The organism is Curtobacterium sp. USHLN213, assembly GCF_037144815.1.
In the GTDB taxonomy this organism is placed as follows: domain Bacteria; phylum Actinomycetota; class Actinomycetes; order Actinomycetales; family Microbacteriaceae; genus Curtobacterium.
The window spans coordinates 1-55,674 of the sequence record NZ_JBBCYQ010000018.1 but is presented as its reverse complement, the minus strand read 5'-3'; the positions used below and the strand labels follow the sequence as shown (position 1 = coordinate 55,674).

Genomic DNA, 55,674 nt, shown 5'->3' with positions numbered 1-55,674 from the left:
TCCGACATCGAACCAGCCTCCCGCGCTGGTTCGACGTCGGAAACGTGGTTCGAAAGGCGGACGCGAGCCACGCCGCCGCGGCGCCGCGACGCCCGCCGCCGCGCGCCCGCGCGTCAGCGCGCCGCGCGTCAGCGCGTCAGCGCGGGAACCCCGGCGGCCGCGCCGTCGCCACCGCCGACGCCCGGTCGAGCACCGCCGCCCGACCCCGCAACGCGCGCAGGTCCCGCTCCCGCCGCAGCACGACCACCCCGGCGAGGAACACCTCGGGGTGGACCGCCGGCACCGGGTGCGCGTACTCGGTGACCGCTGCCGCGAGGGACCGTGCCGCCGCCTCCCGGAGCTCGGGGCGGAGGTCGGCAGCACCGCGGAAGAACGCCCCGAGCCGGTTCTCGAGCCGCTGCGGCAGCGCCGACACGTCCGCGACCCCGGCCCAGGCCACGAGCTCCGCGGGCATGAGGACCTCGGGGGACCGCTGCTTCGCCGCCCGCTCGTGCTGCACGAACGTCCCGGCGAGCAGGTCCCCGAGCCGCCGCGGGCGGGATCCGAACAGCGCCACGAGCAGCGCCACGGAACCGAACGTCATCCACAGCTCGAACAGCCCGACGAGCGCACGGGTGAACGCGTGCCGGAACCCGATCGCCCCGCCGTCGAGCCGGACGACCCTTGTGCCGGTCGCGTACCGGCCGACGCTCTTGCCCCGGGTGACGGTCTCGAGCGCCGCCGGGACGAGCACGAGCACGACGACGAGCACGCCGATGCTGAGCGCCGCTGCCCAGGCCTCGTCGAGGTCGCTCGGCCAGACCCGCGACAGGCCGATCATGAGCATGACGTAGAGCGCGAGCAGGCAGACACCGTCGAGGAGCGCCGCCGCGAGCCGCAACGCGATGCCGGCGGGCTGCACGTCGAGTGCGACGGCCTCGCCGACCACGAGCTCGTCGTGGGTGTCGTCGAGCGCGACGACGAACCGACCGTCGGCGAGGTCACGCGGCACGCGGGTCTTCGGCATGGGATCATTCTGTCGGAGACGCACGCCCACCGCCCGGACGGCACGGACGCGCGAACACCGGAACGAGCGGGGGAGACGCTGTGGACCTGGACGCCTACACCGAGGTGCACCGCGACCGGTGGCAGGAACTCGACCGGCTCGCCCGCACCCGCCACGCCTCCGGTGCCGACGTCGACCGCCTCGTCTCCGGATACCAGGCGGCAGCGACCGACCTCGCGCGCATCCGCGGCGCCGCCCCGCGCACCGCGGTCGGCGACCGGCTCTCGCTGACACTGTTCCGCGCCCGACTCCGGTTCACCGGCACGCCCGTCGACCCGCTCGCGGCGCTGACGTCCTTCTTCGTCCTGCAGCTCCCCGCCGCCCTGTACCGGATCCGCTGGGTCGCGATCTGGGTGGCGGCCGCCACGGCGGCGATCGCCGCGATCACGGCGGTCTGGATCACGACCACCCCGGGTGCCGTCGACACGTTCGGCACCCCCGAAGCACTCCGGCAGTACGCGACCCGGGACTTCCAGGCGTACTACTCCGACCACGGTCTCGGTGCCTTCACGGCACAGGTGTGGACGAACAACGCGTACATCGCCGCCACCATGGTCGCCTTCGGGATCACCGGCCTCTTCGTGCCGTTCTCGATCGGCCAGAACGCGATCAGCCTCGGCGTCTCGGCGGCCATCCTGCACGACCAGGGCCGCCTCGGCGACTTCTTCCTCTACATCGCCCCGCACGGGCAGCTCGAGCTGTACTCGATCTTCCTCGCGGCGGCCGCCGGCCTGATGATCTTCTGGTCGTGGGTCGCCCCCGGGGCCCGCACCCGCGGACAGGCCCTCGCCGAGGACGGCCGAGCACTCATCACGATCGCCGTCGGCCTCGCCCTGACGCTCCTGCTGTCCGGTCTCGTCGAGGGCACGGTGACCCGGCAGGACTGGCCGTGGCCCGTCAAGATCGGGATCGGCACCGTCGCCCTCGCGGCCGTGCTCTGGTACCAGTGGGTCCTCGGCGGTCGCGCGTACCGCGCGGGGCAGCGCGGCGACCTCGAGGAGTTCGAGCGCGGCACGTCCGCCCTCGTCGCCGACTGACCGACGCCTAGAGCCGTCCGGTCGCCTTCGCGCGGATGTACGCGTCCGCGACGAGGGGCGGCACCTGCTCGGGGGCGGCTCGGACGACCTCGGCCCCGGCGCGGCGCGCCACGTCCGCCACGCCGTCGGCATCGAGGAGCGTGCGTTCGGCGGCAGCGCGTCGGTACACGTCGCGCTCGGCACGGTCCTGGAGGGACGGCGCACGTCCGCCCCGCCGCCCCGGTCCCGAGACCGCCGGGTCCACCGCCCCGCTCGCCATCCGCTCGACGGCCGGGTCCGAGACGCTGGTGACGACGACCGCGTGCCGCCGCGTCAGGCGGGGGAGCACGGCGAGCAGGTCACCCGACGCGCCGACCGAGTCGAGGCTCGACACGAGCACCACGAGGGCCCTGGAGGTGGTGATCGAGTCGACGAGCCCGGGCACCGCCGACCAGTCGGTGGCCGCGATCCCGGGTTCCGCGTGCGCGAGCGTCTCCCCGAACCGCTGCACGACGTCGGTGCGCGTGGCACCGTGCACGCGACCCCGGACGGCGTCGTCCAGCACGGCGAGGTCCACCCGGTCGCCCGCGGCCGCCGCGAGGGCGCCGAGGAGCAGCGCGGACTCGATGAACGTGTCGAGCCGCGGTTCGTCGTCGACCCGTCCGGCACCGGCACGCCCGGCGTCGACGACCACGATCACCCGACGGTCCCGCTCCGGACGCCAGGTGCGCACCACGAGGTCCTGGCGGCGGGCGGTCGCACGCCAGTCGATCGACCGGACGTCGTCGCCGCGCACGTAGTCCCGCAGCGAGTCGAACTCGGTGCCGTGGCCCCGCAGTTGGAGGGTGGTCTCGCCGTCGAGTTCCCGCAGCCGCGCGAGCCGTGAGGGCAGGTGCCGACGCGACCGGAACGGCGGCGTGACGACCAGCTCGGCGGGCGCCGCGAGGACGCGTTGGCGTGCGGCGAGCCCGAGCGGCCCGAACGCACGCACGGCGACGCCCGCGGAGGCCCGGCGGCCGCGACGGAACGGGGCGAACCGCATGCGCGCGGTCCGTCGCTCCCCGGCGGGCACCTGCAGGTCGATGCGGCGCGGAGCTTGCCCGGCGGACGGCTCCCACATGTCGCGCACCACACCGCGGAGCGTCCGGCGGCCGTCGTTGGCGAGCACGAGGGTGCCGTCGGCGGTGGTGTCCCGGCGGGCGAGCCGGGGCATCCGCCGCTCGACCCGCACGGCGGCGAGGTCGGCGGCGAGCAGCACGTCGAGCAGGGCGGCCAGCACGACCACGCCCGCCCAGGCCGCACCCGCCCATCCCGTGCCGAGCAGCACGGTGGGCACGATCGCGACGGCGAGGAGCGCGACGAACCGGCCGGAGATCGCCACTAGATCGGCACCCGGACCTGCTCGAGCACCTGCTGCAGCACCCCGTCGGCCCCGACGCCCTCGAGCTCGGCGTCGGCGGCGACCCGCAGCCGGTGCCGCCACACCGGCAGGAGCATGGCCTGGACGTGGTCCGGCGTGATCGCGTCGTAGCCGGTGAGCCAGGCCCAGGCCTTCGCGGCGGCGAGCAGGGCGGTCGCACCGCGAGGGCTGACCCCGACCCGGACGGACGGCGCCTGCCGGGTGGCGCGGGCGAGGTCGACGATGTACGCGAGGACGTCGTCCCGCGCCCCGACCCCGCGGACCGCGCGCTGTGCGGCGAGGACCTCGTCGACGCCGAGGACCGGTGCGATCCCGGCCGACCGGACGTCCCGCGGGACGAAGCCGTCCGCGTGCCGACGGAGCACCTGCCACTCGACGTCCCGCGGCGGGACGTCGAGCGTGAGCTTCATGAGGAAGCGGTCGAGCTGGGCCTCCGGGAGCGTGTACGTGCCCTCGAACTCGATCGGGTTCATCGTCGCCGCGACGAAGAAGGGGTCGGGCAGCACCCGGGCGTCGCCGTCGACGCTGACCTGGCGTTCCTCCATGGCCTCGAGGAGTGCGGACTGGGTCTTCGGCGGCGTCCGGTTCACCTCGTCGGCGAGGAGCACGTTCGTGAACACCGGTCCCTCGCGGAACGGGAAGGTGCCCGTCGAGGCGTCGTACACGAGCGAGCCGGTGACGTCGCCGGGCATCAGGTCCGGCGTGAACTGGATCCGCTTCGTGTCGAGCGACATCGCGGCGGCGAGGCTCCGGACCAGCAGGGTCTTCGCCACGCCGGGGACGCCCTCGAGCAGGACGTGCCCCTGCGCGAGGATGCCGACGATCATGCCGGAGACGGCGCCCTCCTGCCCGACGACGGCCTTGCCGACCTCGGTGCGCAGCCGTCCGAACACGTCGCGCAACGGATCACCAGCGGCGGTCGCCTGCGGGGTCTGGGTGGTGGACGGATCGGTCACGGTCGTGCTCCTCGGTGGTCTCGGTCGGTCAGCTGGGCGCCGGTGGTCGCGGCGAGGACGGCACGCTCGAGGTCGTCGAGCGCCGCTGCCCCGGCGGTGAGGGCCCGGTCGTCGGTGGCCGGGCCGCCGACGAGGACCGCCCCGACGCGCCGGTCGGGGATCCCGGTGGCGCGTGCCGCAGCCCTGACGACCTCGTCGACGTGGGCCGACCGGGGGAGCCCGAGCCGGCGTGCCGTGCGACGGAGGGCCGCGATCCGGAGCGTGTCGAGCGCGTGGGTCCGGTCGCCGGTGCGGGCGGCGAGCCGGGCACGGCCCTCGGTGGTCTCGGCGGCACGGACGACGACCGGCATCCGCTCGACCACGAGCGGGCCCAGCCGGCGGCCGCGCCAGACCGCGGCGGCGACGGCGACGAGTCCGAGCAGCACGAGTGCGCTCGGTACCCACGGCGGTGCGAGCGACCCGAGGGTCGGTGCCGCGTCCGACGTGCCGGGGGTCGGCGTGTACCAGGTGAGCGTCGCGTCGTCGCCGAGCAGGCCGAGGGCGAGGGCGGCGTTGCCGGCGGTGGTGATCGTGTCGTTCCGGAACGCCGCCGTGGTCCCGACGAGCGTGACGTCACCGGCCGGGGTCGCCGTCCGGACGAGGCCGTAGGCCCGGTCGCCGCCCGAGCCGGACGGTGCGCAGAGGTCGGTGCCGCTGGGGGCCCGGCCGCCGTCCGGCACGGCGTACCCGGTGCCGCCGAGGGTCACACGCTCGGCACCGGCAGCGGCCGGGATCGCGCACGAGGCGGTGGACACGGTGTCGTCCCCGCCGACCTGCGTGACCGGCTCGACGTCGAGCCCGAACGCCTCGAGCGTCGCGGGGGTCGTCGACACGAGGACGACGTGGTCCGCCTGCCGAGCGATCCGCCGCGCGACGCCTCGGTCGAGGACGCCCTGCTCGTCGTCGACGAACACGGTGCCGTCCCCGATCCGGTCGGCGCGGTCGACGATCCGGACGTCGGTGCCCTGCTGCTCGAGGACCCGCACGAGTGCCTTCGCGCCGCTCGCCGTCGCGGAGGTCGGGTCGAGCGGCGCCTGCCCGGGACCGGTCCGCCCGACGACGGCCGTGAGCACGGCGAGCACGGTGCCGACCAGGACGATGGCGACCCAGAAGCCGACTCGGAGCCCACGGCCCGCACGGCGCGGCGAGGTCGAGGTCGAGGTCGAGGCTGCTCCCGACGGTGCGGACGGGGTGGCGGTCGCGGTCACGCGGGGACCGCCGGGGTCGTCGTCCGCGCGGGGCGTGCCGTCCGGACCGCGTGCTCGGTGTCCAGGACGTCGCGGGCGGTCCGCTCGGTCGCCTCGGCGCCGAGGTACCGCACCTCGTCGAAGGTGGCCGCGGCGCGTTCGAGCCGCGCGGCCTCGGCCGGGAAGACCACGGCTGCCCGGCCGGCGATGGCACGCGCGGTGGCACCGGGGACGTCGGGGACGAGGTCGCGCTCCCCGAGCCCACGGGCGAGGGCACGGTACCCGTCGAGCACGGCGCGGGACCAGTCACCCGCGCGCAGGGCTGCTCGGGCGTCCTCGGCGATCGCACTGGCGGGACGCAGGTCGTCGTCGTCGAACACCCCGCCGACCTGCCCGTCCGCGAGCCGAGCGCGACGCCGGGGGAGTCCGCGGGCGACGACCACGAGGACGACCACCGCGACGAGCACGACGACGGCCGTCCAGAGCAGGGTGTGCGCGACCGCGGGGGAGCCGAGGCCGTCCGCGCGGAGCGAGCCGAGCCAGTCGAGGACCGCGCGCGAGGCACGGTCCCACCACGTCACGTGGGCACCGTCGTACTCCGACCGCTCGAGCTCGCGTTCGAGGAGCCGTCGTGCGTCGTCGGGGTCGATCGTCATGCGCGGCCGTCCGGCGGGTACCGTCCGGGTTCGCCGCCCCACTGCGGCGGCGTCGGGCCGCCCGGCTGCCGGCCGCCCGCTCCCGGCTGCCCCGGCAACGGCTGGCCCGGCCACGGCTGCTGCGGACCCGGACCGGCCCCCGGCCAGGGCTGCCCCGGCCACGGCTGCTGCGGCCCCGGACCGCCACCGGGCCAGGGCTGCCCCGGCCACGGCTGCTGCGGCCCCGGACCGGCACCCGGCCACCCCTGCCCCTGCCCCGGCCACGCCGGCCGGTCCACCCGCGGCGACGGCGCGAACGGGTCACCCGGCTGCCCGGTTTCGAGGTGCGACGCGATCCGCTGGTCGAGCGCCTCGGTCCGGATGCGGCGGTCGATCGCCAGGAAGGTCACGACGGACGCGGACAGCACGTCGGTGATGCACTGCACCGCGATCCCGAGCAGGCTCCCCACGACGATCGCCACGAGCCCGCCGACCCCGGCTCCCGACCCCGCATCGGTCTGCCCGAGCGGGTCGAACGTGCCGCCGACGAGCGTCGCACCGATCGTGAGCGGGACCGAGGCGATCGACACCGCGAAGGCGAACATCACCTGCACGAGCAGGATGATGCCGAAGGTGCGCCAGAAGGCTCCGCGGGTGAGCCGCCACGACTGCGCCGCGGCCTGGAAGACGGGGCGTCCCTCGAGCGCGATGGTCGGGACGGTGAACGCGAACTTCGTCCCGAGCCAGACGAGCACGACCGTGAAACCGAGGCCGAGCACGAAGAAGGTGAGCAGGAAGCCGCCGATGCCCGACCCGTTGCCGGAGAGCCCGGCGGCGGCGCCGACCAGCACGAGCACGAAGACGATCCCGATGACGGCACCGGCTGCGAGCTGCAGGAGGATCCAGGCGACCACCGACCAGCGTCGTCCGGCGAGGAGCGCCCAGAGCCCGCGGAAGGTGGCGCGCCGTCCGAGGATGCGTTGTCCGGTGTCCGCGGCGACCGGGGCGACGAGGAAGCCGCGCCCGAGGTAGGCCAGGAACGGGAGCCCGATCGACAGCACCAGCCAGAGCGTCACCGATCCGGCGAGGATCGACGTCTGGCCGTCCACGTCGCCGTCGACCGCCGAGAGCATGCGGGACTGGATCGCACGCTGGCCGAACGCACTCGCGATGGTGGAGAGCAGCCCGAGGACCCCGCTGAGGAGCACGCTCCAGAGCAGGAGCACCCGCGCGTTGCGGCGGAACACGGTGAAGGCGCCGCTCAGGACGTCACCGAGCCCGAGCGGTCGCAGCGGGATGACCGGCCGCGACCCGGCCGGCGGCGGCCCCGGCGGCCGACCCGGCCCACCGGCGGACGGACCACCGGACTGGCCCGGCCACGGGGCGGACGGCTGCTGCCCCGGGGGCCGCGCCGCGCCTCCTGGGCCGTTCCCCCGACCGTCCTGCGGACCGCCGGGCGCCCCCGGTACCTGCCAATCGGACATCGCCGCCCCCTCGTGGTCCCGACCGAGCACGCGGAAGGCGCGGTCGACACCCATCCTGTCGGAAAACGCCGTCGCACGGGGCCTCGGCTATCGTGAGTGGTCAGGTGCCGACCGGGTACCGCTGCACGTCACACGGAGTCCCCATCACATGACACCGCGCATCCTCGTCGTCGACGACGACCAGGCCCTCGCCGAGATGATCGGCATCGTCCTCCGCTCCGAGGGCTACGAACCCGAGTTCAGCGCCGACGGCAACGACGCCATCGACGCGTTCCACGGGACGAAGCCCGACCTGGTGCTGCTCGACGTGATGCTCCCGGGCATCGACGGCATCGAGGTCTGCAAGCGCATCCGCGCCGAGAGCGGCACGCCGATCATCATGCTCACCGCCAAGGGCGACACCTCCGACGTCGTCGCCGGGCTCGAGAACGGCGCCGACGACTACGTCGTGAAGCCCTTCAACCCGAAGGAGCTCGTCGCCCGCATCCGTACCCGGCTCCGTCCGACGGCCGCCGACGCGACGGTGCTGCACGTCGGCGACCTCACCGTCGACGTCGCCGGGCACGAGGTCCGTCGCGGCGACGCCGTCATCGCGCTGACCCCGCTCGAGTTCGACCTCCTGCGGGCGCTGTCCGAGAAGCCGAACCAGGTGTTCACCCGCGAGATGCTGCTCGAACAGGTCTGGGGCTACCACTACAAGGCGGACACCCGCCTGGTGAACGTCCACGTGCAGCGCCTCCGCGCGAAGATCGAGCACGACCCCGACAACCCGAAGATCGTCACCACGGTGCGCGGCGTCGGGTACCGGGCCGGAGGAGCCTGAGCACCGTGCCGTCCGCAGCGTCGACCGGCGGCGTCGCCGTGCAGGGCAGGCTCGCCCGTGCCGGCCGTCGCCTTCGACGGTGGGTCCGGCGCGGCTGGCGCGCCGCGGCGTACCTGTGGCGCCGCTCCCTGATGTTCCGGTCGGTCGCGATCACGGTGATGACCACCGGCCTCGCGGTCGCGATCATCGGCACGGCCGTCATGATCAGCATCTCGAACAACGTCTACTCGCAGCGCCGCGACCAGATCGAGGCCGAGTCGGCACGCGCGACGATCGTGGCGCAGGGCATCTTCGACGCGGCCACCGCGGGCGAGGACAACAACCAGAGCGAGCTCGAGACCCTGCAGAGCGAGGCGCAGCAGGCGATCCTGTCGAACACCACGAGCCCCGGCGGCACGAGCATCGCCATCGAGCGGAGTCCCGACCAGCCCGGGCCGCAGACGGTGCAGAACGTCGCGAGCCAGGGCTTCCCGGACGCCGTGATCACCGACGCCCTCCGGAAGCAGGTCGGCAAGAACACCGGCACGCTCAGCCTGCAGCCCGTGCGCCTCGACGACGACGGCCGTCACCAGCCCGGCCTCGCCGTCGGGTCGACGCTGCAGATCCCGAGTGCCGGTCAGTACGAGCTGTACCTCGTCTACGACCTGTCGGACGCCCAGCAGACCCTCGACTTCGTCTCGCAGACGCTCTCGATCGGCGGTGTCGCGCTCATGGTGCTCATCGCCCTCGTGACCTCGCTCGTCGTCCGGCTCGTGGTCGTGCCGATCCGGGGCGCGGCCGAGACGAGCCGGAAGATCGCCGCGGGCCGGCTCGACGAACGCATCCCGGTGCGGGGCAACGACGACATCGCCACCCTGGCCCGCAGCTTCAACGGCATGGCCGACGCGGTGAGCCGGCAGATCACCCAGCTCGCCGAGCTCTCCCGCGTGCAGCAGCGGTTCGTCTCCGACGTCTCCCACGAGCTCCGGACCCCGCTGACGACCATCCGGCTCGCCGGCGACATGCTGTTCGACTCCCGTCACGCCTTCGAGCCGTCGGTCGGTCGGTCCGCCGAGCTCCTGCACGCCCAGGTGGAGCGGTTCGAGCTCCTGCTCGCCGACCTCCTCGAGATCTCGCGGTTCGACGCGCAGGCGGTGCACCTCGATCCCGAGCCCGTCATCCCCGCGGCCCTGGCGACCGACATCGTCGACGAGTTCCGGCCGCTCGCCGAACGCGCCGGCATCGACCTGCAGCTCGCCACACCCGGCGGGCACACCACCATGCAGCTCGACGCGAAGCGCATCCGCCGCGTGCTCCGCAACCTCGTCGGCAACGCGATCGAGCACGGCGACGCGAAGCCCGTGCAGGTCGTCGTCGACAGCGACGTCCGCTCGGTCGCGATCGCCGTGCGCGACCAGGGCGTCGGCATGCCGCCGGAGGACGCCGCCCGCGTGTTCGACCGGTTCTGGCGCGCCGACCCGAGCCGCAAGCGGACGATCGGCGGGACCGGCCTCGGACTCGCGATCTCGCTCGGCGACGCGAACCTGCACGGCGGCCGCATCGACGTGTGGTCCCGCCCCGGCGAGGGCTCCACCTTCGTGCTCACGCTGCCGCGCAACGACCGCGTCACCGTGACGACCTCGGCGATCCCGCTGCCGGACCTCGACGAGTCGTACGACGGCCCCCGCGCCGTCAGGGAGGACGACTGATGCGCACCCGCTTCCGCACCCTGGTCGCCACGGCGCTCGCCGCGTTGACGATCGTCGCCGTGTCCGCCTGCGCCGCGATCCCCACCGACGGCGCGGTGCGCTCAGGCGGCGTGATCAAGGACCAGTCGGTGTCCGGCGTCGACTACCGGCCCGGCAAGCCCGTGCCCGGCGCCGACCAGACGACGATCCTCCGCGGATTCATCGCGGCCGGCACCGGTGCGGCGGACGACTACGCCGTCGCCCGGGAGTTCCTCGCCTCGAACTTCTCGACGAAGTGGAACCCCCGGCGCTCGGTGACGATCCAGCCCGGCAACCCGGCGATCGAGCGGGTCGGCGAACGCGAGCTGACCTACACCCTCACCGCGAGCGCCTCGGTGGACGCCGACGGCGAGTACACGCAGGCGGTCCGACCGACCTCGTCCACGCTGACGTTCCAGTTCACCCGCGAGGACGGCGAGTGGCGCATCGCCTACGCCCCCGACGGCATCATCCTGTCGCCGGTGAACTTCGAGTCGGTGTTCCAGCAGCACGCGCTCTACTTCTACGACCCGACGTACAAGTTCCTCGTGCCCGACGAGCGCTGGTTCCTCGCCCGGTCGTCGACGAGCACCCGCATCGCGAGCGCACTGCTCGCCGGACCCGCGAGCTGGCTCAAGGGGGCCGTGGTCACCGCCTTCCCCGAGGGCACGCAGCTCTCCCTGAACGCCGTCACGATCCAGAGCGGGACCGCCCTCGTCGACCTGTCCAGCGACGCCCTGCGCGCCAGCAGTCAGGACCGGATCCGGATGCGCGAGCAGCTGAGCAAGTCGCTCGCCTCGGTCGCCACGGTGTCCTCCGTCGACATCACGGCCGAGGGCACGACCTTCGCCGTCCCCGACGGCAGCGGGTCCGACGCGCAGCAGAACCCGGACGTCGATGCCCGCCCGCTCGTCGACCAGGACGGCACCGTGGGCTACTCGGCCCTCGGCGGCGGGAAGATCGCACCGCTCGGCAACGGCATGGGCGCGGAGATCGGCGACCTCGGGCCGTCCTCGTTCGCGTTGTCCGCGTCCGGTACCGCTGCGGTGGTCGGGAACGGCGACGGCGTGACGGTCGTGCGCGGACGCTCCCACCTGCGCATCGATGCGACCGACGGCCTGGTCCCGCCGTCCATCGACGACCTCGGCTTCGTCTGGGTCGCGTCCGAGAAGAACACCCGCCGGGTCACGGCCTACGGCCTCGGCGGCGATCCGCACGCGGTGAACACGACGCTCCCGGCCGGCGACCTCGTGTCCTTCCAGGTCTCGCGCGACTCGACCAGGGCCCTCGCGCTCATCCAGACGAACGACGGACCGAGCCTGTACGTGATGGCCATCGTCCGCGGCGCCGACCGCACACCGACCGCACTCGGCTCCCCGGTGCGCGTGCAGGCCGCCACGGGCAACGCCGTCGGGGCCGCCTGGATCAGCGACTCCGACGTCGCCTCGGTCGGGCAGACGTCCTCCGGCCCGGACGTCGTCCGCTCCACGATCGGTGGGCAGTCGAGCACCCTGCCGAAGCCCGACGGCCGGGCGACCGAGATCGTCGGCGGGAGCGGCGGCTCGATGCTCCTGCGGATGTCCGACGGGTCGGTCCTGCAGTCGACCGGCGGTGGCTGGGTCACGACCGGGATCAGCGCGGACGTGCTCGGCGTCCAGCGCTGAGGTCGCTCCTCCACAGGGCGGCGGTCCAGGAGGCGCGTCCCCAGCCCCACGGATCGGCGCGCGCCCGGTGGTGGGTGGCGGTCAGGATCGTCGGCATGACGACACGGGACAGGCTGCGGCCGTGGCTCGACGCGGCCGTCGCGGTGCTCGGCCTCTTCCTACCGGTGGACTGCGTCGGGTGCGGCCGGCCCGACCGGGCACTCTGCGCCGCGTGTCGACACGCGCTCGACGCGATGCCCCGCCGGGTGCGTCTCGTCGCCGGGGTCCGGCTGGACGCGGCGTTCGAGTACACGGGACTCGTGCGGACGATGCTCCTCGAGCTCAAGCTGCGCGGGCGCGTGGACCTCGCTCGGCCCCTCGGCGCCCGGTTCGGTGGGCTCGTGCGGGCGGCGCTCGCCGACGCCGGTCCCGGGGCCGTGCTGCTGCGGGTGCCGCCCTCGCGGCAGGGTGCTCGGCGGCGGGGGTTCGACCCCGTCGTGCTGCTGGCGGCGCGCGGGGGAGTGCGGCGGTCGCGGGCGATGTCGCGGGTGCGGGCAGGAGGGCTGGCGCGGGCGCGGGAGCGTCGCCGCGGTGCCGGTGCCGGTGCCGGTGACGGCGTCGGCGTCGGTGCCGGTGCCGGTGCGGGTGCAGGTGCAGGCGTCGGTTTCGGTGCCGGCGCGCTGCACGGCGGGCAGAAGGAACGCAGCGCGGTGGAACGGGTGGCCGCGACGGTCGGCACCCTCTCGGTGACGGGCGTCACCGGTCGAGCCGTCGTCGTGGTGGACGACGTCGTCACCACCGGCGTCACGATGGCCGAGGCCGTCCGCGCCGTGCGTGCCGCCGGTGGTCGGGTCGTGCGGTGCGTCGCGGTCGCGAGCGTCGACGACTGAGGTGCGCCCGCCCGGAGCCCTCCGCGCATCGGTGAACGCTCGGTGGCCACTGTGTGTCCGGTGGGTGTCCTGGCGACTCACCGACATCGCGTGACGCCGGAGCGCCACCGGGTCTAGCCTCGCGACAAGGCGTTCAGGATCGCCGGATGGAGGCGACGCGCTGAGTCTGGATGGGAGCCGCCACATGGACGTGACGATCACGGGCCGGAACATCGGGGTCACCGACCGATTCCGCACCTACGTCGAACAGAAGTCCGAGAAGATCGACGTGCTCGCCGACCGCGCCCTCGCCTTCGAGGTGCGCATCAGCCGCCACAACGAGAAATCGGGCGGTTCCCAGGGCGAGGACCGCGTCGAGCTGACATTGATCGGCCCCGGCCCCCTCGTACGGGCGGAGTCCGCCGCGTCGGACAAGTACGCCGCCTTCGATCTGGCCTTCGCCCGGATCATGGAACGACTCCGCCGAGCACGCGATCGTCGCAAGGTGCACCGCGGCCGCCACCGTCCGACCTCCGTGTCCGAGGCGTCCGGCACCGCGTTCGAGCGCATGGGTGTCGTCCCGGCCGACGGCAAGCTCATCGAGGACGTCGCGACGGGTGCCGTCCCGGTGGTCGACGCGAACGCCGAGGACGACGAGAACGAGGTCTACAGCCCCGTCGTGATCCGGCACAAGGTCTTCGAAGCCGGTCCCATGACGGTCGACGACGCCCTGTACTTCATGGAGCTCGTCGGGCACGACTTCTACCTGTTCGTCGACGCGGAGACGCACCGGCCGAGCGTGGTGTACCGCCGCAAGGGCTGGGACTACGGCGTGATCGGCATCGACGACCCGTCCACCGAGCACGCTCCGGCAGCGGCGTCGGAGTCCGAGCCGGCGGTCGCGATCGCCTGACGATCGCTCAGTACGGCAGACCGAACCCGGGTGTGCGCGGACCGTTCGCGGGCCGCGCACACCCGCGCTGTTCACAGCGGCCGGAGTCGACGGGTTGCTAGCATGACTGGCTGTTCGCATCGCGCAGGTCGCGCGTGACGATCTCGTAAGGAGCTCACGTGGCAAACGTGCTGGAGAAGGTCCTCCGCATCGGCGAAGGACGCACCCTCCGACGGCTGAAGGCGTACGCCTCGGCCATCAACGACCTCGAGGACGACTTCGCGAGCCTCACCGACGAGGAACTCCAGGACGAGACCAAGGAGCTCCGCGAGCGCTACGCGAACGGCGAGACCCTCGACGACCTGCTGCCCGAGGCGTTCGCCGCCGTGCGGGAAGCAGCGAAGCGCACCCTCGGCATGCGGCACTTCGACGTGCAGCTCATGGGCGGTGCCGCGCTGCACCTCGGCAACATCGCCGAGATGAAGACCGGTGAAGGCAAGACGCTCGTCGCCACGACGGCTGCGTACCTCAACGCCATCCCGTCGCGCGGCGTGCACGTCATCACCGTCAACGACTTCCTCGCGTCGTACCAGTCCGAGCTCATGGGCCGCGTGTTCCGTGCGCTCGGCATGACGACCGGCTGCATCATCGCGAACCAGTCCCCGGCCGAGCGTCGCGAGCAGTACGCCGCCGACATCACCTACGGCACGAACAACGAGTTCGGCTTCGACTACCTCCGCGACAACATGGCGTGGCAGGCATCCGACATGGTGCAGCGCGGCCACTTCTTCGCGATCGTGGACGAGGTCGACTCGATCCTCATCGACGAGGCCCGCACGCCGCTCATCATCTCCGGTCCGTCCTCGGGCGAGGCCAACCGCTGGTTCACCGAGTTCGCGTCGATCGCGACCCGCCTCACCCCGGGCGAGGACTACGAGGTCGACGAGAAGAAGCGCACCGTCGGCGTGCTCGAGCCCGGCATCGAGAAGGTCGAGGACTACCTCGGCATCGACAACCTGTACGAGTCGGCGAACACCCCGCTCATCTCGTTCCTGAACAACTCGATCAAGGCCGTCGCCCTCTTCAAGCGGGACAAGGACTACGTCGTGATGAACGGCGAGGTGCTCATCGTCGACGAGCACACCGGCCGCATCCTGATGGGCCGCCGCTACAACGAGGGCATCCACCAGGCGATCGAGGCGAAGGAGAAGGTCGAGGTCAAGGCCGAGAACCAGACCCTCGCCACGGTCACGCTGCAGAACTACTTCCGCCTCTACCAGAAGCTGTCCGGCATGACGGGTACGGCCGAGACCGAGGCCGCCGAGTTCATGTCGACGTACAAGCTCGGCGTGGTCCCCATCCCGACGAACAAGCCGATGCAGCGCATCGACCAGACCGACCTCGTCTACAAGAACGAGAAGGCGAAGTTCGAGCAGGTCGCCGAGGACATCGCCGAGCGCCACGAGAAGGGCCAGCCGGTCCTCGTCGGCACCACGAGCGTCGAGAAGTCCGAGTACCTGTCGAAGCTCCTCGCGAAGAAGGGCGTCAAGCACGAGGTCCTCAACGCGAAGAACCACGCGCGTGAGGCCGCGATCGTCGCCCAGGCCGGTCGACTCGGCGCCGTGACGGTCGCGACGAACATGGCCGGTCGTGGCACCGACATCATGCTCGGCGGCAACTCGGAGTTCCTCGCCGTGCAGGAGATGCACGCCAAGGGTCTGTCCCCGACGGAGACCCCGGAAGAGTACGAGGCCGCGTGGGACGACGTGTTCGACCGCGTCAAGGCCGAGATCAAGGACGAGGCCGACAAGGTCCGCGAGGTCGGCGGTCTCTACGTCCTCGGCACCGAGCGCCACGAGTCCCGTCGCATCGACAACCAGCTGCGCGGTCGTTCCGGCCGTCAGGGCGACCCCGGCGAGAGCCGCTTCTACCTGTCGCTCACCGACGACCTCATGCGCCTGTTCAACTCCGGTGCCGCCGAGAGCCTGATGGGCCGCTCGAACGTCCCGGACGACCTCGCGATCGAGAACAAGCTCGTCGGCCGTGCGATCCGGTCGGCCCAGGCGCAGGTCGAGGGCCGCAACGCCGAGATCCGCAAGAACGTCCTGAAGTACGACGACGTCCTCAACCGCCAGCGTGAAGCGATCTACAGCGACCGCCGCCACATCCTCGAGGGCGACGACATCCACGACCGTGCGCAGTCGTTCCTCAAGAGCGTCGTCGACGACGTGATCGACTCCCACACCGCCGAGGGCAACGCGGACGACTGGGACCTCGACGCCATGTGGACCGAGCTCGGGACCCTGTACCCGATCTCGATCTCCATCGACGAGGTCATCACCGAGGCCGGCTCGAAGGGCAAGGCCTCGCGCGAGTTCCTCGGCCGCGAGATCCTCTCCGACGCCAAGCTCGCCTACCGGCAGCGCGAGGAACTCCTCGGCGACGAGGCCATGCGTGAGCTCGAGCGCCGTGTCGTCCTCTCGGTGATCGACCGCCGCTGGCGCGACCACCTCTACGAGATGGACTACCTCAAGGACGGCATCGGCCTCCGTGCGATGGCACAGCGCGACCCGCTGGTCGAGTACCAGCGCGAGGGCTACGCGCTCTTCCAGAGCATGATGGGCCAGATCCGCGAAGAGTCGGTCGGCTACCTCTTCAACCTCGAGGTGCAGGTCCAGTCCGACGGCGAGAACGCCGTGATCGAGGCCAAGGGCCTCGGCGAGGACGAGGTCTCCGGTCTCGAGTACTCCGCTCCGTCGATCGACGGCGAGGTCGAGGTCCGCGACGAGCGCGGTCGCCTCGAGCAGGCCGCGACCGCGCGAGCGCAGAAGGCGCAGTCCGAGGCCGAGGCGGCCGCCGGGCCGGAACAGGGCTCCGCGTTCGGCAACGCTGCGACCGCGTCCGGCCAGGCTGCCGCGGGCAACCGTGCCGAGCGTCGTCAGGCCGCCAAGAAGGGCTGACGCGACCACGTCCCGACCGGCGGCGGGGGGCCGGCTGGGACCGCGCCTCCTGTCCGTCTCCCGGTCACGTCACGGGCGTCACAGGACCCCGACGGCCGTCGCGCGCCAGCGACCCTGCCGTTCCTCCAGGCGCATCGCGACCGCACGGGCGTGACTGCGCGTGTGCACGACGACCGTCGCCTCGGCGACGCCGTCGGCCGGGCGGCACACGATCACGCTGCCGACCCGGAGCAGCGCCCGTCCGCGCGACCGGCTGCCGAGCTGCCGGGCCCGCGCCGCCACCGCCGCCCGCTGCTGCAGGTGCCGGTGCACCTCGTCGGTGATCCACCGGGCGATGCTGTCGACCTCGCGTGACCCCGTCAGGATCTCGGCGACGCAGAGGCCGAGCGCGCGAGCGGTGTCCTCGACGTCGGTCGGTGGCGGTACCGCGCTGAGTCGCGGGACGTCCCCCATCGGCTCTGCGTCATCGATCCGGCGTGCTTCCTCGGCCACCCCTGCCCCTTTCGTCGGGGCTGAGCGTAGAGCGAGTACAACATGAGAAATATGACCGCCAACGAGCCTGTGGAGAGAGCGGAGTTGTCCACAGTGGTGCGCACCTAGACTGGGCGGGTGTCGACCCTCAGTGACCTCGTCCTCGCACAAGGCCGTTCCTCCGAAGCCGACGTGGAGTGGCTCCACCTGCTCGTCGGGGACTGGCAGTTGCTCGCCGACCTGTCCTTCGCGGACATGGTCCTCTGGGTCCCGACCGCCGAGGACGGCTCGTTCGTGGCGGTGGCGCACGCTCGCCCGAGTTCCGCGGCGACGCTCTTCTACCGCGACATCGTCGGGCAGGAGATCCGCGAGGAGTGGCGCGAACAGGTCACCGAGAGCTTCGTCGGCGCGAGGGTCGTCGACTCCGCCGAGCCGGACTGGTACGAGGACACCCCGACGCGCGTCCGGGCGATCCCGGTGCTCCGGCGGCTGAGCGCGAACAGCGCCGAGACGACCGAGCGCCCGATCGCGGTCGTGACGCGGCACTCGAACCAGGACGAGATGCGCACCCCGAGCCGCCAGGAGCTCAACTTCACCGCGAGCGCGAACGACCTGTTCGGCATGATCGCCACGGGTGACTTCCCCGACATCGGTGCGCCGGCCGGACCCCGACGCGGTGCACCGCGCGCCAGCGACGGCCTGCTCCGCCTCGACACGAACGGGATCGTCACGTTCGCCAGCCCGAACGGCCTCAGCGCCTTCAACCGGATGGGCTTCGAGGGCGAGCTCGAGCGGAAGTCCCTCGCCGAGGTCACGACCGAGCTCATCGGTGCGCAGCTCGACGTCGACGAGTCGCTGCCCCTGGTCGTCACCGGCCGTGCCCCGTGGCGTGCCGATGTCGAGTCGAAGGGCGTCACGGTCTCGCTGCGGTCGATCCCGCTCCGCGACCACGGCGAGCGGATCGGTGCGATCGTCCTCTGCCGCGACGTCACCGAGTTGCGGCACCAGGAGCGCGAGCTCATCACCAAGGACGCGACGATCCGCGAGATCCACCACCGGGTGAAGAACAACCTGCAGACCGTGGCCTCGCTCCTGCGCATCCAGGCACGCCGCACCCACTCGGACGAGGCCCGGACGTCGCTGCAGAACGCGATGCGCCGTGTGGCCGCGATCGCCGTCGTGCACGACACCCTGTCGACCGGCCTCAGCCAGAACGTCGACTTCGACGAGGTCTTCGACTCCGTGCTGAAGCTCGTGACCGAGGTCGCGGCGTCGCACAACACGACCGTCCGCCCGAAGAAGACCGGTGAGTTCGGGGTGTTGCCCTCCGAGGCCGCGACCCCGCTCGCGCTCGGGCTCACCGAGCTCGTCACGAACGCCGTCGAGCACGGGCTGGACGGCCGCGACGGCGAGGTCGAGATCGTGGCGGAGCGCTTCGACGACCACCTCGACATCCAGGTCCGCGACAACGGGCGGGGCCTGCCCGAGGGCAAGGTCGGGTCGGGCCTCGGCACGCAGATCGTGCGGACGCTGATCCAGGGCGAGCTCGGCGGCACCATCGACTGGCACACCCTGACCGGCAGCGGCACCGAGGTGACCATCACGATCCCGTTCCGCTGGCTGACGGCGACGCCGGGCGCCGCGTAGCGCGCCCGCGCCCGCCGCGCGCCCGCCGCGGTGGGGTCGAACCGCCGTCCGGGTTCGCCGCGCGGCCGCACAACGAAAGCACGTCCGAACCGGGCGATGGCGCGGCGTCGCGTGCTTTCTGTTGTGTGCAGGCACGCGCAACCGCCTGGAGGCGCGGCGTGCGCCCGCCAGGCCCGCGTCGAACCACGTTCCCGACGTCGAACCACCGTCCGATCCTGGTTCGACGTCGGTCTCGTGGTTCGTCGCGCGGCGCGCGCCGGCGCGCGCACCGCTGCGGCAGCCGCAGCGCGCAGCCGCACAACGCAAGTGCGTCCGAACCGCGCGATTCCGCGGCGTCGCCTGCCTTCCGTTGTGCGGAGGCACGCGCAGCCGCCTGGAGGCGCGGCGTGCGCCCGCCAGGGCCGCATCGAACCACGTTCCCGACGTCGAACCGCCGTCCGGCCCTGGTTCGACGTCGGTTGCGTGGTTCGCCGCGCGGCAGCACAACGAAAGTGCGTCCGAACCGCGCAATGCCGCGGCGTCGCCTGCTTTCCGTTGCGCGCAGGCACACGCAACCGTCTGGAGGCGCGGCGTGCGCCCGCCAGGCCCGCATCGAACCACGTTCCCGACGTCGAACCGCCGTCCGGCCCTGGTTCGACGTCGGTTCCGTGGTTCGCCGCGCGGCGCGTCGGGCTGCCGCACAGCGAAAGTGCGTCCGAACCGCGCGATGGCGCGGCGTCGCGTGCTTTCCGTTGTGCGCAGGCATGCGCAACCGCCTGCAGCCGCGCCCCGCGCACGACGACGCCCGCCGGCCCGGAGGGGGCGGCGGGCGTCAGGCGCGCAGCAGGCGCCGGGTCAGGAAGCGCGGCGAGCGCGGGCGGCGCGACGCTTCAGCGCGCGGCGCTCGTCCTCGCTCAGGCCACCCCAGACACCGGAGTCCTGGTTGTTCTCGAGGGCGTACTGCAGGCACATCTCGGTGACCGTGCAGCGAGCGCAGACCGACTTGGCCTTCTCGATCTGATCGACGGCCGGTCCGGTGTTCCCGACGGGGAAGAAGAGCTCGGGGTCCGCGGTGAGGCAGGCTGCCTGGTCACGCCAGTCCATGTGTGGTGCTCCTTGAAATCGATGCTCGAACGGCAGGCCGGGGCCGTGGTTCGGGGATCGGAACGCTGAGCATGCGCGAGGCACGAGGGGACACCCGTGGGGGAGGAGTCCGCTGGAAGCGAGTCTGACGCCCGCAGAACGCTCGGGGGAGGAGCGTCGAACCACGGGAGACGCACACCACATCGTGCCGTCCAAACGACCTCGAATATCGTTCCATACTGGTAGGGCCAAATCAAGGGTTCCGACGCTGGAGGAATGCTGTGCCCGACACCACCCCGACCGAGCCCGACCACGTCGAGCGGCGGTCGCCTGCCCTCCTGGCGCTCCTCGTCGTCGTCGGACTCGAGTTCGCCGCCCTCGTCGTCGTGACGATCGTTCTCATCGTCGAACTCATCGTCGCGCCGGCCACGAGCATCGCGTCCGGGATCGCGCTGACGGTCCTCGCGGCCATCGCGGCGCTCTGGCTCGGCTCCCTGTTCATCGGCCTCCGCAACCGTCGTCCGTGGGTGCGGTCCGGGATCATCGTCTGGCAGGTGCTGCAGGGTGCGCTCGCGATCGGGGCGTTCCAGGGCGTCTTCCGCGTGCCCGCCGTCGGCTGGTTCCTGCTCATCCCTGCGCTGCTGGGCATCACGCTGGTGCTGTCGCGACCGGTGACGGACGCGCTCGCCCGACCGGTCGAGTAGACGGTCCCGATCCACGGACTGGCGGCGGGGGGGGCGGGGGCCCCGCGCCCCCCCCGCCTCCCGTCCGTCGATCAGCCGGGTCTCAGACCAGGCCGAGCTTCTTCCGCAGGCTCGCCACGTGCCCCGTCGCCTTGACGTTGTAGAGCGGCAGCTGCACGGTGCCGTCCTCGTCGACCACGATCGTGGAGCGGATCGTGCCGGTGACGATCTTCCCGTAGTTGTTCTTCTCACCCCAGGCGCCGTACGCCTTGTGCACGGCGAGGTCCGGGTCGCTCAGCAGCGGGAAGGTCAGGGCCTGCTCGTGCTGGAAGGTCTTGAGCGCCGGCAGGTCGTCCTTCGAGACGCCGAGCACCTCGTACCCGGCGGCCTGCAGCGAGGACATGTTGTCGCGGAAGTCGCATGCCTCGGTGGTGCATCCCGGCGTCGACGCTGCCGGGTAGAAGTACACGATGACCTTCCTCCCACGCAGGGCCGAGAGGGAGTGCTCGGTGCCGTCCTGGTCCGGCAGGGTGAAGTCGGGGGCGGTGTCGCCGGCGGCGAGACGGTCGGTCATGGGTCTCCTGTTCGTGGTCCGTGCCCCGAGTGGTCAAGAGCACGCGAAACCCATGCTATTGTTGTTTCCCGTTGCAGCACGGAAGCGCAACATGCACCTCTAGCTCAATTGGCAGAGCAACTGACTCTTAATCAGTGGGTTCTCGGTTCAAGTCCGAGGGGGTGCACCAGCAAGGCCCCGACTCATCGAGTCGGGGCCTTCGTCGTTCCCGGCGTGCGGTGCCGCACGGTGAGACACGCCCGGAGTGCGATTCGGCCGCGACTCCGCGTGCGGATCAGTCGGCGGAGACGTCGACCACGCGCTCCTCGCCGATCACGGGGTCGAGCGCTCCCGCCGAGGTCGCGGCGAGGTCGGCACGCAGCGGTTCGATGCCGTCGCCCGGCACCCAGAGCTCGAACGTCGCGGCGGCGCCGTACGCGGGGTCGCCGAGCGTGGCTCCGTGGTGCCGGACCCAGTCGCGCAGCACGTTGTCGATCCGGCCGGCGTCGGCGTGCGGGACGTCCACCGTCACCCGGGTCAGGGCGCGACGGTGCACGAGCGTCGCGCGGTCGAGGGCCTCGGACACCGAGGTCGAGTAGGCACGGACGAGGCCGCCGGCACCGAGCTTCACGCCCCCGAAGTACCGCGTGACAACTGCGACGACGTCGGTCAGCCCGCGGCGTCGGAGCACCTCGAGCATCGGGACGCCGGCGGTCCCGGAGGGTTCACCGTCGTCGCTCGACCGCGCCTGGTCCCCGAGCACGCCCGTGACCATCGCGGTGCAGTTGTGCCGGGCGTCCCACCGCCGGCGGCGGACCTCGGCGATCACCCGGTCCGCGTCCGCGACCCCGGACACCGGTGCCACGGTCGTGATGAAGCGCGACTTCGTGATGACGATCTCGTGCTCGACCGGGGCGGCGACCGTGGACGGGTACGGGGTGCTCACACCGTCGAGGCTAGCGAGGTCCTCGTCGGCGGCTCGCGCTACCATGTCCTGCACGACGTGCGGCTGGGGAGGAGTCCGATCGACATGGCGACAGCAGATCCGAGGGGTGGCGTGCTCGACGCCGCGGAACTCGCGCGCCGGCTGAACCTCCTCCTCGACTTCGAGGAAGCGCAGCGCGGCGCCCCCGTCCCGTTCGCGGCGATCGAGGAGTACGTGGCGGCCCAGGGTGGCTCGCTGTCCCGGGCGAAGTGGACGTACATGCTCTCCGGCGACGGCCGTCGCAACCGTGACACCGGGCTGCTCCGCCTGCTCGCGGTCTTCTTCGAGGTCGACGAGCGCTTCCTGCTCGAGGACAGCGACGTCCCCGAGCGCATCGGCGCCCAGCTCGCCCTCGTCCGCTCCCTCCGATCGGCACGTGTCAGCGGGTTCGCCGCCCGGACCTTCCCCGGTGAGCTCTCGCCCGAGGCGCTCCGTCGCATCGCCGAGGTGCTCGAGGAGGAGTCCGCCCGGGGGAGCGTCGCATGAGCGCTCCGACCGACCTCGTCGAGGCGTTCTGGGCGCGTGGTGCGGCCGAGGGGTGGTCCGACGTCGATCAGGCCGTCGCCGCCGCGGCCGAGGTGGTCGGCAAGCCGATCGTCGTCCGCGAAGAGGCGTTCCTCGCCGCCGAGCCCGTGTGCGGCTTCGTGGCGACGCTCGAGCGGCAGCACCTGGTGATGATCTCCCCGACGGCCTCGCGGACGTTCCGGTCGTTCGTCATCGGCCACGAACTCGGCCACATCCTGCACCGCCACCAGGACCACGCACCCCAGGCGGCCTACATCCGCGACGTCATCCCGGACCTGCCGGAGTACAAGGTCGAGCGGGCACTCGCCCGCGGGCTGTTCTCGAACGAGTACGAGCACGAGGCCGAGGTCTTCGCCGACCGGCTCGCCGGGCTCATCCGCGGCCACCGCGACCGTCCGAGCGCGTTCCGCGGGGTGTTCGGGTGATCGTCTCCCTCGTCCAGGCGCTGCTCCTGATCGCGGGCACGGTCACGCTGTTCGTCCTGCAGCGCGGGCAGGACCGCACGCTCGCGGTCACCTTCCTGCTGTTCGCCGCGACGATCGTCACGAACGTCGACCCGCTGTACCGGTGGCTCGATCCGCTGTTCGGCGGGTCCAACGTGGTCACGGTCGTCAGCGACTGCCTGATGGTCGCGGGGACGAGCACCCTGCTCTGGGGTGTGGCGAAGGCCGTCGGTGCTGCACGGCCGTGGCTCCGGAACGCGATCGTCGTGACGTGCGCGGTCGTCGTCGTGGTGGTGATCGTGGCGTTCACCGTCCTCGACAAGCCCACGACGACGACGACCTTCATGCTCGACGCCGGATCGCACCCGGCGGCGACGGTCTACTCGATCGCGCAGACGGTCTACCTCGGGGTGGCGCTCGGCGCGACCGGACTCATCTGCGTCCTGCACCTGCGCGAGGCCCGCACCACCACCGACCTCGTCGGCCTGTGGGTCCTCGTGCTCGGTGGGGTCCTCGGTGTCGTGCGGATGGTCGTCGTCGTGGTGATGGACCTCGCGCACGTCCTGGGCGACCTCGGCCTCACCCGGGCCCTCGCGCTGCCCTACGACGTCACGACCCCGGGTGCGGTGATCTGCGTGTCGTCCGGGATGCTCCTGCTCGTCATCGGCCACCAGGTCTCCCGCCTTCGGCGCTCCCGTCGGGTGGAGACCGCCCTGCGCGCCCTCACGCCGTTGCACGCGCGGATCGGCACCGACAACGCCTACCCCGACTCCGGCGATCCGGCGACGCGGCTCAGTCGGCTCATCGTCGAGATCAACGACGGTGCCCGTCGCGCCCGGCAGTCGCTGAGTGAGTCGGAGCAGCGGGCACTGGCCGACGCCGAAGCGGCCCTGGACGCGGCGTAGCGCCAGTCGTTACCAGAACGGGACATCGATCCCACTGGATGGGTCGACGTCGTCCGGGCCGCCGTGTAGGGTCTGTAGCAGGTGCTACACGCGATGTGGCAGCACGGGGTGGGACTCGGCCGCGTTGGGGGCGGCCGAGCACCACCGGCCCCGTGCCCGCGGTGTCTAGGATCGTCGGGTGACCGTCTTCGCAGCCCTCGTCCTGTTCATCGGTGCCGTCTTCAACGTCGTCACCTGGCCGCGCTTCTTCCAGCGGGTCGCGAAGGACTCCCGGGCGCGTGACGCCGCCGGCAAGCCGACGACGTTCTACACGGTGCACCTCGTGCTGCTGCTCATCGCGCTGGCGATCGCCGTCGCGGCCGTCGTCGCGGGGATCCTCCTGCTCGTCTGAGCCGGTCCCGACCGGCCTCGCCGGCCCGGCCGGCTGCGAGCGTGTCCGTCGCCGAGGGAGCAGGATCGGCGCTGGTACCGTCGCCGCCGGAGGCCGGGCCAGAACCCGAATCCGTCCCGGGACCCGGCGACGACGGGGCTGTGGACGCGACCCGGTGCCGGCCAGGAGGCGCGGTGCCGGCCCGCACCGCGCCTCCTGGCCCGCGACCGGTCGCGTCCAGGACGCTTCAGGCCTGCTTCAGCGGCGCACGGCAGGATCGGGGCATGCGTGTCCTGGTGGTCGACGACGAGGTGCGGCTCGCCGACGGCGTCCGTCGCGGGCTGGAAGCCGAGGGGTGGGCGGTCGACGTCGCCCACGACGGCGTCGACGGACTGTGGCACGCCCGCGAGTTCGGCTACGACGCGATCGTGCTCGACCTGATGATGCCCGGCCTCAGCGGCTGGGCCGTGTGCGCGCAGCTCCGTGCCGACGGCGACTGGACGCCCGTCCTCATGCTGACGGCGAAGGACGGCGAGTGGGACCAGGTCGAGGCGCTCGACGCCGGGGCCGACGACTACGTGACGAAGCCGTTCTCGCACCCCGTCCTCGTGGCGAGGCTGCGTGCCCTGGTCCGCCGCGGTGCGCGCGAGCGCCCGGCGGTCCTGACGCTCGGCGACCTCGTCGTCGACCCGGCCGCCCGGACGGTGTGCCGGGCGTCGACGCCCGTCGAGCTGACGAGTCGCGAGTTCGCCGTCCTCGAGTTCCTGGCGCGCCGCGCCGGCGAGGTCTGCTCGAAGCGCGACGTCATCGAGAACGTGTGGGACGTCGACTTCGACGGCGACCCGAACATCGTCGAGGTGTACGTCGGACACCTGCGTCGCAAGGTCGACCGGCCGTTCGGTCGCACCGCGATCGAGACGGTGCGCGGCGCCGGCTACCGGTTGGCGGCGGACGGTGGCTGACGGCGGCCGCCGGCGCTTCCGGTCCGTCCGGGCGCGGACCACCCTCGGGGCGGTCGTCGTCGTGCTCGCGGCGCTGCTCGTCGGCGCAGCGGCGTTCGTCGTCGTGCTCCGCCTCGTCCTCCTCGACGGGGTGCGGACCACGGCGGAGTCGGGGCTCGAGCAGGCCTCGGCGCGGGTCGAGGCCGACGGCGCCGGGGTCGTGAGCGGCTACGAGGACGTCCTCGTGCAGGTCGTGGGGGACGACGGGTCCGTCCTCGCCCACGGGGACGACGCCGATCCACCGGCGCTCCCGACGGCCGACGAGTCCCGCTGGACCCATGACGGCGAGCGGTGGCTGCTCGTCGCCGACGACGTCGACCTGCCCGGCGGCGGGGACGCGACGCTGGTCTACGGGGTCTCCCTCGACCAGACCGACGCCGCCGTCGGTGCCGCGGTCGCGCTGCTGGCCGTGGGCGTCCCGGTGCTCGTGCTCGTGATGGGGGCCGTCACGTGGGTGGTCACCGGCCGGGCGCTGCGCCCGGTCGAACGCATGCGCACCGAGGTCGAGACGATCCGCGCGGCACGACCGGACGCCCGGGTCGCCGTCCCGGACACCGGCGACGAGATCGCCCGGCTCGCCACGACCATGAACACCATGCTCGACCGGCTCGACCGTTCCGCCGCGGGGCAGCGGCGGTTCGTCTCCGACGCCTCCCACGAGCTGCGGTCGCCGATCGCGACCATCCGCCAGCACGCCGAGGTCGCCGCGGCGCACCCCGACCGCGCCGACGTCGTCGAGCTGTCCGAGGTGGTGCGCTCGGAGGCGCTCCGGCTGCAGGACCTCGTGACGGGCCTCCTCGAGCTCTCGCGGCTCGACGAGGGCGACGTGGGCGTCCGGCGTCCGGTGGACCTCGACGACCTGGCGCTCGACGCCGTGGCCCGGGCGCGTGGACGGCTCGGTGGGAGCACCGCCGGGTCGATCCGGGTCGAGGGGTCCGGGATCGGGCCTGCCCGTGTCCTCGGGGACGAACGGCTCCTCGCCGCCGTGGTCCGCAACCTCGTCGACAACGCCGTCCGGCACGCCGAGGGTCGGGTCGTCGTCGCACTCGCCGAGCGGGACGGACGCGCCGTCCTGACGGTGGACGACGACGGCGCGGGCATCGCCCCGGCGGACCGTGACCGCGTGTTCGAACGTCTCGTCCGGCTCGACGAGGCGCGCAGCCGGGACGCGGGCGGCGCGGGGCTCGGCCTCGCGATCGTCCAGGACGCCGTCCGGGCACACGGCGGGGACGTCGTCGTGGCGGACTCGCCCCTCGGCGGCGCCCGGTTCGCGGTCCGCATCGCACTCGGCGGCTGACCAGGGGGTTTCAGCCGTGCTTCAGCACCCGCCCGGCACCCTGGTCGCATGAACGCACTCCGCACCACCACAGCCCGCTCCACCCGTCGTGTCGCCGGCATCGCCGCCCTGCCGCTCGTGGCGTCCCTCGCCCTCGTCGGGTGCTCCACCGCGCAGTCCGACGGGGGATCGTCCACGACGTCGTCGTCGTCCTCGTCCGGATCGGCGTCCGGCGGCGCGACCGCTGCGTCCGCCACGTCGAACGACGCCCTGCGTGCCGCCGTCGGCACCGCCCGCGACGCCGTGGGGTCGGGAACCGTGATCTCGGTCGAGCAGGAGCAGAACGGCACCGCGTACGAAGTGCTGGTCGTCACCGACGACGGCACCGAGCACGAGGTGCACACGAACGAGGCCGGCACGGCGGTGTCCGGATCGCCGCGGACCGAGACCTCGGACGCCGACGACCGGGCCGAGAACGAGCGCTTCACGGCCGCGGCCGACCTGACCGTGGACGACGCGGTCGGCCGGTTCGAGGACCTGCACGCCGGCACGATCACCGAGCTCGGGCTCGACGACCACCTCGGGAAGGTCGTCTGGGAGGGCGACGTGCGCGACGCCTCGGGCACCAAGCACAGCGTCCGCCTCGACGCGGGCACCGGCAAGGTCGTCACGGACGAGGTCGACACCGACGACTGAGCCGCGGGCGCGGGCGCGGGCGCGAGGGCGGGCGCGGGTGCGAGGGCGTCGGTGGTCCGCGGTAGACCTGGGCATCCGGCCACGCGCCGGCGGACCCGGGAGCGACGATGACCGACCAGACCCCGCGCACGTACCCCGAGGGCGTCCCCAGCTGGATCGACGCCCGACAGCCGGACCCGGACGCAGCCCAGGCCTTCTACGGCGGGCTGTTCGGCTGGGACTTCGAGGAGCGACTCCCGCCGGGGGCGCCGGGCTCCTACCGCATCGTGTCGATCGACGGGCACGAGGTCGGTGCCGTCGCGTCGAGTGACGAGCCGGCCACGTGGCTCACGTACATCGCGGTCGACGACGCCGACGCCGTGGCCCGTCGCGTCACGGAGCTCGGCGGCGCCGCTGGTCCCGCCGAGGACGCCGGACCCGGGGGAGCGGCCGGCCGCAGTGTCGACTGCGTCGATCCCCGTGGTGCCGCGTTCGGGCTCTGGCAGGCGCGCGCCCGAATCGGCGCGCAGCACATCAACGCCCCCGGTGGGTGGGTGTTCAGCGACCTCCGCTCGACCGATCCGGAGCGGGCGATCGGGTTCTACGAGCAGCTCTTCGGCTGGCAGGTCTCCGGCATCGAGGAAGGCCCGAGCGCGATGGTCCGCCTGCCCGGGTACGGCGACCACCTCGCGGCGACCTCGGACCCGGACATCCGCGAACGCCAGGTCGGCGCGCCCGAGGGGTTCGCCGACGTCATCGGCGCGCTCGACAAGCTCGACGCCGGTGCCGACGACTGGCACGTGTCGTTCAGCGTGGCGGACCGCGACGGTGCCGCGGCGCTCGCCGAACGGCTCGGTGGCCGGGTGCTGGGCTCGTGGGACGGCTTCTGGACCCGGGCTGCGGAGCTGCAGGACCCGCAGGGTGCGACGTTCCGCGTCACGCAGTTCGCGCCGCAGGACGGCTGAGTCCCGCCACGACGACGTCGATCGACGGTCAGGAGTCCCGTCCCGGGACGCCCCGTCGCAGGACGGCCCGTCTCAGGACGCGGACGGCAACGGCGCGCCGAGGGCTCGACGCAACGCCAGCCCGGCGACCTGCTCGTCCGTGGTATCGAGCAGCACCCGGTAGGTCTCCCCGGGTGTGACGAACTCGACGCACACCGCGTCGAAGTCACACGGTTCGATCCGCCACCCCCGCACGGACTCCATCGGCACCGGCGTCAGGGCGTCCCGCTCGTAGCTGGTCTCGGCGGCGACGCGGTCGTCGAACACCCGGACGCGGCCGAAGGTGCCGCGCCAGGTGAGCTGGAGGTCGAGCGTGGGGGAGACAGATGGGTCCGGCACCCGCCGATCGTACCGACGGGTGCCGGACCCTCCTGCACGCCCAGGGCGCGCTGTTTCGCTATCCGGACACTCCGCCCGTTCGTCGGTCGAGCCGACGGACGGGAGAGCTGCCGGTGATCAGGCCCGGTGGTCGTCCGACCCGGCGTCCGACCCGGCGTCCGGACCAGCGGACGCATCCGTGGACCCGGTCGAGGAACCGTCCGTCGCTGCGGTCGAGGAGCCGTCCGTGCCGCCGCCGCTCCGACGCACCTGGTTCGCCGGGTCCCGACCGGTCACCGGGTACGGACCCGTGATGCCCGAGCGGAGCGAGGCGATCCGGAGGATGCGGTCGCGCTGCAGGAACCAGCCGAGGATGAGCAGCGGGATCACGATGATGAGCGACGCGATCGTGTACGTGCCGATCGGGTAGTCGATCGCCATGAGCACGATGACGGTCGCGAGGAACACCAGCGTCAGCCAGGACGTGTACGGCGCGCCCGGCAGCTTGAACGACGGCTCCTTCGCGAGCCCCTGCTTCGCCCACGACCGCAGCTTCATCTGGCAGAGGATGATCGTGCCCCAGGCGGTGATGATGCCGAGGCTCGCGATGTTCAGGGCGATCTCGAACGCCTGCCCGGGGACGAACAGGTTGAGGATGACGCCGACCAGCGTGAACGCCGAGGTGAGCAGGATGCCGGCGAACGGCACGCCGCCCTTCGTCATCTTCGTGGTCCACTTCGGCGCGGAGCCGTTCATGCCCATCGAGTGGAGTGCTCGTCCGGTCGAGTAGAGCCCGGCGTTCAGCGACGACAGCGCCGCGGTGAGGACGACGAAGTTCATGATCGAGCCGACGACCTGGCCGACCTGCGGGTTGCCGATCGACGAGAAGAAGGTCACGAAGGGGCTGACCCCGTCCTTGTACGAGGTGTACGGCAGGAGCAGCGAGAGCAGGACGACCGACCCGACGTAGAACACCGCGATGCGGAAGACGACCGAGTTGATCGCGCGGGGGATGACCTTCTCGGTGTCCTGCGTCTCGCCGGACGCGGTGCCGACGAGCTCGATCGCGGCGTAGGCGAACACGACGCCCTGCACCACGAGGACCGCCGGGAGCAGGCCGGTCGGGAAGAGGCCGCCGTTGTCCGCCCAGATGCCGAAGCCGGTGCGGACCGCTTCGCCGCCCGCCTCCACCGGGAACGCGAACACGAGCCACACGAGCGCGACGATGAGGAAGGCCACCAGGGCGGCGACCTTGATGATCGCGAACCAGAACTCGAGCTCGCCGAAGACCTTCACCGCGACGAGGTTCGCGGCCAGCACGACGACGAGCGCCGCGAGGGCCAGCGCCCACTGCGGGATCGCGCGCGGTCCGGCCCAGTAGTGCAGGTAGAGCGCGACCGCGGTGGTGTCCACGATCGAGGTCATCGCCCAGTTCAGGAAGTACATCCACCCGGCGGCGTACGCGAACTTCTCACCGAAGAACTCGCGGGCGTACGAGATGAACGACCCGGACGACGGGCGGTGCAGCACGAGCTCACCGAGTGCCCGGAGGATGAAGAACGCGAAGATGCCCGCGATGAGGTACACGACCGCCAGGGCCGGGCCCGCGGTGTGCAGGCGACCGCCGGCGCCGAGGAAGAGTCCCGTGCCGATCGCGCCGCCGATGGCGATCATCTGCAGTTGCCGGGGCTTCAGCCCGTGCTGGTAGCCCTCCTGCTCGTGCGAGAAGTCGTTCGCGGGCGCGCGGTCCACCCCGGTGTCGTTCTGCGCTGTCATGCGCGACACGCTACAGGTGCGTCGAACCGGGGTGACACACAACCATGCGAGTCTCCTGAAAAGTAACGAGCCGGTCACGATCGCGATCCCCGCACCGATGGGCGACACGCCGTGAACGGGGTACACCGGTGCCGGGATTCCGGCGGACCCGGATTCGCGACGGGGGACAAGCGCGGATAGCCTTGAACGTCCCTTCAGGGGACACCGACGATCAGGACGCGTCCACCGCAGCAGCACAGCGGTGGCCGTACGGTCGGCTGGACCGGGGCCGTCCCGAGTACGACCCCCGCGTGCGTGATCGCTCGCCCTGCGCCGTTGCGCGGGCTCGATGCGATGCCGCCGAACACGGTGCCGGGCGACCCGTCCGCAACCACCGGTACCGCCGTGCGCCGTCCTCGCGCCGCGGTCCCGCGAGGAGCACCGTTGACCATCGCACCACCCCAGGACCGGCGTGCCGTCACGCCGGACCACCCCACCGACGTCCCGGCCGTGCGCGTGCACGGCGCCTACAAGGTCTTCGGCCGCCGACCCGGTGAAGCGGTCCGCCGCCTGGCCGACGGCGCCACCCGTGACGAGGTCCGTGACCTCGGCTCGGCAGCCGTCATCGACGCGTCCTTCGACGTGCGTCCCGGCGAGATCTTCGTCGTCATGGGCCTGTCCGGCTCGGGCAAGTCGACGCTCATCCGCATGCTGAACGGCCTGCTGGAGCCGACCGCGGGCAGCGTCGAGATCGGCGGCCGGACGGTCACCAAGGCGACGCCGAAGGAGATCCGCGAGATCCGCCGCACCAGCGTGTCGATGGTCTTCCAGCACTTCGCGCTGCTGCCGCACCGCACGGTGCTCGAGAACGTCGCGTACGGCCTCGAGGTCAACGGCGTCGACAAGGCCACCCGGCTGGCCAAGGCCCGCGAGGTCATCGGCCTGGTCGGACTCGACGTCTGGGCGGACGCCAAGCCCGACGAGCTCTCCGGCGGCATGCAGCAGCGCGTCGGCATCGCCCGCGCCCTCGCCGCCGAGACCGACGTCCTGCTGATGGACGAGGCCTTCAGCGCCCTCGACCCGCTCATCCGCCGCGAGATGCAGGAGCAGCTCGTCGACCTGCAGCAGCGCCTCGGCAAGACGATCGTCTTCATCACGCACGACCTCAACGAGGCCATGTTCCTCGGCGACCGGATCGCCGTGATGCGCGACGGCCGGATCGTGCAGATCGGTTCGCCGGAGGACATCCTCACGGACCCCGCGAACGACTACGTCGCCCAGTTCGTGCAGGACGTCGACCGTGCCCGCGTGCTCACCGCGTCGAGCGTCATGGAGCCCGCACGTGCCGCGGTCCCGCTGACCGTCGGCCCGCGTGGCGCGCTCCGGACCATGCGCGACCTGCAGACGGCCGCGGTCTTCGTGACCGGACGCGGCCGGAAGCTCGAGGGCTGGGTCCGCGACCGGCACGTGATGCGCCAGGTCAAGGCCGGCGACACGAACCTCGACGCCATCGTCAACACCGAGTACGCCCGGGTCGCGCCGGAGACCGCGCTGACCGACCTGTTCGAGCTCGCGGTGGAATCGCCGCTGCCGATCGCGGTCGTCGACGACGAGGGGCGCCTGCTCGGCGTCGTCCCGCGCGTCACCCTGCTCGCCGCCCTCGGCAACGTGCCGACGGCGACGATGCCCATCCCGGTGCTCGAGCCGGTCACCCGCATCTCCGACTCCGACATGGACTCGACCCTCGCCGAAGGAGACCACGCATGATCACCCCCGGTACCAACTCCTTCGGCGACTTCCACCTGCCCCTCGGCACCTGGGTCGCAGCGATCGTCGACTGGATCACCACCTACCTCTCCGGCTTCTTCGACGTCGTCCGCTACGTGTTCACGTGGATGGACGCGTGGATGGAGTACTTCCTCTCCACGCCGCCGTTCTGGGTGGTCGTCGCGATCCTCGTGGTCCTGGCGTTCGTCGCCAAGGGCTGGAAGCTCGCGCTCGGCGCCGCCGTCGGTCTGCTCTTCATCGTGAGCGTCGGCCAGTGGACGAACGCGATGGACACCCTCGCCCTCGTGATCGTCGCCGCGGGGCTCGCTGTCGTGTTCAGCATCCCGCTCGGCATCTGGGCCGCCCGCTCGGACACCGCCAGCCGGATCATCCGCCCGGTGCTCGACTTCATGCAGACCACCCCGGCCTTCGTCTACCTGATCCCGGCGCTGCTGCTCTTCCGCGTCGGCGTCGTCCCCGGCATCGTCGCGACGATCGTGTTCGCGATGGCTCCGGGCGTCCGGCTCACCGAGCTCGGCATCCGTGGGGTCCCGAGCGAGGTCGTCGAGGCCGGCGCCGCGTTCGGGTCGAGCCCGTGGCGCATCCTCCGCCAGATCCAGCTGCCGCTCGCGAAGGCCAGCATCATGGCGGGCGTCAACCAGGTCATCATGCTGTCGCTCTCGATGGTCGTCATCGCCGGCATGGTCGGCGCCGGGGGACTCGGCGAGCAGATCGTCGCCTCGCTGAACCGCATCGACGTCGGTCTCGGTGCGGAGGCCGGCCTGTCGGTGGTGGTGCTGGCGATCCTGCTGGACCGCCTGACCGCAGCGCTCGGCGGTGACTCGGGCCGCGCCTCCAGGCTCTTCGGACGTGCGAAGCGGAAGCCCACCGTGACCGCGACGCCGAACGCGGCGACCGCCCAGACCGCCGCCACCACCGAAGCGGTCACCGACCGCCAGACCGTCGACGCGTGAGGAAGGAACAGATCATGAAGCGAACCAAGCGCACCCTCGCGGCCGCCGCGCTCGCCGCCGCCACCGCCCTCGGCCTGTCCGCGTGCATGCCGCCCGGGTACTACGGCGCCTCCGGCACGCTCGACAACGGCGACCAGAAGTCGATGCACGTCGTCGTCTTCAACGGCTGGGACGAGGACACCGCCGCGAGCTACCTCTGGAAGCACGTCCTCGAGCAGAAGGGCTACGACGTCCAGCTCACGAACTCCGACGTCGCACCCGCCTACACGGGCCTCGCATCCGGCGACTACGACGTCGTGTTCGACACCTGGCTGCCGAACACGCACAAGGAGTACATGGACACGTACGGCAAGGACCTCACGGACCTCGGCGCGTGGAACGAGCAGGCGTCGCTCGAGCTCGCCGTGCCGGAGTACTCGGACATCGACTCGATCGACGAACTGCAGGCGAAGGCCTCGGACTTCGGCAACAAGATCGTCGGCATCGAGCCCGCGGCCGGCGAGACGAAGGTCGTGCAGGACCAGGTGATCCCGAAGTACGGCCTCGACGGGATGGACTTCATCACGAGTTCGACGCCGGCGATGCTCGCCGACCTCAAGGCCGCGATCGCGAAGAAGGAGGACGTCGTCGTGACGCTGTGGCGTCCGCACTGGGCGTACGACGCCTTCCCGATCAAGGACCTGGAGGACCCGAAGGGCGCCCTCGGCAAGAACGAGGAGATCCACACCATCGCCAAGAAGGACTTCGCCGACGAGTTCCCGCAGGCGTCGAAGTGGATGGAGGACTTCGCGATGGACTCCGACACGCTCTACTCACTCGAGAACGCGCTCGTGAACAGCGGTGCGAAGACGAGCGAGTACCCGGCGATCACCGCGAAGTGGGCGTCCGAGCACCAGGACTACGTGGACTCGCTCACCTCGACGAAGTAGCAGCAGCCCCTGCCAGGAGGCGCGGCGCCGGTCCGGCGCCACGCCTCCTGTCATGTGGGTGGTCGCGTTCCTGAACGACGTCCGTCGTCCACCGCTTCGATGGAGGGATGGACATCCTCCTCCGGCTCCTCGTCGCGATCGGCGTCGCGCTGCTCGTCACCGCCGCCGCCGCGCTCGTCCTGCATCTCGTCTTCCGTGCACTCGCGCGGCGGGAACGCTGGGCGGCCGTGCTCTCCCGACGCATGAAGCACCCGTTCCGCACCGAACTGCTCGTCGTGCTCCTCTGGGCCGCCTTCGTCACGAGCGTCCCGAACCGGCCGGACGCCTTCCCGTGGCGCGCGCCGGTGTCGCACGGCTTCCTCATCGCCACGATCGCCGCGGGCACCTGGCTGGCGTGCCAGATCGCGATCTTCCTCGAGGACCTCGGCCTGCACCGCTTCCGCATCGACGTCCCGGACAACCGGCAGGCCCGCCGCATCCGCACGCAGGTCCTCGTGATCCGCCGGCTGACCGTCGCGGTGCTCGTGATCATCGGCATCGGCGCGATCCTGCTGACCTTCCCGGGGGTCGAGGCAGCCGGGGCGAGCGTGCTCGCGTCGGCGGGGCTCATCTCCGTCATCGCGGGCCTCGCGGCGCAGTCGACGCTGGGCAACGTCTTCGCCGGCATGCAGCTCGCGTTCTCCGGGTCGATCCGTGTCGACGACGTCGTCGTGGTCGAGCAGCAGTGGGGGCGGATCGAGGAGATCACCCTCACCTACGTCGTCGTGCACCTGTGGGACGACCGGCGGTTCGTGCTGCCGTCGACGTACTTCACGAGCACGCCGTTCGAGAACTGGACCCGGACCAACAGCGAGCTGCTCGGTGCCGTCGAGCTCGACCTCGACTGGCGGGTCCGGCCGGGGGAGATGCGGGCCGAGCTCGACCGGATCCTCGACCGCACCGAGCTCTGGGACCGCCGGGTGAAGGTCCTGCAGGTCACCGACGCCGTGCAGGGGTCCGTGCGTGTCCGGGTCCTCGCGACCTCGCACGACGCGCCGTCCCTGTTCGACCTGCGCTGCTACATCCGCGAGGAGCTCGTCGACTGGATCCAGCGGACCCATCCCGATGCGCTGCCGGTCCAGCGGGTGCTCATGGTGGACGAGGTCGCGGCGCCGCGACGGCGCGCGGCGTCGACCGCGTCGGAGTCCGCGCTGTTCACGCCGGACCAGGACGACCGTGCGGCGCTCTTCACGGGGCCGATCCAGACCTCGGACATCCCGCGGTCGGAGCGCTGACCGGCCGGCCCCGGAACAGACGGACGGGAGGGACGGTGCCAGCTGGCACCGTCCCTCCTATCCGTCACCGGGTCGCGTCGCGGTCTACGGCTGCTTGGCCTTGACGGCGCGGTCGTCCTCGACGACCGTGCCGATCGCTACAAGCGTCGTCGCGATCCACGCCACCCACGTCAGCGCGAGGCGCCAGTCACGCGGGCCCTGCCGCGTGGTCTGCACCACGCTGTAGCCGCTGATGATCGAACTCCACACCGCACCGCTGAACATGAACTTCCGCACGGGTTCCTCCTGTCGTCGTCCCGTCAACGCTACCGGCCAGTACATTGGAGCGCCGCCGGACGCCCTGCCCGGCGCACTCGTGGAGGAGTCGTCGTGCGCCAGGCCGTCATCGGGGGAGTCCTGCTCGTGGTGGGCGCGGTGTGCGTCGCCCTCGGGTTGCTCCCACTGTCCGACCTCGCCGAGCTCGCCGACCGGGTCGTCCCGGTGCTGGCCTTCGTGCTCGGACTCACCGTCGTCGCCGAACTCGCGGCGGACGCCGGGGTCTTCGACCGGCTCGCCGACGTCGCCGCACGGGTCGGGGGCGGTCGGACGATCGGGCTCTGGGGCGCCGTGGTCGTGCTCGCCGTCCTGTGCACCGTGTTCCTGTCGATCGACACCACGGCCGTGCTCCTCACCCCGATCGTCATCACGCTCGCCCGGCGGGTCGGACTGCCGCCGATGCCGTTCGCGCTGACGACCGTGTGGCTCGCGAACACGGCGTCGCTGCTGCTGCCGGTGTCGAACCTGACGAACCTGCTCGCCGTCGACCGCATCGGGCTCGACGGGCCGATCCCGTTCGCCGGGCTCATGGTGTGGGCCGCCCTCGCCGGCGTGGTGGTCCCGTGCGCCGTGCTCCTCGTGGTGTTCCGCGGCAAGCTCTTCGGTCGGTACACGCCGGTCTCGGTCCGGGCGGCGACCGACCCGGTGTTCTTCTGGTCGGCGTCGGCGGTGCTCGTCGCGCTGGTGATCGCCCTGACCGCCGGCGTCACGGTGTGGATCGCCGCGATCGCCGCGGCGGTCGTGCTCGTGGTCGTCGCGGCCTTCCGGGCGCCGTCGGAGCTCAAGCCGTCGCGCGTGCCGTGGTCGACGCTCGTCTTCGCGGCCGGGTTGTTCGTGGTCGTCGAGACGCTGCACACGACCGGCATCACCGACCCGATCGTGGCTGCGCTCTCCGGTGGTACCGGGACGGGGTCGCTCCTGGTGCTCGGCGGTGCCGGCGCGCTGGCGGCGAACGCGATCGACAACCTGCCCGCCTACCTGGTGCTCGAGCCGGCCGCCGGGCACGAGGCCCTGCGCTACGCGGCGCTCCTCGTCGGGGTGAACGCCGGCTGCCTCATCACGCCGTGGGCCTCGCTCGCGACGCTGCTGTGGCACGCACGACTGTCGTCCGAGGGCGTCCACCTGTCGTGGGGGCGGTACATGGCGCTCGGGTGCATCGTGGCACCGCTCACCGTCGTCGCCGGGGTCCTCGCGCTGCGGCTCTAGAGCCAGTCCTTCGCCTTGAAGACCCGGTACAGCGTCAGCGATGAGGCGATGATGAGCCCGAGGGAGAAGTAGAGCCCGCTCCACTCGCCCATTCCCGGGAACTTCAGGTTCTGGCCGAAGAACCCCGTGATCGCCGTCGGGATCGCGATGATCGCCGCCCAGCTCGTCACCTTCTTCATGACCGTGTTCTGCCGGTTCGACGCCAGGTTGAGGTTCGTGTCGAGGACGCTCGACACCGCGTCGCGGAGCTGGTCGACGGAGTCGGTGATCGACACGAGGTGGTCCTCGACGTCGCGGAAGTAGGGGCGGATGCCGTCCGAGATCGTCTCGGCGTCCCCGTGCAGCAACGAGGCGACGCTGTCCCGTGTGGGGACCACCTGACGGCGCAGGACGCCCAGGGCCTTGCGGAGGCGGAACGATCGCCGCTGGATCTGCTTCTCACGCGGGGTGCCGTGTTCGAAGAGGTCCTCCTCGAGCGCGTCGATCCGGCGCTCGATGTCCTCGACCGTGTTCGTGGCGTGGTCCGTGACCGCGTCGAGCAGGCCCCACATCAACCACGGGACGCCGTGGTCGGCGATGTCCGTGGTCGCGTCGAGCCGGCGCTCCATGGCCCCGGTGTCGACGTCGCTGCCGTGGATCGTGACGAGGGCGTGCTCGGTCACGAAGGCCTTCACCTCGTGCGTGGTGAGGTCCCCGGCGTGGTCGAGGCCGCCCACGTCGTAGACGACCAGGAAGAGGCTGTCGCGGTACCGGTCGAGCTTCGGGCGCTGGCCGCGCTCGACGGCGTCCTCGACCGCGAGCGCGTGGATGCCGAGCTCGGCCTCGACGTGCTCGAGGTCGGACGGATCGGGGTCCGTGTAGTCGACCCACACGAAGGTGCCGTCCTCGGCGATGAGCTCGGAGATCCGGTCGACCGGGAAGTCCCGTTCCGCCGCGGTGCCGTTCCGCCACGCCCGTGTCATGACCATGGGGTCGAGCCTAGTGAGACGGCCGACCCCGGGACTCCAGGGTCGGCCGTGCACGCGGTGCGGGCTCTCAGTACGCCGAGACGAGCTTCCCGTCCTCGACCTTCAGGTAGACGTCCACGTCGAAGGTGTCCTCGCTCTTCTGCGCGTCGCCGAAGTAGTCCGTGTAGGAGTACCCGATCCTGCCGTCTGCGGTGCTCGTCACCTCGACGAGTCCGCCACCGGAGGACTGCACCTCGAGATCCGGCTTCGACCGGACGTCGTACTGGACCGCGCCGTCCGCGTCGTACGGGCCGTACCAGGGGCAGCCGTCCGCGTAGCTGATGTCGGTCTTCGCCGCGCAGTCGTCGATGAGGTCCGACACGTACTGCTCGGCGTCGGTCTCGAGCTGCTTCGTGGGCTTCGCCTCGAAGTCGGCGTACGGCGAGCTCGACGACCCCACGCGGAGCGTCTCGGTGCCGCCGGTGAAGTACTCCGTGCCGCCGACCTCGACCTGGTAGCTGCCGGGGTAGGCGAGCGACGTGAAGGCGCCGTTCTCGATCTCGCCCATCTTCTTGCCGCCGATCGTCACGTCGGCGCCCTCGAGGACCGTTCCGGCCGTGATGGTCACGCGGTCCGTGAGCGGCTCCGTGACGCGCCACTCGTCCTTCACGAGGAACGACGTGCCGGTGCGCTCGAGGACGATCTGGCCGGAGCGCTGCGCGTCGCCCTGCCGGAAGGTGACGTTCGCGTACGCGGTGTCCCCGCTGGTCGACACCCGGCCGACGCGGACGTCGGTGGGACGGTCCTTCGCGCTCTGCAGCACGGCGGAGTCGAGCATCGAGGCGTCGCCGGTCACCTCGCTCAGGCTCGCCGCGGTGTCCGCGTCGCCCTGCGCGATGGCGTCGACGTACGACCGGGCCGTGGGTCCGGGGCCCCAGACGGTGGTGCGGAGCACGCCCGTGGTGATCGCTCCCGCCACGACGACCACGACGACCGCGCCGCCCGCGACGAGGGAGCGCACGAGGACCTTCTTCGCGTGCGGGGACATCGGCGCGGGGGCGGGGGCGCCCTGGCCGACGAAGGGCTGGCTCGGGTGCGGCTGGCCGACCGGCGCACCGGGCTGGACGGGCTGGTCCGGCTGCGACGGGTCTGCCGTGGCCGCCGGGGCCGCCGGGGCCACCGCATCGTCGGGCACCGCCCACACCGGAGCGGCACCGTCGGCCGGAGCGGTCGGCCGGGCCGGCACCGGCACCGGCGCCGGCACCGGCACCGGCACCGGGTCGGTCCCCACCACGCGCGCCGTCCGCAGCAGCACGCCGCCGCCGAGGCGGGGGAGCAGCACGGGCGCGACGTACCGGGCGACGACCTCGATGGCCCCGCCCCAGAGCGCGAAGACGACGGGCGTCCACGGGGCCACACCGACCGAGCCGGACCCGCCGACCGCACTCGAACCGGTCACCTGGTAGGACACCACGCCGGTGCCGAGCACGAACAGCACGAGTCCGGCGACGAACCAGACCACGGGCGTCGCGACCCAGTCGAGCGTCGTGCGGACCCGGTCGTTCCGGCGCACCGCGAGCGCCAGACCGGCCGCGAACGAGCTCACGACGACGAGCAGGACGACGAGCCAGGTCCAGCCACCGGCGCCCGCGAAGACCGAGGCGTCGCTCCCGGCGGCACCGAGTCCGGACGTGCCGACCCCGCCGAGGAAGCCGAGCGCGGTCAGGGCGACGGCCGTGTTGCCGAGCAGCAGCGGCAGGGCGGCGCCCCACGACGGCTGCGCGACGAGCGCCACGACGACGAGCACGAGGGCGAGCAGGACGAGGAGCCCGCCGAGCTGCCACGCGGCGACCCGCAGGGCACCGAGTGCCCGGGCGACGGAGGTGCTCCGGCCGACGAGGAGCGACGGACGGGCGAGCAGCACCGCGAGGGTGCCGATCACGAACGACCCGAGCACGCTGCCGATCCCCACGGCGTGCACGGGGTCGATCTGCACCCCGGAGACGGCGGGGAACCGGATGGCGAGCACGAGGCCGGCGAGCGTGGTGACCGCGGTGGTCACGAGCCCGGCGACGACCGCCGTGACGACGAGCTGCGGGAGCGCGAGGACCCGGCTCCGGATGCGGCGCGTGAGCACGACCGCGAGCACGACCTGCGCCGCGAGCACCAGCACGGGCGCGACGCCGACCGACCCCGACCCGGAACCGAGCAGCAGGATCGAACCGGAGCCGTGCAGCCGCCCGAGGTCCGCGAGGGCGACGAGCTGCGCCGGGGACCCCAGCAGCACGCTCACACCCGACAGCAGCGACTGGACGTCCTGCGCCCCGGCCGACCCGAGGTCGGAGCCGCCGGTGCCGAGGCCCGAGGACGAGCCCGTGGACACCGGACCGGAACCGGCGGCGGCCACGGCGACCGTCAGGAACAGCGAGATCGCCGCGACGATGTACGCCGCGACCCACCCGCCGACGGCCGCGACGACGGCGGCGACCCAGTCACGACCGGGGACGGCGCGGAGCAGGCGACCGAGCGGGTCGGACGCGGCCGGCGCGGCTGACGGGAGCCCGGGCGGAACGGGCGGGACGGGCGACTGATCGCTCACGACGGTTGGGTCCTCTCTCGTCGAGAAGGCGGTGACGACCCCGTGCGTCACCTGCGTGTCCCCCCGACACGATGGACGCAGCGTACCGGAAGCCGTCGATCCGCCGTGAATCCGCTGTCGGCACGCTGGTAACTTCGGCACCGAACCCGGCGATCGTGCCGGGCGGAACGGAGAACCCAGCACCCCATGGCAGCACCCCGCACCGAACAGACCCGCTACGCCTTCGTCGTCGCCTCGAACCGCCTGCCGGTCGACCGCATCGTCGACGAGGACGGCAACGAGGGCTGGCGGCACTCGCCCGGCGGCCTCGTCACCGCACTCGAACCGGTGATGCGCGCGAACGACGGTGCCTGGGTCGGCTGGGTCGGTCAGCCCGACGTCGAGGTCGCCCCGTTCGACAACGAGGGCATCCACATCGTGCCCGTCCCGCTGAGCAACGACGACGTCGAGGAGTACTACGAGGGGTTCAGCAACGACACCCTCTGGCCGCTCTACCACGACGTCATCGAGCACCCGAGCTACCACCGCGACTGGTGGAACGCGTACAAGCGCGTGAACCAGCGCTTCGCCGAGCAGATCGCCGAGATCGTCGAGCAGGACGGCATCGTCTGGGTGCAGGACTACCAGCTGCAGCTCGTCCCCGCACTCCTCCGCGAGCTCCGCCCGGACCTGACGATCGGCTTCTTCAACCACATCCCGTTCCCGCCCGTCGGCATCTACGCCCAGCTCCCGTGGCGCGCACAGATCCTCGACGGCCTGCTCGGGGCGGACGTGATCGGCTTCCAGCGGCACGACGACGCGAGCGACTTCCTCCGGGCGGTCCGGCACATCAAGGGCTACACGACCAAGGGGCAGACGATCGACGTCCCCGTCGACGACCCGGACGCACCGCGCAGCCGCAAGGGCATCACGGTGCGGCACGTCGAGGCCCGGCACTTCCCGATCTCCATCGACGCCGCCGGCTTCGAGGAGATCGCGCACCGACCCGAGGTGCAGGAGCGCGCCCGAGAGATCCGCGCGAGCCTCGGCAACCCGAAGACGGTGCTGCTCGGTGTCGACCGCCTGGACTACACGAAGGGCATCCGCCACCGGATCAAGGCCTTCGGCGAACTCGTCGAGGACGGCCGCATCGCGGTCGAGGACGCCACCCTCGTGCAGGTCGCCAGCCCGAGCCGCGAGCGCGTCGACACGTACGCCACGCTCCGCGACGAGATCGAGCTCACGGTCGGCCGCATCAACGGCGACCTCGGCGTGATCGGACACCAGCCGATCGCCTACCTGCACCACGGTTACCCGCGCGAGGAGATGGTGGCGCTCTACCTCGCCGCGGACATCATGCTCGTCACGGCCCTCCGCGACGGCATGAACCTCGTCGCGAAGGAGTACGTCGCGGCCCGGTTCGACAACGACGGCGTCCTCATCCTGTCCGAGTTCGCCGGTGCCGCCGACGAACTGAAGCAGGCCGTCATCGTCAACCCGCACGACATCGGCGCGCTGAAGGACTCGATCCAGCGCGCGATCGAGATGCCCCGACGCGAACGCTCGACCCGCATGCGGGCCCTCCGCAAGCGCGTCCGCGACAACGACGTGGCGCGCTGGTCGCGCTCGTTCCTCGAGGCGCTCGACCGCCACGCCCCGAAGAACGCGCAGATCGACCCCTCCGCGGCGGACCCGAAGGACCAGCACCGCGAGGCACAGACGGACAACATGTCGATCTTCGACCAGGACGCCCAGACGGCGCGTGCTGCCGAGGACACCCGGGAGGCGCGTGATGCCTGAGACGACCACCGACCAGACCGCCATCGACCGGGCCCTCGAGACGCTCGCGGCTGCGCCGCGACTCATCGTCGCCCTCGACTTCGACGGCACGCTCGCGCCGTTCGCCGACGACCCGTCGCAGGTCGGCGCGCTGCCCGGCTCGTGGGCGGCCGTCCTCACCCTGCACCGGGCGAAGGACACCGAGGTCGTCCTGGTCTCCGGGCGCCCGCTGGACAGCCTCGCCGCGGTGACGCACGCCCCCGCCGAGATGGCCCTCGTCGGGTCGCACGGCGTCGAGTGGCGCGTCGACGGGCACGACGAAGCGGCCCTCACCGACGACGAGCAGGCCCGGGTGGCCCGGATCGGCACCGCGCTCGACGCGGTCGGGGAGCGGTTCCCGGGTGTCGTCATCGAGCACAAGCCCGCCGGCCACGGCGTGCACACCCGCCGGGTGAGCGCCGAGGTCGCTGCCGAGGCGAACGCCGCCGCGAGTGCCGCCGCGCACGAGGCCGACCCGCACGTTCTCGAACGCGGGGGCAAGGACATCCTCGAGTTCGCCGTCCGGCACGTCACCAAGGGTGACGCGATCGCCCGGCTGCGCGACCTGCACGGCGCCGACGCGGTGTTCTTCGCCGGCGACGACGTCACCGACGAGGACGCCTTCCGGGTGCTCCGCGACGGCGACGTCGGCGTGAAGGTGGGGGAGGGCGACACGCTCGCCGGGTACCGGGTCGCCGACCCCGCGGCGCTCACCGACGTGCTGAAGCAGCTCGCCCGGATCCGCGCCACGCGCTGACCCGCAGCGACCAGGCGGACCCGCACCGCGCCTCCTGGACCGCCCGTCACCCATGCGGATGCATGGAGTTGTCGGCTTGGTATCCCAACTGCGCCTAGACTCACCCCATGCCTGATATCGACGTCAAGCCGCGCAGCCGGGTCGTCACCGACGGGATCGAAGCAACCACCTCGCGTGGCATGCTGCGTGCCGTCGGGATGGGGGACGAGGACTGGGAGAAGCCGCAGATCGGCATCGCCTCCTCGTGGAACGAGATCACCCCGTGCAACCTCTCCCTCGACCGCCTCGCGCAGGGGGCGAAGGAGGGCGTCCACTCCGGCGGCGGGTACCCGCTCCAGTTCGGCACCATCTCCGTCTCCGACGGCATCTCGATGGGCCACGAGGGCATGCACTTCTCCCTCGTCTCGCGTGAGGTCATCGCCGACAGCGTCGAGACCGTCGTGAACGCCGAGCGGCTGGACGGCACCGTCCTGCTCGCCGGCTGCGACAAGTCCCTTCCAGGCATGCTCATGGCGGCCGCGCGCCTCGACCTCGCGAGCGTCTTCCTCTACGCGGGCTCGGTCATGCCGGGCTACGTGAAGCAGGCCGACGGCTCCTTCAAGGAGGTCACGATCATCGACTCCTTCGAGGGCGTCGGCGCGTGCAAGGCCGGCACCATGTCGGAAGAGGAACTCAAGAAGATCGAGTGTGCGATCGTCCCGGGCGAGGGCGCCTGCGGCGGCATGTACACCGCGAACACCATGGCGTCGGTCGCCGAGGCCCTCGGCATGTCGCTCCCCGGCTCGGCAGCGCCGCCCAGCGCCGACCGTCGTCGTGACTACTACGCGCACCGCTCCGGCGAGGCCGTGGTCAACATGCTCCGCCTGGGCCTCACCGCGCGCCAGATCCTCACGAAGGAGGCGTTCGAGAACGCCATCGCCGTCGCCATGGCACTCGGAGGCTCCACGAACGTCGTCCTCCACCTCCTCGCGATCGCGCACGAGGCCGAGGTCGAGCTCTCCCTCGACGACTTCAACCGCATCGGCTCGAAGGTCCCGCACCTCGCCGACATGAAGCCGTTCGGCAAGTACGTCATGGTCGACGTGGACCGCAACGGCGGCATCCCGGTGATCATGAAGGCGCTGCTCGACGCCGGCCTGCTGCACGGCGACGTCATGACCGTCACCGGCAAGACCCTCGCCGAGAACCTGGCCGAGATCGACCCGCCGGAGCTCGACGGCGAGGTGTTCCGGACGCTCGACAACCCGATCCACGCCACCGGCGGCCTGACGATCCTGCAGGGCTCCTTCGCACCGGAGGGCGCCGTGGTGAAGACGGCCGGCTTCGACGCCGAGGTCTTCGAGGGCCCCGCGCGGGTGTTCGACCGCGAGCGCGCCGCCATGGACGCCCTCACCGAGGGGAAGATCCAGAAGGGCGACGTCGTCGTCATCCGGTACGAGGGGCCCAAGGGCGGCCCGGGCATGCGCGAGATGCTCGCCATCACGGCGGCCATCAAGGGCGCTGGACTCGGCAAGGATGTACTACTGTTGACGGACGGACGATTCTCAGGCGGCACAACCGGCCTGTGCATCGGCCACATCGCACCGGAAGCGGTGGACGCAGGTCCAGTCGCATTCGTGCGCGATGGCGACCGCATCCGTGTCGACATCGCGGCTCGCTCGCTCGACCTACTGGTCGACGAAGCCGAGCTGGAAGCCCGCCGAGAAGGCTGGGCCCCGCTGCCCCCGCGCTACACCCGCGGAGTCCTCGCGAAGTTCGCGAAGCTCGTCCAGTCCGCCGCCAAGGGCGCGGTCACGGGCTAGCGTCGACACACGCACCATCGCCATCACTCCAGGCAAGGAACACCTCATGCCCACGGAAGCCACTCCGCTGTCCGCGGCCGCCGGTGCACGCCGGACGCCGGAGATCCTGACCGGCTCGGGAGCCGTCCTCCGGACGCTCGAGCACCTCGGGATCACCGACGTCTTCGGCCTGCCGGGCGGTGCGATCATCCCGTTCTACGACGAGCTCATGGCGTCGCAGACGATCCGCCACGTCCTCGTCCGGCACGAGCAGGGCGCCGGCCACGCCGCCGAGGGCTACGCCTCGGCGTCCGGCAAGGTCGGCGTCGCCATCGCGACCTCGGGCCCCGGCGCGACGAACCTCGTCACCGCGATCGCCGACGCGTACATGGACTCGGTGCCGTTCATCGCGATCACCGGCCAGGTCTTCTCGACCCTGATGGGGACGGACGCCTTCCAAGAAGCCGACATCGTCGGCATCACGATGCCGATCACGAAGCACTCGTTCCTCGTGACCGACCCGGCCGACGTGCCGGCGACCCTCGCCGCGGCGCACCTCATCGCGACGACCGGACGCCCCGGCCCCGTGCTGGTCGACATCACGAAGGACGCCCAGCAGAAGTCGGCGCCGTACGTCTGGCCGCCCAAGATCGACCTGCCCGGCTACCGTCCGGTCACCAAGGCGCACGGCAAGCAGATCACCGCGGCCGCGCAGCTCCTCGCCGAGTCCGAGCGCCCGGTGCTCTACGTCGGCGGCGGCGTCATCCGCTCCCGGGCGACCGCCGAGCTGCTCCGCTTCGCCGAGGCCACCGGTGCGCCGGTCGTCACGACGCTGATGGCGCGGGGCGCCTTCCCCGACTCGCACCCGCAGCACCTCGGCATGCCCGGCATGCACGGCACCGTCCCGGCGGTGCTCGGCCTGCAGGACAGCGACCTCATCATCGCGCTCGGCGCCCGCTTCGACGACCGCGTGACCGGCAAGGCCGACGAGTTCGCGCCGAACGCCAAGGTCGTGCACGTCGACATCGACCCGGCCGAGATCTCGAAGATCCGCTTCGCCGACGTCCCGATCGTGGGCGACGCGAAAGAGGTCCTGGTCGACCTGCTCGACGCGTGGGGCGGCATCCCGACCGACCAGCGTGCGAGCACCGCCGAGTGGTGGGCGAAGCTCGAGCAGCTCAAGGTCGACTTCCCGCTCGGCTACGCGGAGCCGACGGACGGACTGCTCGCGCCGCAGGCCATCATCAAGCGCATCGGCGAGCTGAGCGGCCCCGAGGCGATCTACGCCTCCGGCGTCGGGCAGCACCAGATGTGGTCGGCGCAGTTCATCAAGTACGAGCGCCCGAACGCCTGGCTGAACTCCGGCGGCGCGGGCACGATGGGCTACTCCGTCCCCGCTGCGATGGGCGCGAAGGTCGCCGAGCCGGACCGCGTGGTCTGGGCGATCGACGGCGACGGCTGCTTCCAGATGACCAACCAGGAGCTCGCGACCTGCGTCATCAACGACATCCCGATCAAGGTCGCGATCATCAACAACTCGTCGCTCGGCATGGTGCGGCAGTGGCAGACGCTGTTCTACGACGGCCGCCACTCGTTCACCGACCTCGAGACCGGCCACGACTCGCGCCGCGTGCCCGACTTCGTGAAGCTGGCGGACGCGTACGGTGCCCTCGGCATCCGTGTCGAGAAGGCGGACGAGGTCGACGCCGCCATCCAGCTCGCCCTCGAGACCAACGACCGCCCCGTGGTGATCGACTTCGTCGTGAGCCGCGACTCGATGGTCTGGCCGATGGTCCCGCAGGGAGTCAGCAACTCGTCCATCGAGTACGCCCAGGCCCTCGCCCCCACCTGGGACGACGAGGACGCCGACATGACGGGGGAAACCGCATGAGCCACGTCCTCTCCCTCCTCGTCGAGGACAAGCCGGGTCTGCTGACGCGCGTCGCCGGTCTGTTCGCGCGCCGCGGGTTCAACATCGAGTCCCTCGCGGTCGGCAACACCGAGGTCGACGGCCTCAGCCGGATCACGGTCGTCGTCGACGTCGAGGACCTCCCGCTCGAGCAGGTGACGAAGCAGCTCAACAAGCTGGTCAACGTCATCAAGATCGTCGAGCTGGACTTCTCCCAGTCCGTCCAGCGCGAGCACATGCTCGTGAAGGTGCGGGTGGACAACCAGACGCGCTCGGCCGTGCTCGAGGCAGTGAACCTGTTCCGTGCGCAGGTCGTCGACGTCGCGAACGACTCGCTCATCGTCGAGGTGACCGGCGACCCCGGCAAGATCCAGGCGATCCTCCGCGTGCTCGAGCCCTACGGCATCAAGGAGCTCGCCCGTGCGGGCCTCCTCGGCATGGGCCGTGGGCCCAAGAGCATCACCGACCGGGTGCGCTGACCGCGACCCGTGACGGACCGGAGGCGCGGGTCGCCACCCGCACCGCGCCTCCAGTCCGTCTCCTCCCGACTCACCGCAACCAACGCTTCCCGAACCGACCACAGGAGAACCACCACCGTGACTGACATCGTGTACGACGCCGACGCCGACCTGACGCTCATCCAGGGCAAGAAGGTCGCCGTCATCGGGTACGGCTCGCAGGGCCACGCCCACGCCCTCAACCTCCGCGACAGCGGCGTCGAGGTCAAGATCGGCCTGCAGGAGGGCTCGAAGAGCCGCCAGAAGGCGGAAGAAGCCGGCTTCGAGGTCCTCACCCCGGCCGACGCCACGGCCTGGGCGGACGTCGTCGTCATCCTCGCGCCGGACCAGGTCCAGCGCATCGTCTACAAGGACGACATCGAACCCAACCTCAAGCCGGGCGCCACGCTCGTCTTCGGCCACGGCTTCAACATCCGCTTCGGCTACATCCAGGCGCCGGAGGGCGTCGACGTGTCGCTCGTCGCCCCCAAGGGCCCGGGGCACACCGTGCGCCGCGAGTACGAGGCCGGCCGCGGCGTCCCCGTGATCGTCGCCGTCGAGGTCGACGCGTCCGGCTCCGCCTGGGACCTCGCGTGGTCGTACTCGAAGGCCATCGGCGGCCTCCGCTCCGGCGGCATCAAGACGACCTTCACCGAGGAGACCGAGACCGACCTGTTCGGCGAGCAGGCCGTCCTGTGCGGTGGCACCTCGCAGCTCATCCAGTACGGCTTCGAGACCCTGGTCGAGGCCGGCTACCAGCCGCAGATCGCCTACTTCGAGGTCCTGCACGAGCTCAAGCTCATCGTCGACCTCATCTGGGAGGGCGGCCTCACGAAGCAGCGCTGGTCGATCTCCGACACGGCCGAGTTCGGTGACTACGTCTCCGGCCCGCGCGTGATCTCGCCCGAGGTCAAGGAGAACATGAAGGCCGTCCTCGCGGACATCCAGAACGGTGCCTTCGCGAAGCGCTTCATCGACGACCAGGACGCCGGCGCGCCGGAGTTCAAGGCACTCCGCGCGAAGGGCGAGGGCCACCCGATCGAGGCGACCGGTCGCGAGCTGCGCGCCCTCTTCGCGTGGAAGTCGAACGACGCCGACTACGTGGACGGTTCCGCCGCGCGGTAGTCTTCGCAACACCACTCGACGACGAGGCGGCGGTGCACCCGCACCGCCGCCTCGCGATGTGACCCGAACGTTATGCAGCACTTCACCACCAGCCCCGACGCCGCCCACCGGCGTCCCCTCGGCGTTCCCGGGGACGTTTCGCGACGACCGTCGTCCGGCCCGGACATGGGCGGTCCTCAGGTCGTCGTCCAGCATGGGAGGATCGTCGGATGGCGGTGACGAAGCGAGCGGTCCACATCGGCGCCGGCAAGATCGGACGCGGGTTCGTGGGGCAGTTCCTGGTCGCGAGCGGCTACGAGCTCACCTTCGTGGACGTCGACGACCGCGTCGTCTCGGCACTGAACGAAGCCGGCCGGTTCGTCGTGCACGAGGTCGGCGAGATGCCGGTCGAGCACCTCGTCTACGGGTTCACGGCACTCAGCAGCAAGACCGACCGCGAGCAGGTCGTCCGGGCCATCGCCGAGGCCGACGTCGTCACGACCGCGGTCGGCGCCCGGACCCTCCCGCTCGTCGCCCCCATCATCGCCGAGGGGCTGGCCGCCCGGCCGCTCGACCGTGGCGACGTCACGATCGTGGCGTGCGAGAACGCCTTCAACGCGACGGACTCCCTGCACGCCAGCATCCGTCGTGCCCCCATCCTCGAGGACCGCGACATCGCCGCCGTCTTCGCGAACTGCGCCATCGACCGCATCGTCCCCGACCAGTCCGGGGTCCTCGGCCAGTCCGGCGGCCTCGACGTCGTGCTCGAGCCGTTCTACGAGTGGGTCATCGAGCGCACGCCCTTCGCCGACTCCGATGCCGAGCCGCCCGCGATCGACGGCGTGACCTGGGTCGACGACCTGCAGCCGTTCGTCGAGCGCAAGCTCTACACGGTGAACACCGCGCACGCGACGGCCGCCTACCACGGCTACGTCCGGGGCATCCGCCTCATCCGCGAGGCACTCGAGGACGAGGCCGTCCGCGCCGAGGTCGACGGCGTCCTCGCCGAGACCACCGCGCTCCTCGTCGCCAAGCACGGCTTCGACCCGGAGGAGCACGCGCGCTACGTCGCCGCGAACCTCTCCCGCATCGCGAACCCGCACCTCCCGGACACGACCGTCCGCGTCGGACGCAACCCGCTCCGGAAGCTCGGCCGCCGCGAGCGCTTCGTCGGCCCGGCCGCGCAGCTCGCCGAACGCGGGCTCCCCGTCGACCACCTGCTCGGCGCCGTGCGCGTCGCGCTCGACTTCGACGACGAGAACGACCCCGAGTCGATCGAGCTGCACGCGCTGCTCCGCTCGGGTGCGACGGCACACGCCCTCACCGAGATCCTCACCGGCCTGATGGAGAGCCACCCGCTGTTCCCCGCGGTGCGCGAGGTCGTCGCCGAGGTCCTCGAGACCCAGCCCGCCGACGTCTGACCGGCGGCCGCACAGGTCGTCCGTGGTCGAGCCGGAGCGGCACGCCTCGTAGAATCGAGGCATGACCACGGCAGCATCCCCGCCCGACGGCTCGGTCGACCACGACGACGACGCCCTCAGCTGGGGCGACGCCGACGACGCGACCCACGTCGACGCGGCGCACAACCCGGTCACCGTCAAGGAACGCTCCGGCCGTGACCCCGAGGCCCCAGAGACCTCCGGCGCGCTCATCGGGTTCGGCGTCTTCGGTGGCCTGTACCTGCTCTACACGGTGGCCTGGCTGCTCACGGCCTCGACCTCGTACGTCTCGGACGTCGACACCGTGCTGACCGTCTTCGTCGAGGTCCTCCGGTTCCTGTCGATCGTCGCGCCCGCGCTGTGGTTCACCGTCGTGCTCTGGGCCGGCCGTGGACAGCGCACGCGGAGCCGTCTGCTGTGGATGCTGCTCGGCGCCCTCGTCCTCTTCCCGTGGCCCTTCCTCATGACGCGGAGCTTCGGGTGACCGCCGCGACGCCGACCGTCCGTCGGTCGTCCCGGGCGTTCGTCGGCAAGGTCGTCGTCTGGCTCGTGTTCGCCCTGCTGTTCGCGTACATGACCGTGCAGAGCGTCGGCAACCTCGTGACCGTCTCGCAGTCCGTCCGCGCGTTCAACGCGTTCCTCGGCACGACGTCCGGCGGCGACTCGCTGGCCCGCAGCACCCCGTGGGTGTGGCTCGTGCTGGACATCGCGATCGCGCCGGTTGCGTTCGTCGTCGCGCTGTGGGTGAGCCGTCGCGCGCGGCTCGCGGTGACGATCGGCGTCTTCGTCCTCGCGTTCGCCGCCGCCGGCGCGCTGTGGCTCGATCTGCAGCTCTTCGTGCCGCGGCTGCTGGATTTCTGACGGTCCGTCCGACGGCCAGGAGGCGCGGTGCCGGCTGGCACCGCGCCTCCCGTCCGTCGTGTGGTCGCCCACCGGACCGCCCCTGCGGTCGTAACCACGTGCGCACGTCGATACGATGGTGGGATACCGCCCGTCTCGTGTGAGGAAACTGCAGCTGTGCCGAAGCCGGTCGTCCTGATCGCCGAAGAACTCTCGCCCGCCACAGTCGACGCCCTCGGGCCCGACTTCGAGATCCGGAACGTGGACGGTACCGACCGCCCCGCCCTCCTGGCCTCCCTCGCCGATGCGCACGCCATCCTGGTGCGCTCCGCCACCAAGGTCGACGCCGAGGCGATCGCCGCGGCCCCGAACCTCAAGGTCGTCGCCCGCGCCGGTGTCGGCCTCGACAACGTCGACATCAAGGCGGCCACCACCGCCGGGGTGATGGTCGTCAACGCGCCGACGTCGAACATCATCTCCGCCGCCGAGCTCACGGTCGGCCACATCCTGTCGCTCGCGCGCCACATCCCGGCCGCGCACGCGTCGCTCGCCGCCGGCACCTGGAAGCGCTCCGCGTACACCGGTGTCGAGCTGTACGAGAAGACCGTCGGCATCATCGGCCTCGGCCGCATCGGTGCGCTCATCACCCAGCGCCTGCAGGCGTTCGGCGTCCAGGTCATCGCGTACGACCCGTACGTCACCACGGCCCGTGCCCAGCAGCTCGGGGTCGAGCTCGTCTCGCTCGAGGACCTGCTCAAGCGCGCCGACTTCACCACGATCCACATGCCGAAGACGCCGGAGACGGTCGGCATGATCTCGGACGACCAGTTCGCGCTCATGAAGCCGACCGCGTTCGTCGTGAACGTCGCCCGCGGCGGACTGATCGACGAGGACGCGCTGCACCGTGCGCTCACCTCGAACACGATCGCCGGCGCCGGTCTCGACGTCTTCGTGTCCGAGCCCCCGAAGGACTCGCCGCTCGTCGCGCTCCCGAACGTCGTCGTCACGCCGCACCTCGGTGCCTCGACGGACGAAGCGCAGGAGAAGGCGGGCGTCTCGGTCGCCAAGTCCGTGCGGCTCGCCCTCGGCGGCGAACTCGTCCCCGACGCGGTCAACGTCGCCGGTGGCGTCATCGACCCGTACGTGCGCCCGGGCATCCCGCTCGTCGAGAAGCTCGGTCAGGTGTTCACCGGCCTCGCGACGTCGCCCGTCACCAGCATCGACGTCGAGGTGCACGGCGAGCTCGCCGAGTTCGACGTCAGCGTGCTGAAGCTCGCGGCGCTCAAGGGCGTCTTCACCGACGTCGTCAGCGACCAGGTGTCCTACGTCAACGCACCGCTGATCGCCGAGCAGCGCGGGGTCACCGTGCGGCTCATCACCGACTCGGACAGCCCGGAGTACCGGAACGTGCTCACGATCCGCGGGGCCCAGTCCGACGGCCCGGCGATCAGCGTGTCCGGCACGCTCACCGGCCCGAAGCAGGTCGCGAAGCTCGTCGAGATCAACGGTCACGACGTCGAGGTCGCCCTCGCCGAGCACCACGTGGTGATGGAGTACACCGACCGGCCCGGCATCGTCGCGGTCTACGGCAAGGAGTTCGGCGACGCCGGCATCAACATCGCGGCGATGCAGATCTCGCGGGAAGCCGCCGGCGGCCAGGCGCTGAGCGTCCTCACCGTCGACTCGCCGGTCCCGGCCGAGATCCTCGAGCACGTCCGGTCCACGATCGACGCGGCCTCGCTCCGCGAGATCGACATCACGCTGTAGGGGAGTGGCGGACATGACGCAGACGGTGAAGCTCGCGGTGATCCGCGGGGACGGCATCGGACCCGAGGTGGTCGACGAGGCGCTGAAGGTCCTGCACGCCGTGCTGCCGGACGACCTCGTGGTGGAGGAGACCCCGTTCTCCCTCGGTGCCGACCGGTTCCTCGAGACCGGTGACATCCTCACCGAGGACGACATGTCCGCCATCGCCACCCACGACGCGATCCTGCTCGGCGCGGTCGGCGGGGACCCCCGCGACCCCCGGCTCGCGGGCGGGATCATCGAGCGCGGGCTGCTGCTGAAGCTGCGGTTCGCTTTCGACCACTACGTGAACCTGCGCCCGACCGTCGTCTACCCGTCGGTGACGACGCCGCTGACGTCCCCCGGTGACGTCGACTTCGTGGTCGTGCGCGAGGGCACCGAGGGACCGTACGTCGGCAACGGCGGCGCCATCCGCGTCGGGACCCCGCAGGAGATCGCGACCGAGGTCTCGTTGAACACCGCGTACGGTGTCGAGCGCGTCGTCCGGTACGCGTTCGAGCTGGCGGACCGGCGGCCGCGCAAGCAGCTCACGCTCGTGCACAAGAGCAACGTCCTGGTGCACGCCGGAGCCCTCTGGCAGCGCACCGTCGCGGCCGTCGGGCAGGAGTACCCGGACGTCACGGTGGACTACCAGCACGTCGACGCCGTCACCATCCACATGGTGCGCGAACCTGCTAGGTTCGACGTCATCGTCACCGACAACCTCTTCGGGGACATCATCACCGACCTGGCCGGCGCGATCAGCGGCGGCATCGGTCTGGCGGCCTCGGGCAACATCAACCCGGACGGCACCTTCCCCAGCATGTTCGAGCCGGTCCACGGCTCCGCGCCGGACATCGCGGGTCAGCAGAAGGCCGATCCCACGGCCGCCATCCTGTCCGTCGCACTGCTGCTCGACCACATCGGTCGCAGCGACCTCGCGGCGGCGGTCACGCGGGCGGTCGAGGCCGACCTCGCCGACCGGGGCACCTCGCAGCGTCGCACGGCCGAGATCGGCGACGCCATCGCCGCCGCGGCCACGGCACGCACCACCACCGCCTGACAGGAGTCTCCCCGTATGAGCACCGACACCGACTTCGGACTCGCGTTCGCCACCACCCCCTCACCCGAGCGCCGTGCCGCCGCCGAGCGCGAGGAGATCCTCGCCGACCCGGGCTTCGGCAAGCACTTCACGGACCACATGGCCACCGTGCAGTGGACGCTGGACGCAGGGTGGCACGATGCCTCGGTCCACCCGTACGGGCCGATCAGCCTCGACCCCAGCGCGAGCGTCCTGCACTACGCGCAGGAGATCTTCGAGGGGCTGAAGGCCTACCGGCACGCCGACGGCTCGGTCTGGACGTTCCGCCCGGACGCCAACGCCAAGCGCTTCCAGCGGTCCGCGCGGCGGCTCGCGCTGCCGGAGCTGCCGGTGGAGACCTTCGTGGACTCGATCCGCGAGCTGGTCCGGACCGACGTCGACTGGGTGCCCTCGGCGCCCGAGACGAGCCTGTACCTGCGGCCGTTCATGATCGCGACCGAGTCGTTCCTGGGGGTGCGTGCGGCGCAGGCGGTGGCGTACCACTGCATCGCGAGCCCGGCGGGGGCGTACTTCACCTCCGGACCGAAGCCGGTGTCGATCTGGCTGTCCACGAACTACGCGCGGGCCGGCAAGGGCGGCACGGGTGCGGCGAAGACCGGCGGCAACTACGCTTCGTCGCTCCTGCCCCAGCAAGAGGCGTACGAGCACGGCTGCCAGCAGGTCATGTTCCTCGACTCGGTCGAGGGCAAGTACCTCGAAGAACTCGGGGGCATGAACGTCGTGCTGGTGAAGGCGGACGGCACGCTCGTCACGCCGGACTCCGACTCCATCCTCGAGGGCATCACGCGCGACTCGATCCTGCAGCTGGCGGAGGACCGCGGGCTGCGCGTCGAACGCCGTCGGGTGACCCTCGACGAGTGGCGTGACGGCGTCGAGGACGGCTCCATCACCGAGGCCTTCGCGTGCGGGACCGCCGCCGTCGTGACCCCGATCGCGGAACTCCGCGGCGAGGGCTTCACGATCGGGTCGCCGACCGTCGGGGCCGGCGAGCTGACGATGTCCCTGCGCGACGAACTCACCGACATCCAGTACGGCCGCCGTCCCGACCCGCACGGGTGGATGACGCGCCTGACCGACCCGGCCTGAACGCACACCACACGTCGATAGGCTCCAACGGTGAAGATCGCACGGTTCAGCAGCAAGGGCGAAGACCCCCGGTACGGCATCCTCGACGAGCGCGACCTGGTCGTGCTGGCGGGTGACCCGATGTACCAGGGGTTCGAGACCACGGGGGAGCGGGTGCCCCTGGCGGACGCCAAGCTCCTCGCCCCCGTCATCCCGCGGTCGAAGGTGATCGGCGTGGGGCTCAACTACGCCGAGCACGCGTCCGAGATGGACGAGCGCTCCGGGGACGACCCGGTGGTGTTCCTCAAGCCCAACACGTCGGTGATCGGCCCCGAGGACCCGATCCGTCTCCCCGCCGGGGTCGGACGCGTCGACCACGAGGGCGAGCTCGCCATCGTGATCGGGTCGCTCGCGAAGAACGTCACGCGCGAGGACTTCGCGAGCGTGATCCTCGGCTACACGATCGCCAACGACGTGACCGCCCGTGACCTGCAGGCGCGCGACGGCCAGTGGACCCGGTCCAAGGGCTTCGACACGTTCTGCCCGCTCGGGCCGGCGATCGAGACCGAGATCGACCCATCGGACATCCGCATCGAGACCCGCGTGGACGGCGACCTGCGCCAGGTGGGCTCGACGAGCGAGATGGTGCACGACATCCCGTCCCTCATCGAGTTCGTCTCGTCGATCTGGACGCTCCTGCCCGGCGATGTCATCCTGACCGGCACCCCTGCCGGCGTCGGCGAGATCCGCGACGGCGAGGTCGTCGAGGTGACGATCGAGGGGATCGGCACACTGAAGAACCCGGTCATCGCCAAGCACTGACACGCGCCACCGAACGGCCCGCTCCCACCGTGGGGGCGGGCCGTTCCGCGTCTCCGCGCGGATCGGCCCGTGCGACACGCCCGGGGTGCGGGACGGTTGGCGGGGCCCCCGGGGCGTGTGTAGAGTAATCACTCGTTGCCGCTGAGGCGGAGAACGGAACGGCCGAGACGGTCACCGGAGCGAACGCCCCGGAGATGCAGTCCGGACGGGGTCCCGCTCAGGCAACGAATCCCGATGACGATCCACTCTCGAAGTGGTCTGTTCGGGGTGAGACGAAATGCCTCTCTGACGACGCTCGTGTTCCACGGGTCGAGTGGGGAGTGCGTCTGGTCCTTGAGAACTCAACAGCGTGCACATTGTCAATGCCAATTTATTGACCCCGTGACTCATCAGCTTGCTGGTGGGTTCGGAGACAAT

General features: G+C 71.6%; 50 protein-coding genes and 1 tRNA gene. 36 read left to right on the top strand and 15 right to left on the bottom strand.

Going from position 1 to position 55,674, the window contains the following annotated elements; translation table 11 throughout:
• Window positions 1-136: 136 nt before the first annotated feature.
• A complete protein-coding gene (locus WFH25_RS18555; RefSeq protein WP_336698948.1) occupies window positions 137-1,006 on the bottom strand; it encodes an RDD family protein in 870 nt (289 codons plus the stop codon).
• Between the two features lie 80 nt (window positions 1,007-1,086).
• On the opposite strand from WFH25_RS18555, the gene WFH25_RS18550 reads away from it, so the two are divergent.
• Window positions 1,087-2,082, top strand: coding sequence for a stage II sporulation protein M (locus WFH25_RS18550; protein ID WP_071303800.1), 996 nt, complete (start codon window positions 1,087-1,089; stop codon window positions 2,080-2,082).
• 7 nt (window positions 2,083-2,089) lie between these two features.
• Here WFH25_RS18550 and WFH25_RS18545 read toward each other — a convergent pair whose 3' ends face one another.
• Genes WFH25_RS18545 through WFH25_RS18525 form a run of 5 tightly spaced genes read right to left on the bottom strand, consistent with a single transcriptional unit; the run spans window position 2,090 to window position 7,782 of the window.
• Window positions 2,090-3,442: a DUF58 domain-containing protein gene (locus tag WFH25_RS18545; protein WP_336698947.1), complete on the bottom strand. Its 1,353-nt coding sequence runs from the start codon at window positions 3,440-3,442 to the stop codon at window positions 2,090-2,092.
• Window positions 3,442-4,437 (bottom strand): AAA family ATPase, encoded by a 996-nt coding sequence (locus tag WFH25_RS18540; RefSeq protein WP_442892432.1) that lies wholly within the window; start codon window positions 4,435-4,437, stop codon window positions 3,442-3,444. Before WFH25_RS18540 ends, WFH25_RS18545 begins: the two co-directional genes overlap by 1 nt.
• The gene (locus tag WFH25_RS18535; RefSeq protein WP_336698946.1) at window positions 4,434-5,684 is read right to left on the bottom strand and encodes a DUF4350 domain-containing protein; all 1,251 of its coding nucleotides are present in this window, start codon (window positions 5,682-5,684) and stop codon (window positions 4,434-4,436) included. The genes WFH25_RS18540 and WFH25_RS18535 overlap by 4 nt, the downstream gene beginning before the upstream one ends.
• On the bottom strand, window positions 5,681-6,319 hold the full coding sequence (locus tag WFH25_RS18530; protein WP_336698945.1) for a DUF4129 domain-containing protein: 639 nt from the start codon (window positions 6,317-6,319) through the stop codon (window positions 5,681-5,683). Before WFH25_RS18530 ends, WFH25_RS18535 begins: the two co-directional genes overlap by 4 nt.
• Window positions 6,316-7,782 carry a glycerophosphoryl diester phosphodiesterase membrane domain-containing protein gene (locus tag WFH25_RS18525; RefSeq protein ID WP_336698943.1) on the bottom strand — a complete coding sequence of 489 codons (1,467 nt, stop codon included), beginning with the start codon at window positions 7,780-7,782 and terminating at the stop codon, window positions 6,316-6,318. Before WFH25_RS18525 ends, WFH25_RS18530 begins: the two co-directional genes overlap by 4 nt.
• A gap of 148 nt (window positions 7,783-7,930) precedes the next feature.
• On the opposite strand from WFH25_RS18525, the gene mtrA reads away from it, so the two are divergent.
• The 6 genes from mtrA to secA all read left to right on the top strand — a co-directional run bounded on the left by mtrA (window position 7,931) and on the right by secA (window position 16,675).
• Window positions 7,931-8,605, top strand: a complete 675-nt coding sequence (gene mtrA, locus WFH25_RS18520) for an MtrAB system response regulator MtrA (protein WP_070418502.1) — start codon at window positions 7,931-7,933, stop codon at window positions 8,603-8,605.
• A 5-nt stretch (window positions 8,606-8,610) separates the two neighbouring features.
• On the top strand, window positions 8,611-10,293 hold the full coding sequence (mtrB, locus tag WFH25_RS18515; RefSeq protein WP_336698942.1) for an MtrAB system histidine kinase MtrB: 1,683 nt from the start codon (window positions 8,611-8,613) through the stop codon (window positions 10,291-10,293).
• Window positions 10,293-11,975, top strand: coding sequence for an LpqB family beta-propeller domain-containing protein (locus WFH25_RS18510; protein WP_261646657.1), 1,683 nt, complete (start codon window positions 10,293-10,295; stop codon window positions 11,973-11,975). The genes mtrB and WFH25_RS18510 overlap by 1 nt, the downstream gene beginning before the upstream one ends.
• 95 nt (window positions 11,976-12,070) lie before the next feature.
• Window positions 12,071-12,844: a ComF family protein gene (locus WFH25_RS18505; RefSeq protein ID WP_336698940.1), complete on the top strand. Its 774-nt coding sequence runs from the start codon at window positions 12,071-12,073 to the stop codon at window positions 12,842-12,844.
• A gap of 184 nt (window positions 12,845-13,028) precedes the next feature.
• Window positions 13,029-13,736, top strand: a complete 708-nt coding sequence (gene hpf, locus WFH25_RS18500; RefSeq protein WP_070418505.1) for a ribosome hibernation-promoting factor, HPF/YfiA family — start codon at window positions 13,029-13,031, stop codon at window positions 13,734-13,736.
• A gap of 158 nt (window positions 13,737-13,894) precedes the next feature.
• Window positions 13,895-16,675: a preprotein translocase subunit SecA gene (secA, locus tag WFH25_RS18495; protein WP_336698939.1), complete on the top strand. Its 2,781-nt coding sequence runs from the start codon at window positions 13,895-13,897 to the stop codon at window positions 16,673-16,675.
• Between the two features lie 78 nt (window positions 16,676-16,753).
• Here the strand turns inward: secA and WFH25_RS18490 are convergent, their stop codons facing one another.
• Entirely contained in the window at window positions 16,754-17,167 is a 414-nt protein-coding gene (locus tag WFH25_RS18490) for an Rv3235 family protein (RefSeq protein ID WP_083403212.1), read from the bottom strand.
• 117 nt (window positions 17,168-17,284) lie between these two features.
• Between WFH25_RS18490 and WFH25_RS18485 the strand changes: the two genes are divergently transcribed.
• Window positions 17,285-18,793 carry a sensor histidine kinase gene (locus tag WFH25_RS18485; protein WP_092386542.1) on the top strand — a complete coding sequence of 503 codons (1,509 nt, stop codon included), beginning with the start codon at window positions 17,285-17,287 and terminating at the stop codon, window positions 18,791-18,793.
• Between the two features lie 834 nt (window positions 18,794-19,627).
• Here the strand turns inward: WFH25_RS18485 and WFH25_RS18480 are convergent.
• Entirely contained in the window at window positions 19,628-19,876 is a 249-nt protein-coding gene (locus tag WFH25_RS18480; protein WP_022904217.1) for a WhiB family transcriptional regulator, read from the bottom strand.
• A gap of 260 nt (window positions 19,877-20,136) precedes the next feature.
• Here WFH25_RS18480 and WFH25_RS18475 point away from each other — a divergent pair, with 260 nt between their 5' ends.
• Window positions 20,137-20,559, top strand: a complete 423-nt coding sequence (locus WFH25_RS18475) for a hypothetical protein (protein WP_071294920.1) — start codon at window positions 20,137-20,139, stop codon at window positions 20,557-20,559.
• 82 nt (window positions 20,560-20,641) lie between these two features.
• On the opposite strand, the gene bcp is transcribed toward WFH25_RS18475, so the two are convergent.
• Window positions 20,642-21,112, bottom strand: a complete 471-nt coding sequence (bcp, locus tag WFH25_RS18470) for a thioredoxin-dependent thiol peroxidase (protein WP_336698930.1) — start codon at window positions 21,110-21,112, stop codon at window positions 20,642-20,644.
• A gap of 93 nt (window positions 21,113-21,205) precedes the next feature.
• On the opposite strand from bcp, the gene WFH25_RS18465 reads away from it, so the two are divergent.
• Window positions 21,206-21,281: transfer RNA gene (locus WFH25_RS18465), tRNA-Lys, on the top strand.
• Window positions 21,282-21,386: 105 nt separating this feature from the next.
• On the opposite strand, the gene WFH25_RS18460 is transcribed toward WFH25_RS18465, so the two are convergent.
• The gene (locus WFH25_RS18460; RefSeq protein WP_336698928.1) at window positions 21,387-22,037 is read right to left on the bottom strand and encodes an IMPACT family protein; all 651 of its coding nucleotides are present in this window, start codon (window positions 22,035-22,037) and stop codon (window positions 21,387-21,389) included.
• A gap of 84 nt (window positions 22,038-22,121) precedes the next feature.
• Here WFH25_RS18460 and WFH25_RS18455 point away from each other — a divergent pair, with 84 nt between their 5' ends.
• From WFH25_RS18455 to WFH25_RS18420, 8 genes are all read left to right on the top strand, one after another.
• Window positions 22,122-22,562 carry a hypothetical protein gene (locus WFH25_RS18455; RefSeq protein ID WP_336698926.1) on the top strand — a complete coding sequence of 147 codons (441 nt, stop codon included), beginning with the start codon at window positions 22,122-22,124 and terminating at the stop codon, window positions 22,560-22,562.
• The gene (locus tag WFH25_RS18450) at window positions 22,559-23,026 is read left to right on the top strand and encodes an ImmA/IrrE family metallo-endopeptidase (protein ID WP_022905932.1); all 468 of its coding nucleotides are present in this window, start codon (window positions 22,559-22,561) and stop codon (window positions 23,024-23,026) included. The genes WFH25_RS18455 and WFH25_RS18450 overlap by 4 nt, the downstream gene beginning before the upstream one ends.
• Window positions 23,023-23,949 (top strand): hypothetical protein, encoded by a 927-nt coding sequence (locus tag WFH25_RS18445; protein ID WP_336698925.1) that lies wholly within the window; start codon window positions 23,023-23,025, stop codon window positions 23,947-23,949. Before WFH25_RS18450 ends, WFH25_RS18445 begins: the two co-directional genes overlap by 4 nt.
• 178 nt (window positions 23,950-24,127) lie before the next feature.
• The gene (locus WFH25_RS18440; protein WP_070418512.1) at window positions 24,128-24,340 is read left to right on the top strand and encodes an SCO4848 family membrane protein; all 213 of its coding nucleotides are present in this window, start codon (window positions 24,128-24,130) and stop codon (window positions 24,338-24,340) included.
• A 263-nt stretch (window positions 24,341-24,603) separates the two neighbouring features.
• A complete protein-coding gene (locus WFH25_RS18435; protein ID WP_336698923.1) occupies window positions 24,604-25,281 on the top strand; it encodes a response regulator transcription factor in 678 nt (225 codons plus the stop codon).
• Window positions 25,274-26,617 (top strand): sensor histidine kinase, encoded by a 1,344-nt coding sequence (locus WFH25_RS18430; RefSeq protein ID WP_336698921.1) that lies wholly within the window; start codon window positions 25,274-25,276, stop codon window positions 26,615-26,617. The genes WFH25_RS18435 and WFH25_RS18430 overlap by 8 nt, the downstream gene beginning before the upstream one ends.
• A 48-nt stretch (window positions 26,618-26,665) precedes the next feature.
• Entirely contained in the window at window positions 26,666-27,292 is a 627-nt protein-coding gene (locus WFH25_RS18425; RefSeq protein ID WP_336698920.1) for a PepSY domain-containing protein, read from the top strand.
• A 107-nt stretch (window positions 27,293-27,399) separates the two neighbouring features.
• Window positions 27,400-28,236, top strand: coding sequence for a VOC family protein (locus tag WFH25_RS18420; RefSeq protein WP_336698918.1), 837 nt, complete (start codon window positions 27,400-27,402; stop codon window positions 28,234-28,236).
• 72 nt (window positions 28,237-28,308) lie between these two features.
• On the opposite strand, the gene WFH25_RS18415 is transcribed toward WFH25_RS18420, so the two are convergent.
• Both WFH25_RS18415 and WFH25_RS18410 read right to left on the bottom strand, forming a co-directional pair.
• A complete protein-coding gene (locus WFH25_RS18415; protein ID WP_070418517.1) occupies window positions 28,309-28,614 on the bottom strand; it encodes a hypothetical protein in 306 nt (101 codons plus the stop codon).
• A gap of 117 nt (window positions 28,615-28,731) precedes the next feature.
• Window positions 28,732-30,369 carry an amino acid permease gene (locus tag WFH25_RS18410; RefSeq protein WP_336698916.1) on the bottom strand — a complete coding sequence of 546 codons (1,638 nt, stop codon included), beginning with the start codon at window positions 30,367-30,369 and terminating at the stop codon, window positions 28,732-28,734.
• Window positions 30,370-30,792: 423 nt separating this feature from the next.
• Here WFH25_RS18410 and WFH25_RS18405 point away from each other — a divergent pair, with 423 nt between their 5' ends.
• The 4 genes from WFH25_RS18405 (at window position 30,793) to WFH25_RS18390 (ending at window position 35,292) form a co-directional block, all read left to right on the top strand.
• Window positions 30,793-32,115: a quaternary amine ABC transporter ATP-binding protein gene (locus WFH25_RS18405; RefSeq protein WP_267484330.1), complete on the top strand. Its 1,323-nt coding sequence runs from the start codon at window positions 30,793-30,795 to the stop codon at window positions 32,113-32,115.
• Complete coding sequence (locus WFH25_RS18400; protein ID WP_309889531.1) at window positions 32,112-33,089, top strand: ABC transporter permease; 978 nt, start codon at window positions 32,112-32,114, stop codon at window positions 33,087-33,089. The genes WFH25_RS18405 and WFH25_RS18400 overlap by 4 nt, the downstream gene beginning before the upstream one ends.
• Window positions 33,090-33,103: 14 nt before the next feature.
• Window positions 33,104-34,018 (top strand): glycine betaine ABC transporter substrate-binding protein, encoded by a 915-nt coding sequence (locus WFH25_RS18395; RefSeq protein WP_336698914.1) that lies wholly within the window; start codon window positions 33,104-33,106, stop codon window positions 34,016-34,018.
• 107 nt (window positions 34,019-34,125) lie between these two features.
• Window positions 34,126-35,292 (top strand): mechanosensitive ion channel family protein, encoded by a 1,167-nt coding sequence (locus WFH25_RS18390; RefSeq protein ID WP_336698913.1) that lies wholly within the window; start codon window positions 34,126-34,128, stop codon window positions 35,290-35,292.
• An 84-nt stretch (window positions 35,293-35,376) separates the two neighbouring features.
• On the opposite strand, the gene WFH25_RS18385 is transcribed toward WFH25_RS18390, so the two are convergent.
• Window positions 35,377-35,568, bottom strand: coding sequence for a hypothetical protein (locus WFH25_RS18385; protein ID WP_070418521.1), 192 nt, complete (start codon window positions 35,566-35,568; stop codon window positions 35,377-35,379).
• 93 nt (window positions 35,569-35,661) lie between these two features.
• Between WFH25_RS18385 and WFH25_RS18380 the strand changes: the two genes are divergently transcribed.
• Entirely contained in the window at window positions 35,662-36,813 is a 1,152-nt protein-coding gene (locus WFH25_RS18380) for an SLC13 family permease (protein ID WP_071294932.1), read from the top strand.
• Here the strand turns inward: WFH25_RS18380 and WFH25_RS18375 are convergent.
• Window positions 36,810-37,781 carry a magnesium transporter CorA family protein gene (locus tag WFH25_RS18375; RefSeq protein WP_336698912.1) on the bottom strand — a complete coding sequence of 324 codons (972 nt, stop codon included), beginning with the start codon at window positions 37,779-37,781 and terminating at the stop codon, window positions 36,810-36,812. The genes WFH25_RS18380 and WFH25_RS18375 overlap by 4 nt on opposite strands.
• A 67-nt stretch (window positions 37,782-37,848) precedes the next feature.
• Window positions 37,849-40,359, bottom strand: coding sequence for a hypothetical protein (locus tag WFH25_RS18370; protein WP_336698911.1), 2,511 nt, complete (start codon window positions 40,357-40,359; stop codon window positions 37,849-37,851).
• A 186-nt stretch (window positions 40,360-40,545) separates the two neighbouring features.
• On the opposite strand from WFH25_RS18370, the gene otsA reads away from it, so the two are divergent.
• From otsA to WFH25_RS18305, 13 genes are all read left to right on the top strand, one after another.
• A complete protein-coding gene (otsA, locus tag WFH25_RS18365; protein ID WP_070418525.1) occupies window positions 40,546-42,138 on the top strand; it encodes an alpha,alpha-trehalose-phosphate synthase (UDP-forming) in 1,593 nt (530 codons plus the stop codon).
• The gene (gene otsB / locus WFH25_RS18360) at window positions 42,131-42,913 is read left to right on the top strand and encodes a trehalose-phosphatase (protein ID WP_336698910.1); all 783 of its coding nucleotides are present in this window, start codon (window positions 42,131-42,133) and stop codon (window positions 42,911-42,913) included. The genes otsA and otsB overlap by 8 nt, the downstream gene beginning before the upstream one ends.
• Before the next feature lie 107 nt (window positions 42,914-43,020).
• Window positions 43,021-44,715, top strand: coding sequence for a dihydroxy-acid dehydratase (gene ilvD / locus WFH25_RS18355; RefSeq protein ID WP_070418527.1), 1,695 nt, complete (start codon window positions 43,021-43,023; stop codon window positions 44,713-44,715).
• A gap of 46 nt (window positions 44,716-44,761) precedes the next feature.
• Complete coding sequence (locus tag WFH25_RS18350) at window positions 44,762-46,585, top strand: acetolactate synthase large subunit (protein WP_070418528.1); 1,824 nt, start codon at window positions 44,762-44,764, stop codon at window positions 46,583-46,585.
• A complete protein-coding gene (ilvN, locus tag WFH25_RS18345) occupies window positions 46,582-47,082 on the top strand; it encodes an acetolactate synthase small subunit (RefSeq protein ID WP_022907763.1) in 501 nt (166 codons plus the stop codon). Before WFH25_RS18350 ends, ilvN begins: the two co-directional genes overlap by 4 nt.
• Window positions 47,083-47,199: 117 nt before the next feature.
• Window positions 47,200-48,225, top strand: a complete 1,026-nt coding sequence (gene ilvC, locus WFH25_RS18340) for a ketol-acid reductoisomerase (protein WP_070418529.1) — start codon at window positions 47,200-47,202, stop codon at window positions 48,223-48,225.
• 209 nt (window positions 48,226-48,434) lie between these two features.
• Window positions 48,435-49,625 carry a mannitol-1-phosphate 5-dehydrogenase gene (locus WFH25_RS18335; RefSeq protein WP_336698909.1) on the top strand — a complete coding sequence of 397 codons (1,191 nt, stop codon included), beginning with the start codon at window positions 48,435-48,437 and terminating at the stop codon, window positions 49,623-49,625.
• A 61-nt stretch (window positions 49,626-49,686) separates the two neighbouring features.
• Complete coding sequence (locus WFH25_RS18330; RefSeq protein ID WP_070418531.1) at window positions 49,687-50,127, top strand: hypothetical protein; 441 nt, start codon at window positions 49,687-49,689, stop codon at window positions 50,125-50,127.
• Window positions 50,124-50,504, top strand: a complete 381-nt coding sequence (locus tag WFH25_RS18325; RefSeq protein ID WP_071303821.1) for a hypothetical protein — start codon at window positions 50,124-50,126, stop codon at window positions 50,502-50,504. The genes WFH25_RS18330 and WFH25_RS18325 overlap by 4 nt, the downstream gene beginning before the upstream one ends.
• A 156-nt stretch (window positions 50,505-50,660) precedes the next feature.
• Window positions 50,661-52,250: a phosphoglycerate dehydrogenase gene (gene serA, locus WFH25_RS18320; protein WP_071294936.1), complete on the top strand. Its 1,590-nt coding sequence runs from the start codon at window positions 50,661-50,663 to the stop codon at window positions 52,248-52,250.
• Window positions 52,251-52,263: 13 nt separating this feature from the next.
• Window positions 52,264-53,331: a 3-isopropylmalate dehydrogenase gene (locus WFH25_RS18315; RefSeq protein WP_336698905.1), complete on the top strand. Its 1,068-nt coding sequence runs from the start codon at window positions 52,264-52,266 to the stop codon at window positions 53,329-53,331.
• 15 nt (window positions 53,332-53,346) lie between these two features.
• On the top strand, window positions 53,347-54,456 hold the full coding sequence (locus tag WFH25_RS18310) for a branched-chain amino acid aminotransferase (protein ID WP_336698903.1): 1,110 nt from the start codon (window positions 53,347-53,349) through the stop codon (window positions 54,454-54,456).
• A gap of 30 nt (window positions 54,457-54,486) precedes the next feature.
• Complete coding sequence (locus WFH25_RS18305; protein WP_070418535.1) at window positions 54,487-55,257, top strand: fumarylacetoacetate hydrolase family protein; 771 nt, start codon at window positions 54,487-54,489, stop codon at window positions 55,255-55,257.
• The last annotated feature ends 417 nt before the right edge of the window (window positions 55,258-55,674 follow it).

Coding starts and splice junctions, on each gene's coding strand:
- otsA (WP_070418525.1), top strand. CDS start 40,546: ATGGCAGCACCCCGCACCGAACAGACCCGCTACGCCTTCGTCGTCGCC.
- WFH25_RS18510 (WP_261646657.1), top strand. CDS start 10,293: ATGCGCACCCGCTTCCGCACCCTGGTCGCCACGGCGCTCGCCGCGTTG.
- WFH25_RS18335 (WP_336698909.1), top strand. CDS start 48,435: ATGGCGGTGACGAAGCGAGCGGTCCACATCGGCGCCGGCAAGATCGGA.
- WFH25_RS18375 (WP_336698912.1), bottom strand. CDS start 37,781: ATGGTCATGACACGGGCGTGGCGGAACGGCACCGCGGCGGAACGGGAC.
- WFH25_RS18530 (WP_336698945.1), bottom strand. CDS start 6,319: ATGACGATCGACCCCGACGACGCACGACGGCTCCTCGAACGCGAGCTC.
- WFH25_RS18395 (WP_336698914.1), top strand. CDS start 33,104: ATGAAGCGAACCAAGCGCACCCTCGCGGCCGCCGCGCTCGCCGCCGCC.
- WFH25_RS18410 (WP_336698916.1), bottom strand. CDS start 30,369: ATGACAGCGCAGAACGACACCGGGGTGGACCGCGCGCCCGCGAACGAC.
- WFH25_RS18400 (WP_309889531.1), top strand. CDS start 32,112: ATGATCACCCCCGGTACCAACTCCTTCGGCGACTTCCACCTGCCCCTC.
- WFH25_RS18555 (WP_336698948.1), bottom strand. CDS start 1,006: ATGCCGAAGACCCGCGTGCCGCGTGACCTCGCCGACGGTCGGTTCGTC.
- WFH25_RS18310 (WP_336698903.1), top strand. CDS start 53,347: ATGAGCACCGACACCGACTTCGGACTCGCGTTCGCCACCACCCCCTCA.
- bcp (WP_336698930.1), bottom strand. CDS start 21,112: ATGACCGACCGTCTCGCCGCCGGCGACACCGCCCCCGACTTCACCCTG.
- WFH25_RS18505 (WP_336698940.1), top strand. CDS start 12,071: ATGACGACACGGGACAGGCTGCGGCCGTGGCTCGACGCGGCCGTCGCG.
- WFH25_RS18525 (WP_336698943.1), bottom strand. CDS start 7,782: ATGTCCGATTGGCAGGTACCGGGGGCGCCCGGCGGTCCGCAGGACGGT.
- hpf (WP_070418505.1), top strand. CDS start 13,029: ATGGACGTGACGATCACGGGCCGGAACATCGGGGTCACCGACCGATTC.
- WFH25_RS18350 (WP_070418528.1), top strand. CDS start 44,762: ATGCCCACGGAAGCCACTCCGCTGTCCGCGGCCGCCGGTGCACGCCGG.
- WFH25_RS18315 (WP_336698905.1), top strand. CDS start 52,264: ATGACGCAGACGGTGAAGCTCGCGGTGATCCGCGGGGACGGCATCGGA.
- WFH25_RS18330 (WP_070418531.1), top strand. CDS start 49,687: ATGACCACGGCAGCATCCCCGCCCGACGGCTCGGTCGACCACGACGAC.
- mtrA (WP_070418502.1), top strand. CDS start 7,931: ATGACACCGCGCATCCTCGTCGTCGACGACGACCAGGCCCTCGCCGAG.
- WFH25_RS18420 (WP_336698918.1), top strand. CDS start 27,400: ATGACCGACCAGACCCCGCGCACGTACCCCGAGGGCGTCCCCAGCTGG.
- otsB (WP_336698910.1), top strand. CDS start 42,131: ATGCCTGAGACGACCACCGACCAGACCGCCATCGACCGGGCCCTCGAG.
- WFH25_RS18435 (WP_336698923.1), top strand. CDS start 24,604: ATGCGTGTCCTGGTGGTCGACGACGAGGTGCGGCTCGCCGACGGCGTC.
- ilvD (WP_070418527.1), top strand. CDS start 43,021: ATGCCTGATATCGACGTCAAGCCGCGCAGCCGGGTCGTCACCGACGGG.
- WFH25_RS18450 (WP_022905932.1), top strand. CDS start 22,559: ATGAGCGCTCCGACCGACCTCGTCGAGGCGTTCTGGGCGCGTGGTGCG.
- WFH25_RS18390 (WP_336698913.1), top strand. CDS start 34,126: ATGGACATCCTCCTCCGGCTCCTCGTCGCGATCGGCGTCGCGCTGCTC.
- WFH25_RS18455 (WP_336698926.1), top strand. CDS start 22,122: ATGGCGACAGCAGATCCGAGGGGTGGCGTGCTCGACGCCGCGGAACTC.
- ilvN (WP_022907763.1), top strand. CDS start 46,582: ATGAGCCACGTCCTCTCCCTCCTCGTCGAGGACAAGCCGGGTCTGCTG.
- WFH25_RS18480 (WP_022904217.1), bottom strand. CDS start 19,876: ATGGACTGGCGTGACCAGGCAGCCTGCCTCACCGCGGACCCCGAGCTC.
- WFH25_RS18425 (WP_336698920.1), top strand. CDS start 26,666: ATGAACGCACTCCGCACCACCACAGCCCGCTCCACCCGTCGTGTCGCC.